This window comes from Rhizobium sp. CCGE 510 (genome assembly GCF_000292525.1).
Classification (GTDB): domain Bacteria; phylum Pseudomonadota; class Alphaproteobacteria; order Rhizobiales; family Rhizobiaceae; genus Rhizobium.
In genome coordinates, this window is sequence record NZ_AEYF01000015.1 from 53,894 (window position 1) to 110,123 (window position 56,230).

Below are 56,230 nucleotides of genomic sequence, written 5' to 3' on the forward strand. Positions count from 1 at the left end.
AAAAGCAGCCGTTTTCTCTTTGATGCCGATCAGCTGCGCGACGAAAACAGCGAGGCAAGCGTCGACGACGGTTTGTTGTTCAGCCGTGGCACGACCACGAGTTGCCTGATGTCGCCACGCTTGTAGGCGGCGAGGAAGCGCTTGTAGTCCTTGAAGGAGACGCAGCCGTTGGAATCACCGTTTTTGCCGAGCATGTAGGTGTGGGCCAACAGGCCGACACGGTCATAGATGGCGTCAGAGCCCTCGAGCGGCGTCAGCCGCAGTGCCTCGACACCATGGAAAAGGCTCTCGCGCATGGTGAGGGCGTAGGTGTGCGGCGGCGTCGGCCCGTGCATCTTCTTGTTTACGAAACGTGGGTTGTCGCGCATCTTGCCGAGGCCGGAATGGGCTTCCAGCCTCTCGCCGTTCGGCAGATAGACGGTGCTGTTCTCGATGTCGTAGATCGCCACACCGGCGCGCAGCTTCGGCGAGAACACCGGCTTGTCGTAGCGCGGCACTGCATCGTCCTTGTCGTCCTCGATCGGCGAGTTTGGCTGGGCGTAGGCAAGCGCAGGTTCGCCTGCGCGCTGCGAACCCTTGGCGACCGGCGCCGGCTTGCCGATAAGGCCGTCGGGACGCGCCATCGGCAGCGGCACGGAGTCTTCGTCGGGCGTCAGCACCAGATCGAAAGGCGGCGCGCCGTCGGCGGCGGCAACGACCACCGGTGCGGGTTCCGGGGCGGAAATTGCGGCGGTGCGGACCGGAGATGCTGATGGTTCGACCGGAGCCGGTGCGATCTGCCGGGATCCGGCATCGGCAAGTGCCAGAAGGGCCGGGAGTTCGGCAGCGGCGACGGCCTCCTTCGAGGGAATGATGATACGGTCGCCGTCGTCTTCTTCGGTCGCTGCCGAGGCGAGCTCGACCGGTGCCGGCGTGATCACATCATCCTTGCGGAATTTTGCGCTGTCGGAAATTGCCGCCACGACTGGCTGCTCGGCAGCCATGACAAGCCGACTGTGTTTTGTAAGTGCCGCCAGTGCCGTTGCGGCGGCTGCAGTCTTTTCGGCGTGGGATTGAATGAGGCCCGCCGTCAGCGGTATCTGCGGCTTTGCATCGAAGGCGGCCAGCCGGTCAGCCTTGCCGACATGGATCAGCCGTTCGTGGGGCGTCGCCGGTTTGGCCTTCGGCGCGGATGCCATCTGCGTGAATCTGTCGGGCGGAGAAACGGGCACGGCCACCGAATGCATTGTCGCCAAGGTCGCGATCAACCATGTGGAGGTCAGAAATCCGGCGCCGACGACGCCGTAAAGAAAGCCGCGAGATCCGCGCAAACGAAAGGCAGATCCGCCAAGAGGGGTGACGTCATCGAACGTCCCGACCGCAAACGCCATACTACACTCGTCTTTCAAACTCGCTACGCAGGCCGGCGGCACTGACTGACTACACTTCGCCGGGGCCGGTATAGGCGCAAGTGGGCCGAATTTAGACCACTCGCGACTTCCGACTGTCGCGCAAGGATGACGAATTATGGTTTCTAATTTATTTACGCCGCGTCGCTCTTTCTCGCGACGTCTCAAAAAGAGATGCGCTGGGCCTTCTCAGGCGCGTTCCATCACATAACTTCCCGGGGCTTCCTCGATCGCATTCAGCGCATCGCCGCCCGGTTTGCGTGCCGCAACGCGCTTGCCGTCATGGGTCTCGATCCACGTCTGCCAGTGCGGCCACCAAGATCCCGCTGTCTCGGTCGCCTGCTCGAGCCACGTCTCGTACTCGCCCTTGGCAGGGCCGCCCGTCCAGAATTGATATTTCTTCTTGTCCGGCGGGTTGACGACGCCGGCGATATGTCCCGAGCCGGTGACGACGAATTCCACCTTGCCGCCAAAAAACTGGCTGCCGAGGAAGACGGACTTCGCAGGCGCGATGTGATCCTCGCGGGTAGCGAGATTGTAGATCGGGATCTTCACGTCCTTCAGCGACACCGGCTTGCCGTCGAGGACCATCTCGTTCCGCGTCAGCGCGTTCTTGAGATAGCAATTGCGCAGGTAGAAGGCATGGTTTGCTGCCGCCATGCGGGTCGAATCGGCGTTCCAGAACAACAGGTCGAAGGGCAGGGGATCCTGGCCCTTGAGGTAGTTGTTGACGAAATAAGGCCAGATCAGCTCGGAAGCGCGCAGCATGTTGAAGGCCATCGACATCTTCGAACCGTCGAGATAGCCGGCCGTCTGCATATGCTCTTCGAGCGCTGTCAACTGCTCCTCGTCGACGAAGACCTTGAGGTCGCCGGCATGGGTAAAATCGACCTGGGTGGTAAAGAGCGTCGCAGTCTTGATGCGCTTGTTCTTCTCCTTGGCATGCAGCGCCAGCGTTGCCGCTAGCAGTGTGCCGCCGACGCAGTAGCCGACGGCGTTGACGTCCTTTTCGCCCGTCGCCTTCTCGATCGTCTCAAGCGCGAAATCGATGCCTTCGCGGGCATAGGACGCCCAGTCCTTGTCGGCGTGGCGCGCATCCGGGTTGACCCAGGAAATGACGAAGACGGTCTGGCCCTGGTCGACGCACCATTTGATGAAGGATTTCTGCGGGTTGAGATCGAGAATATAAAACTTGTTGATCCATGGCGGGCAGATCAGCAGCGGCCGCTTCAGCACTGTTTCGGTCGACGCCTCGTACTGGATGATCTGGCAGATGTCGTTCTGGGCGATCACCTTGCCCGGCGTCAGCGCCATGTCGCGACCGACGGCGAATTTCGTCATGTCGGTCTGGCGAAGGCGAAGATCACCGTTTCCGGCAGCGATGTCCTCGGCAAGCATCTTCATCCCCCGCACCAGGTTTTCGCCGCTGGTTGCGATCGTCTCGCGGTAGAGCTGGGGATTGGTTGCGATGAAGTTGCTGGGCGAAAGCGCGGCCGTGATTTGCTTCACGTAGAAGCCGGCCTTGTGCTTGGTGTGCTCGTCGAGGCCGTCGGTCTCCGACACCAGCTTCTCCGCCCAGTCGGTCGTCATGAAATAGACCTGGCGCAGAAAATCGAAGAACGGGTTCTTCTGCCAGTCTTCGTCGGAGAAGCGCTTGTCCTTGCGGGTGTCCGGCTCGGCAGGCAGAGGTTCTCCGCGCGTGGCCTGCATGCGCTGCATCGAGCGCATCCAGATGCCGAAAAACGAGGACATCAGCTGCGTCTGCGCCTCGAAGGAGCGGCGCGGATCGGCAATCCAGTATTCTGTGACCTTGGAAAGCGTCTTGACCATGTCGGTCATCGGATCGACGGCGGTTTGGCTGATCTCGCCGCGTTCGCGCGGCGCAAGCCAGGCCGAGGCAGCCTGTCCGAGATTTTCGAGCGCCCGGGCGAAATTCATCGCCATGGTCTCTGGATCCTTCAACAGATAGGGATCGAGATCGGTCGCATCGAAACCGGCTTTGCCGCCATTCTTCTGGCCGCCATTCTCCTGCTTGCTGTCGGTCACCATTTCCTCCGGCGGCAGCACTCTTTTTATCCAATCGTTGTACATCGTGATTGAACGAGAAAACAAGTTCCACCCGCGCCGGCTCATGCTATTGCTTTGTCGCTGCGACAAATTTAACAGTCGACGCAGTCAGAACTGGATTTTGAGGCATGACGAAGAACGGCATTCGGCGCATCGCAACCTTCAACCGCATCGCATTGATCTGCGCAGCGGCGGCGATGGCCCTTGCCGGATGCAATCTGACCGCCGAGCAGAAGGCCGCAGCCGCGGCCAAGCGAGCGGCGCCAACCGCCGTCGTCATGCCGGCCACCAAGGGTGATGCGGTCGAAGGCGGCCTAGCGAAGTCGCCGGACGGCTATCCGAGTTTCGGCGCGCCGTTGACGGCCGCCAACGTCCAGATGAGCGACGAACAGGCGGCCGAACTGCAGCATCAACTGACCGCACTGGCCGCCCGGCGCAAGGCCGGCACGATCTCGGAAGCCGAATATCAGGCCAAGGCCGCGGAAATGCGCCGTCTCGCTGCCGAACACGGCGCGGATACGCTCTCCGAAATCTCCAAATAGACCTTGCCTTTCAGGCAATTTGGACGCAAAGCCTTCCAGATGGATCGGAAGACACGATTTTCCCGATAATGCGCGTTACGCGGCCTTTCCGTCAAAGATTTGCCGCGTGTTTTGGGTCTGATGAATACGGCGCTGCGATTCTGAAGTTCGTGTCGCAGCCGCCGGGAGACGGAACGAACTTCGACTGCGGCCCGAACGCCGCCTTTCCATGGGGAATGAAATGGAAGAGTTTCACAAAGTCCGGCGCCTGCCGCCTTATGTTTTCGAACAGGTCAACCGTTTGAAAGCAAGCGCGCGAGCGGGCGGCGCCGATATCATCGATCTCGGCATGGGAAACCCCGACCTTCCCACTCCTCAGTCGATCGTCGATAAGCTGTGCGAAGTCGTGCAGGATCCGCGCACCCATCGTTATTCGTCCTCCAAGGGCATTCCGGGGTTGCGCCGCGCCCAGGCCGCCTATTATGCCCGCCGTTTCGGCGTCAAGCTCAACCCGGATACCCAGGTGGTCGCCACCTTGGGCTCCAAGGAAGGCTTTGCCAACATGGCGCAGGCGATCACCGCGCCCGGCGACGTCATCCTCTGCCCGAATCCGACCTATCCGATCCACGCCTTCGGCTTCCTGATGGCGGGCGGCGTCATCCGTTCCATGTCGGTGGAGCCGGACGAAAGCTTTTTTCCGCCGCTTGAGCGTGCGGTCCGGCATTCGATCCCGAAGCCTTTGGCGCTGATCCTCAACTACCCCTCGAACCCGACGGCCCTTGTCGCGACGCTCGATTTCTACAAGGACGTCATTGCCTTCGCCAAAAAGCACGACATCATCGTGCTTTCCGACCTTGCCTATTCGGAAATCTACTTCGACGGCGCCCCGCCGCCGTCGGTTCTCGAGGTGCCCGGCGCAATCGACGTGACCGTCGAGTTCACGTCGATGTCGAAGACCTTCTCCATGCCAGGCTGGCGCATGGGCTTTGCCGTCGGCAACGAGCGGCTGATCGCCGCTCTGACCCGTGTGAAGTCCTATCTCGATTACGGCGCCTTCACGCCGATCCAGGTGGCGGCGACACATGCGCTGAACGGCGACGGTTCCGACATTGCCGAAGTCCGCAACGTCTATAAGCGTCGCCGCGACGTCATGGTCGAAAGCTTCGGCAAGGCCGGTTTCGACGTGCCGCCGCCGGCTGCCACCATGTTCGCCTGGGCGAAAATCCCGGAAAAATTCCGTCATCTCGGTTCGCTTGAGTTTTCCAAGCTGCTGGTCGAGAAGGCTGACGTCGCCGTTGCCCCGGGCATCGGCTTCGGTGAAATGGGCGACGACTACGTCCGTCTGGCGCTTGTCGAAAACGAACACCGCATCCGCCAGGCTGCGCGCAACATCAAGAAGTTCATGTCGACGGCAGACGAGACGATGCACAACGTCATCTCACTGAACGCGCACCGTTAATCCAACCTAAGGCAGCCGCGTTCGGCGGCTGCCGCTACACAGACATTTCAGGATCGATCCATGGCAGATGCCCTCAAAATCGGCATTGCGGGCTTGGGCACCGTTGGCGCCTCGCTTGTCCGCATCATTCAGCAGAAGAGCAACGAGCTTGCCGTCACCTGCGGGCGTCCGATCACCATCACCGCGGTTTCCGCGCGTGACAGGGCGAGGGACCGCGGCATCGATCTTGCCAATGTCGCCTGGTTCGACCGGCCGGAAGACCTTGCCGAAAAGGGCGATATCGACGTCTTCGTCGAGCTGATGGGCGGCGCCGAAGGGGCTGCCAACATCTCCGTTCGCGCCGCACTGCAACGTGGTCTCCATGTGGTGACGGCCAATAAGGCGCTGCTTGCCTATCACGGCGTCGAGCTTGCGACGATCGCCGAGGAGAAGGGCGCGCTGCTGAATTTCGAGGCGGCAGTTGCCGGCGGCATTCCCGTCATCAAGGCGCTGCGTGAATCGCTGACCGGCAATTCCGTCTCGCGCATCTATGGCATCATGAACGGCACCTGCAATTACATCCTGACCAAGATGGAAAAGGAGGGGCTTTCCTTCGCCGAGTGCCTGAAGGAAGCGCAGCGGCTGGGTTATGCCGAGGCCGATCCGGCCTTCGATATCGAGGGCAACGACACCGCCCACAAGCTGTCGATCCTGACGACGCTCGCCTTCGGCAATCGCATCGCCGCCGATGACATCTATCTCGAAGGCATCACCAACATCTCGATCGAGGATATTCACGCTGCCGCCGAGCTCGGTTATCGCATCAAGCTCTTGGGTGTTGCCCAGCGCACCGATACCGGCATCGAGCAGCGCGTGCATCCGACCATGGTGCCGGTCGATTCGGTCATTGCCCAGGTCGATGGCGTCACCAATGCGGTGGCGATCGAATCCGACGTGCTCGGCGAACTGCTGATGGTCGGCCCCGGCGCCGGCGGCAATGCCACGGCCTCGTCGGTGCTCGGTGACATTGCCGATATCGCCAAAAGCCAACCGGGCGCCCAGCGCGTGCCGGTGCTCGGCCATCCCGCAAAGGCGCTGGAACCCTACCGCAAGGCGCAGATGCAGAGCCACGAGGGCGGTTATTTCATCCGCCTGACCGTGCTCGACCGCACCGGCGTCTTTGCCAGCGTCGCAACCCGCATGGCCGAAAACAACATCTCGCTGGAATCGATCGTCCAACGCTCGAAGCAGCATCTGGCGCCGTCGCACCACCAGACGATCATTCTCGTCACCCATGCGACGATGGAAGAGTCGGTGCGCAAGGCGGTCGCCTCGATCAAGTCGGAAGGTTATCTCTTCGGCGAACCGCAGGTGATTCGAATCGAGCGGCCGAAAGAGGACGGCTGAGCCCTCCCGATCGTCTGGATCCGTTGAACCGCTCTGTCTCTACAGGGCGATTTTTTGCGATTTTTTCAACCTCCCCTTACGGAAGTCTATATTAACAGATACCGAAATATTGATATAACTAAACCGGAGATTGGTGAGTCGTCTGCGTGGAGAATTTCATGAGCAAGGACAGCCACGCCGGGAAGGGGTATGGCTGCCCGGGCGAGGCGCCGCCGGACCGTCCTGATATGCTTGAGGAAATGCTCAAGCCGACCTACCGTGAAACTCGTCAAGAGGCCCCAGATGAGCCTGATGGCGACGAACAGACAGAAGGCCGCAACTGGGCCATTCTGCTAACGCTGTTTTCGGTCATGCTGGTGCAACTGTGCGGCATTGCCATGATCGTCTGGGCAGTGTTCTGGTAAATAACCCGTGTTTGCAAATCCATCGCTATGTTATCTCCGCTGCTTCTGTAGAAAGAGCAGATGAAGTCAGCGGAGTATGGCATGGCAGATCTCGTCGATCCGGTACAGCGCGCGTTTCTCGGCGTGGAGAAATCCGCGCTCGATAATCGCTGGGTCGCGCGGCTCGACCAGGCCGGGCAGAACCGGGCGCTCGCCATGTCGCAGATCCACGGTCTGCCGGATCTGATCGCCCGCGTGCTGGCCGGGCGCGGCGTGACGGTGGACGAGGCAGTCGAATTCCTCGATCCGACGATCCGCAGCCTGATGCCCGATCCCCATAAGCTGACCGATTGCGAAAAGGCGGCCACCCGCCTCCTGAGCGCCATCGACCGCGGCGAGAGCGTCGCGATCTTCGGCGACTACGACGTCGACGGCGCGGCCTCCTCGGCACTGATGTTTCGCTTCCTCAGCCATTTCGGCGTCAAGGCGAACATCTATATTCCCGATCGCGTCTTCGAAGGTTACGGCCCCAATCCGGCGGCGATCAACCAGTTGATCGACAATGGCGCCCGGCTGATCGTCACCGTCGATTGCGGCTCGACCAGTCACGAGGCGCTTACGGCCGCTGCCGCGCGCAATATTGATGTCGTCGTCATCGATCACCACCAGGTGACACATGAGCTGCCGCCCTGCCACGCGCTCGTCAACCCCAATCGCGAGGACGATCTCTCAGGGCAGGGGCATCTTTGCGCAGCCGGTGTGGTCTTCATGGTGCTGGTCGCGACGTTGAGGCTGCTGCGCGCCGCCGGCAATAAGCGCATCCTGGCGCTCGACCTCTTGCAATGGCTGGATATCGTCGCACTGGCGACGGTTTGCGATGTCGTGCCGCTGAAAGGTCTCAACCGCGCCTATGTGGTGAAGGGGCTGGTCGCTGCCCGCCACCAGAGCAATGCCGGGCTAGCGGCCCTCTTCCGCAAGGCCGGGCTCGCGGGCCCGGTGACCCCCTATCATTTCGGCTTCCTGATCGGCCCGCGCATCAATGCCGGCGGGCGGATCGGCGACGCGGCACTCGGAAGCCGGCTGCTGACGCTCGACGACGCCGGGGAGGCCGATGTGATCGCCCAACGCCTCGACGAGCTCAACCGCGAACGCCAGGCGATGGAGACCGTCATGCTGCAGGAGGCGGAAGCCGAGGCGCTCGCCGAATATGGCGACGGCGAGGGTGCCTCCGTCATCGTCACCGCCCATGACAAATGGCATCCGGGCATCGTCGGCCTGATTGCTGCACGGCTGAAGGAAAAATTCAAACGCCCCGCCTTTGCAATCGCCTTCGACCCCTCCGGCCGTGGCACTGGCTCGGGCCGCTCCATCAACGGCTTCGACATGGGCCGGATGGTGCGGGCCGCGGTCGATGAAGGGCTGCTCGTCAAGGGCGGCGGTCACGCGATGGCCGCCGGGCTGACGGTCGAGCGCGCCAATCTCGGCAGGCTGAGGACCTTCTTCACAGAGAAGGCCACAAAAACGGTGGCCGGTCTCGTCGCCAACGAGACGCTGAAGATCGACGGCGCGATCGGCGCCAGCGGCGCCACGCTCGAACTCATCGACCGCCTGGAGGCCGCCGGTCCCTATGGCTCCGGCCATGCACAGCCGCTCTTTGCCGTGCCGGCGCATCGTGTGCGCGATGCACGCCTGGTCGGCGAGAAACATGTGAAGGTGACGATGGAGGCAATGGACGGATCGCGGCTCGACGGCATCGCCTTCCGCGCCGCCGATACGCCACTTGGTAATCTTCTCCTCAACTCACGCGGCGCCAGCCTGCACGTGGTGGGTTCGCTGGGCGCCGAGCATTACCAAGGCGCCCGCCGCATCCAGCTGCGTGTCTGCGATGCTGCGCCGGCAAAATAGAATAGCCGCGCAAAAAGGTTGAAGATGAGGAATTCGGAGGGAAAGTGGTACGCCCTAGGGGAGTCGAACCCCTCTTTACAGAATGAGAATCTGTCGTCCTAACCGATAGACGAAGGGCGCTTCCTTCGTGGTGGCGCCCTTATAGTCAGCACCTTCAAAAGCCGCAAGCGCCAAGACGCGAAAAAATCATCGTTATCGCCGAATTTTTTGTGGCTGTGGAAAAACATATCTCAGGGTACGAAACTGGATCGACGACATGTTGGAAGACATTGATCTCGTGCCGCCGGCAACCAAGCTGGCCGATGTGGCGGGCCAGGTCGATGCTTACTTCGCCGCTGAGATAGTCTTCCTAAAAATGAATTGAACTCTCGGCGGTGCTCTGTCCCAAAGCAGGTCGCGCGCTGTAGGCGTTGTGACTGGATCTGGTACGCCCTAGGGGAGTCGAACCCCTCTTTACAGAATGAGAATCTGTCGTCCTAACCGATAGACGAAGGGCGCAGGCCGGCCCAGTTAAAATAGGACCACGCGCAGACTTCTGCAAGCGGATGCAATGGCTTCTATATGGAGAGAAAGTGGTACGCCCTAGGGGAGTCGAACCCCTCTTCCCAGAATGAAAATCTGGTGTCCTAACCGATAGACGAAGGGCGCTTCCTTCGTGGTGGCGCCCTTATAGTCAGGCGTTTTGAATCCCGCAAGCGCCAATTCGGATTTCTTTCAAAAAAATGACAGGAAATCTGAATGCGTTCGAAGAGCTGATTATTAAAGCTGAATCAATAGGCTGCCGGTTGTTTCTTTAACAAGAGGAGGCGGCGATTCCGTAACGTCATGCGAAAATTGCGCGGCCGTCAGATCGCTCTTGCGGTCGTCATCGGCGCGCGTTTGCCGCCGCAGCCCCAGTTCCAGTCGCGGCTTTTGCCGGTGTCGAGATGGACTGAATCGGTGTGGCAATAGGTGCCGACGCCGCCGCGGTTCGGCAGCGAGCGGATATAGGCGGCGATATCCCATTTCGTCACGCCGTCGATCTGGATGTCGGCCGCCTCGCAGCTCTTGTGCATCGATTCATCGGCGCCGCCGACGAGGCGGTTATGCTCTTCGTCGCGATAGCCTGATGTGACGATAACCGGCCGGCCGAAATGGCTTTCGACCGTCTTGATCACACTCAGCAGCTCAGGCTTGAAACAGCCGACCTCGACCTTGTCATTCTGGAGATGCAGCCCGTTCGGCCCGATACGCGTCATGCCGGGCAGGGCAGCCTTATGCAGCAAGCCGGAAAGGCTGCCGAGCAGGTTCTGCTTCGGCGCGCTGTAGAGCGCGTTCATCGTCGGGGCCGGACCGCCGTCTGTTGCCAACGATGCTGTTTGAACGGGCGCAGGCTGAGTGCTGCCATTCTGCGAGGATTGCTGCGGCAACACCGGCTCCGCCGGCTGTGCTGATGTAGGCGGCTGGCTGTAGACGCTGCTTCTTGCGGGTACTGCGCCTTGAACCGGCGCATAGGCCTGCGGCTGAATGACGGTTGACGTGCCATTGTTCTGCGGCCCCGGCTGATGATCCGAAAAGATGCTCATCGCCTGGGCGTTGATTCGGGTCGACTGCAGCACCAGCCCGCCGATATTGGCAGGCGCTGCCGTCGCCGGATCGGCCGGCGGGACGGCGGCATTCGGATCCTGAGCGACGACCTGGGGCGCGGCCTGAGCGCCGGAGACGTTGACGAGCCGGGGGTCCGAATACATTGAGCGTGGGGCATTTTTTGCAGGCGCTGCCTGAGCAAGCTGCGGTACTGCGGCTTGCGCTGGAACCGCTGCCGCAGAGTCGAGCGCCTTCTTGTCCGACGCGCAGCCGGATAGCGCCAGCACCGAGGTGGCGATCAGCAAAGCGCCCGTCAGGGGCATCCGCAGTTCGATATTACGCAAGCGACAGTCTCCAGTTGATGCGGAAAACGGGCGAAAACCGCCGTCTTCCGCTTCGAGTCATCGGGAGATTGCCTGCGGGGCCGGATCGCGGCAAGCGTCAAGGCGCCGGCCGGACCCGAAATCGCAAAAGCCGCAAGCCTCGCAAAAGCCTTGCGGCGAAAAGCCTTACCAGGCGCCGGTATTGCCCATCGAGGCCCAAGGTTCGGCGGCGGCAAGCGGGCTGCCCTTCTGCAGAATTTCGATCGAGATGCCGTCGGGCGAGCGCACGAAGGCCATGTTCCCATCGCGCGGCGGCCGATTGATGGTGATGCCGTTGTCCATCAGCTTCTGGCAGGTTGCGTAAATATCGTCGACCTCATAGGCGAGGTGGCCGAAATTGCGTCCTCCGCTATAATCTTCCGTGTCCCAGTTGTAGGTAAGCTCGAGGCAGGGGGTCTTTTCGCTGCGTGCACGGTCGAGATCATCGCGAGCGGCCAGGAAAACCAGGGTGAAGCGGCCCTTCTCGTTTTCGTGGCGGCGAATCTCCTCCAGCCCGAACAGCGTGGTGTAAAAAGCGAGCGAGGCGTCCAGGTCTTTGACTCGTACCATTGTATGGAGATAACGCATTCTATCTACTCCTTTATTGGGGCTGGTCTTTTTCGGCGAGCTGAGGTCAGCTTCGGGCAAGTCATGTTTGGAAAATGTGCAGTTGGGAATAACCGAAAACTAGGACTTGCGCTTATCCGTTACCAAGATGTTAATCTTGATTTCAAGAATCAGTTAACCGTAACAGTGTGACGCGTATTCGAGGGGCTGGCGACAATGGCTGATAGGATTTCATCGAACGAATACTCCGACCTCGACGAGCTATCGGGAGAGCCGGTCGATCTTGTTGAAATCACCGGCGTCGTCAAGTGGTTTGACGTCGCTAAGGGTTTCGGCTTCATCGTGCCCGACAACGGCATGCAGGATGTCCTCCTGCACGTGACCTGCCTGCGCCGCGACGGTTACCAGACGATCCTCGAGGGAACGCGCATCGTCGCCCTCATCCAGCGCCGCGAGCGCGGCTACCAGGCCTTCAAGATCCTTTCGATGGACCAGTCGACCGCGGTCCACCCTTCGCAACTGCCGCCGGTGCGCACCCATGTGCAGGTCACCGCGACGAGCGGGCTGGAACGTGCGCTGGTCAAGTGGTTCAACCGTACCAAGGGCTTCGGCTTCCTGACGCGCGGCGAGGGCACGGAAGACATCTTCGTGCACATGGAGACGCTCCGCCGCTTCGGCCTGACGGAGCTTCGTCCCGGCCAGGTGGTGCTCGTCCGCTTCGGCGACGGCGAAAAGGGCCTGATGGCCGCAGAAATCCATCCCGACGTTCCGAGCCCGGCCAGCCGGTCGCATTGATATGCGCGGTCTCATTCTTCTTCATGCGATCAGAAGCGCCATCCTGGCGCTTTTTTTCATGGTCGCCCTGCCGGCCTTGGCCGAGGAGGAGATGCGGTTCGACAAGGAGCCGCTGCTCATCCAGACCGCCGCGGGCAAGCTGCTCCATTTCACCGTCGAGATCGCCTCGACCCCTGATCAGCGCGCCTACGGCCTGATGTTTCGCAAGACGATGGCCGATGATGCCGGCATGATCTTCGATTTCGACGAACCGCGGCGCGTCACCATGTGGATGGAAAACACCACCCTGCCGCTCGACATGCTTTTTGCCGACGACACCGGCACGATCCGCCACATCAAGGAAAAGGCCGTGCCCTATTCGCGCGATATCATCGATTCGATGGGCAAGGTGAAATACGTCGTAGAACTCAATGCCGGCATCGTCGCCAAACTCGGGATCAAGCCGGGTGACAGGATCGTCAGCGCCACGACGACCCAGAAGGCGAAGTGACTGCGCGCGAGCATGCGAGCCGCGATGCCGCCGTCAAAGATCCAAAAATATCGGGAAATTGAATGGTCGGAGTGGAGAGATTCGAACTCCCGACCCTCTGGTCCCAAACCAGATGCGCTACCAGACTGCGCTACACTCCGTGCCGTGGCGGGGAGATACACGGTTCACTTCACCGTCGCAACCCATAAATCCAGCTCCGGCGGAAGTTTTCAATGTGATATGTGGATGCGTACAGGAAAATCTGGGATTGGCCGTTTATTCACCCTGCCGGGCGCAAACGGACGGTAGGGGCTGCCTCAGCCGCGTTCGAGCAGGCCGATATATTGGGCGTAGCTGATGGCAACGTAGAAGAAAGCCGTAATGCCAGCCCCGATCACAATGGCGTTGAACTCAGCCGAACGTCTCATCATGTGTGCAAATCCACTGAAATTGACTGAGCCGTAAATAGTCCCGAGGGCTGGCGGCGGCAATCAGATTGTGATCACAACATGAGACGACCGGTAATATTGCGCAACCTGCTGTCTGCCGATATCCTTGTATCCGAAGCATCGCCTCATCAACGCGATGGGGTCGACGCCGCGTCATAAACCGCCTTTTTTCTTGAAAAGCCAGGGATTCGCGGATAAGCAAAATTCATCTCTTCGCGTTATCTCTAGCGATGAAGCAAAAGCTCCGGCAACGGGGTTGAGACCATGAAAGGCGGGCGCTGCCCGCATAGTCGGAGACGCGCAGTCATGTCTGCCAAGATCTATCGTCCAGCCAAGACCGCCATGCAGTCCGGCAAGGCCAAGACCCATCTCTGGGTGCTTGAATTCGATCAGGAGTCGCCGCGCAAGATCGATCCGATGATGGGTTACACCTCCTCCGGCGATACGCGCCAGCAGGTTAAGCTCACCTTCGAATCGCAGGAACTGGCCGAAGCCTATGCCCGGGGCAACGGCATCGAATACCGGGTCATGGCGCCCAAGGATCCGGTCCGCCAGGTTGTCGCCTATCCGGATAATTTCCGCTATACCCGCACGCAGCCCTGGACGCATTGAGGTTTCTCGTCCAGAACTGCCGCATCCGGTCGCGCTCCGTAAACGCGACCGCCGGACGGCCCCTTAGCTCAGCTGGATAGAGCACCTGCCTTCTAAGCAGGTTGTCGCAGGTTCGATTCCTGCAGGGGTCGCCACAAATTCAGTGACTTGAAGCCGCCTGGTGAGCAGCCCGAAGGGTCTGGTCACCAGGCGCCCATTTAGACCGCCGTCCGGCCAATCGCGCGTACGGCCGCCGGACGGGCGTCCCTTAGCTAAGTTAGAATGATTGAGTCCGATGGCGCAGCTGCGAGGCCCCTTGCGCAACCGAACCATTACGGGCCTCCATCGTCTCACTGACCTGTGGGCTTGCTACCGCTCTCCAAGTTCGTCGACAATCAGCAGCTTGCGGTCGGCCAACTGCTTCTGGAAACGGAGGACACGCCGCTAAAGCATGCCGCGCAAAAATGTGCAGCGATCTTGCGGCAACGACATGCGTAAAACAAAGAATTGAAAGTGTAAGGAGCGAATCTGAAAGATTGCGACGCGTTTCAGACCTGTGCGGAATTATTGTCCGAACTGATCTCGCAATACGACGAATGAGGTGCCACCTTGGTCACCAGCACCTTTCGGTCGGCGAATGGACGGAGACTCAAAATCCGAGCGCCTGACCGGCGCTCGGATTGTCAGTACGGTTGTCGTGGCGATCGGACGACCGCCACAACGGGTATAATTACAGGAGAAAATCGCCTGCCCCCAGGTGGACGAGGCCCTTCAGCTGAACCTGGAAGTCCTGAACGCCGTCGCCGTTCAGGTCGCCCTGGATAACGGTAGCATCGCTCGCAGACCCAGCCTTGTCTTCATAGTGCCAAGTGAGCGCGCCAGCCTTGTGGTCGAAAGAGGCGTTCTCCTGTGCCAGCAAATGGAAGGCTCCATCGCCCTGCGCAGAGCCATTCGCATCTATCGCCGAGAAGTCCATCTTATCGACGCCTTTCTGGAAGTCGGTGATGACGTCGCGGTTCGAGCCGGACCCCATTTCCGCCAGTGCCTTGAAGGCAAACGTATCCGAGCTGGCGCCACCGGTCATGATGTCTTTTCCGGCCCCGCCTTGGATAACGTTGCTGCCGCTATTGCCGGTCAGCACGTCGTTGTAGCTTGAGCCAGTCAAGTTCTCGATGCTGATGAACTTGTCACCGGTGGCATACCCGCCCGATGCGGCCCCAGTTGCCAGGTTGACGTTGACCGCCCCGGTGGAGACCCCATAGGTGGCCGTGTCGCTGTCACTACCGCCGTCGAGCTTGTCCGCGCCGGCGCCGCCGTCCAGCTTGTCCGCGCCAGCCCCGCCAGTGAGAACGTTGCTGCCGTTATTGCCGCCGGTCAGTACGTCGTTGTAGCTGGAGCCAGTCAAGTTTTCGATGCCGACGATCTTGTCACCGGCTGCTTGCCCGCCCGATGCAGCTCCAGTCGCCAAGCTGACGTTGACCGCGCCGGAGCCCGCATAGCTGGCCGTATCGTTGCCGCTACCGCCGTCGAGCACGTCCGCGCCGGCCCCGCCCTTCAACACGTCACTGCCGCCGAGACCCTTGAAGGTTTCGTTGCCACCGTTGGACTGACCGGTGTGGGGCAGGATGTCATTGCCGTTGGTGCCAATGAATTCCTTCGTCGTCGGCGGGGTTGGCGTTGTCGGTTGCGTCGGCGTAGTTGGCGTTCCCGGTTGTGTCGGCGTGGTCGGCGTTCCCGGCTGCGTCGGCGTTCCCGGTGCCGAGCTGGAGCCTGATTCGTAGGCACCAATATCGACAGATCCGACGACGCGAGTGTGGCCGTCCAGATCGACCGAGCCGACGCCGTACTTGGTGGTTCCGCCGTCGATCGCCGACGAGCCGGAGCCAAGGTGGAAGTTGTCGCTTGCTGCCCCCGCGAATTTCGGGTCGACGCCGAGCTTGTTACCGTTCGCCGTGCTCGGCATCGCGTTGCCGCCGTCGGTCTTGACCGATGCCTGGCCGGCCGTGCCGTTGTAGGTGATGTTGTTGGCCCAGACGACGTTGTTGTTGGCGCCGCCGGTAGACGTGTTATCGATCGCAGTGTTGTTCTTGTTGACCGATGGATCCGCAACGGCAATGTTGTTGACCCAAGTGTTGTTGTTCGACGCCGAGTTGCTCAGCTCGCCGCGCCAGGTGCCGGTGTTCGCCGGGTCCTGATTGTTGTGGTATGCGGTGTTGTTCTGCACCGTGACGGAGTCGCTCCAGGTAACCTGGATGCCTTTGCCGCCGTTATCGTAGACGAGGTTGTTGTCAACCAGGGTCTTGAATGTGTAGTTCGGGTGACCGCTCGTCTGCGTGCTCTGGAAATCATCGATGATGATGCCGTTGCCATCCGTGTGCGCACCCGACTTCGTGACGTTGTCGTGCGAGACGTTGTTGCGAACGATCGTCCGGTAGCCGTCCGTCGAGGTATCGCCTGTAATGTTCCGGTTCTGGTAGATCGAGATCCCCGAGTACCAGCCCGATGACGCGTTATTGTAGGTCTCGTTCCCTTCGATGCGGATGAAGTCCGATTGGTTGAACTGAATGCCCGACTCCCCGCTGTCGTGGACAGTATTGTTGAGGATTTGGATGTGGTGGACGTTGTTCGCTTCGATGCCGTCGCCGGTGCCGCCTTTGATGTCGAAGCCGTTGATGACCACGTAATTGCCGTTGACACTGATCCCGGTGTACGAGCCCGCTGGTGGCCGGATCAGGGCTGCGCCGGGCACTTCCGAGCGCAGCGTGATGTTGCCAGCCGCCGAGCCGTCCTTGTCGATGTGAATACTCTCGTTGTAGGTCCCCGGCTTCACCACGACCTCGTCGCCTGGCTTAAGGTTCGACGCCATCGCGTCGCTGATCGTACGGAAAGGAGAGGAGGTACTGCCGTTACCGTTGCTGCTGCCAGTCGTCGCTACGTAGTATGTTGTCATGGTCTTGTTCCTCAACCCCTGCCCGTTAATATTTTAGGTTAATCCAGCGTTACGGCGGCAGGTTATAGGGCGACATTTTGGAGCGCGCAACAGCAACGCGACAGTAAGTGCTTGACAAGCATAGCCTTATTGCTGCCACATTATCTTAATCACTCCGATGTTACGTTTTGAAATATTTGCGGAATTTTGAGTCGCCCAAATTGGGGCAATATAAATGTCTCGTATTCCGAGAATTATTCTTTCTGCAACTACAGCGACATGCATCCATTGAAAACTTTAGGAAAACCTGATGGCGTGACTGGATTCCTCTCGCCAAAGGCGGAATAGTCATTTTTTTTGTGAATTTGGCAATTTTGGGCGGTCTCGCCCTGATAATTGGTACTGATCGAGATGGTAAGGGGGGCCTGACCGTCGAATCGGCTGCACCTCGAACGTCACAATCAGCCCCCGATCAAACGGATCGGCGATAAGGCAATGCCGTCATTTTCTCAGTCCGATACAGCGATCCCCAGCTACTCGGAACGCTGTTGCAGGCATGCCGCAAAGAACCGCCGACCACTCACTCGATGCCGGGCTGAACCACGGCCCAGTCATCTGCAGAGCGGGCGATCTCTTTGCATCGACCGTCAACATTGCAGCACGAATCGCAGCTCTCTCATCACCCGGTCAATTGCTCGCCAACCCATTGCAAAAGCGGCTGGCACGAGAGGTATCCGGGTGCGAGACCTCGGACCGGTGGCGCTTAGACCGGTGGCGGGGAAGTCCCTCTCCATGTAATCGAGCTTGCTCCGTCGACCGGCCCGGCTTGGATCAATCCGCCGTGCAAGATCCATGCAGCATATTCATTTCGGCCGCGGCTCGATCCGGAAACTCATCGGACTTGCGGGCAGGCGTAGTTGATAAGCCCCCCCGCAATACGGTGGGGCTTATACCTTCGAATTTCTATCGCGGATTGGCTCTTCTTAGCGATCCAAGAAATGCTCGAAGTATACATGGGGAATGGGATAGGCGTAGACGCCTCGGTCGACGAAGCCGCGTCTGGAGAGGCAGTTTCTGAGCGCCGCGTTGTAAAGCAGGCTTTGCGGATCCGGCGAGCCGCGCCTCAACGAGCCTGCCTCCGGCACGCACCACCGGAGCGCCTTGTCGTATCGAGCCAGGAGGACCGGGTCGGTATCGACCCGGATGCCTCTGTAGGATTGATAGTTTGAAGGGGATTCCGCGGCCGAAATACAGCCCAAGCTAAGCGCAACGCCGACGACTGCCATCAATCTCATTGGATTTCATTCTCCCCTGATCGATTATCGAAGTAATCGAGGGGAACGTTATTGGTTCCAATGCCTGCGGGCAAGGGGACTCACAGCCTCCGATCCGATCGGCGTGTGCCCCGGATTGCCGACGCTTCTGCGCCAGATGAGCATCTGTCGCGAAGCGCCGGCAGTTCTCGCTCATCGATTAATCGAGCAGATCGGCCGGTACTTTGCCGCCGTTTTCCGAAAGCCGCTTCATCAGCGCCTTGTGCAGCCACATATTCATTTTGGCGGAATCGCCACTGTCGCCGGTATAGCCGAGCTCGGTGGCGAGTTCCTTGCGCTCGGCCATGCTCGCATCCATCCCAACGGCTTTCATCAAGTCGACGATCGAGCGACGCCAATCGAGTTTCTGGCCGCTCTTTTTCACGGCCGCGTCCAGGATAGGGACGATATCGACTGTGGCTGTGGCGGCGGCTGTGGTTGAAGCCGGCTTGCTCGGAGCGGGAGAGGCTGCAGGTGCGGTACTGGGCGGTGGCGACGGCGAGACAGGAGCCTGCGCGGGCTGCGTCTTTGGCGCGCCTGATGCAACGGGTTCGGCTGCTTTCGCTTCTCCGAAGATTGCATGTTTGATCTTGTCGAAAATGCCCATTCTTGAACCTCCAGTTTCATTAGATGAGACCATGCTGAAACATGGACCTCCTGCCTGATATATCCAGAAGGAGGGGAAGTTATTTTTGGTCATCTCAATCGGTGGTGGAAAGTCAAATTCCAGGCAAGGTGCAGCGATCTTTTCGAAAACGCTGCAAATGGATCAATCGCATGCTGATCGCATCGAGTACCGAGCTTTGCTTGCCGGCACGCAAGGTTCCTGACGCAAGCGCCAAGCATATACGCAACCGGCGCTTCCGTCGCTGCACGACATGTTCGCTTTTGGCACAGTCAGTTTGTCGATTCACATTTCAATAACCGTGAAAGATCATTCCCTGCCACTGAGCCGACTTGCCGTGCAGGGGAGTGAAACATTCGTCAACCCTTCACGTTGCCTTGCCATGGACGTCTTGCAGGTTGCAGGCGTCCAGACGATCGAAGGCACGCGCGTTCCTCGATTTTCGATTGCCGGGCAGGTCGCTCGGCGAATGGAAACGGAGGAAGATATGACCGATAATCACAATAGACTATCCTTGGCAGTGCTTGCATCCACCTGCGCCCTGCTTGCCATGCCGACAAGCGATGCACACGCTATCGACGTCGGCGTATCGGTAAATGCCGGCAATGCCGTCAGCGCCGACGTCGGAGCATCGCTGGGCGGCGGTAATGGCGTCAACGCCGATGCCAATGCGTCCGTCGGCGGTTCGAGCGGCGTCAATGCCGATGCGACAGCCAATGCCGGCGGCGGCCGGAGCGTAGATGCCAATGTCAATGCCGGTGTCGGCGGCGGCAAAGGTCTCGACGCGAACGCCAATGCCAGGCTCGGCGGCGGGCGCGGCGTCAATGCCGATCTCAATGCACGCATCGGCGGTTCCGACGGGCTTGATACCGACGCCACGGCCTCGGTCAGACGCGGCAGCGGTGTCGATGCCGATCTTGCCATCGGCAGGGCAGGCGGCAGCAACAAACCCGCGGCTGAGGAGACCCTCAGTGCATCGCAGGCCCGCACTTTGGAGGCCTTCCGGGCGAGGCCGGTCAACGAACAGCGCAAGATGCTCGTTCGCTGCGCTGATATCTCATCGCCGGGCGGCGTTGCGTCAGGCGGCTCCGATTCCGGTCTTGCCGGTCTCTGCAGCCTATTGAAGGCGATAGCCTCGCGCTGAATACGAAAGACCCGCCGAGCCGGAGGGCGAGGCGGGTCTTTGAAAGGTATCAGTGCTTGAGCTTAGTGCAGGATCTGGCTGAGGAACAGCTTGGTGCGTTCGTGCTGCGGATTGTCGAAGAACTCGGCCGGCGAATTCTGCTCGACGATCTGGCCCTGGTCCATAAAGATGACCCGGTTGGCAACCTGGCGGGCAAAGCCCATTTCATGGGTGACGCAGAGCATGGTCATGCCTTCCTCGGCAAGACCCACCATGGTGTCGAGCACTTCCTTGATCATCTCAGGATCGAGCGCCGAGGTTGGTTCGTCGAACAGCATGATCTTCGGGTTCATGCACAGCGACCGGGCGATCGCCACACGCTGCTGCTGGCCGCCGGAAAGCTGGCCTGGATATTTGTTGGCCTGCTCGGGGATCTTGACGCGCTTCAGAAAGTGCATGGCGACCTCTTCCGCCTGCTTCTTCGGCATTTTGCGCACCCAGATCGGCGCCAAAGTGCAGTTTTCAAGGATCGTCAGGTGCGGGAAGAGGTTGAAGTGCTGGAACACCATGCCGACTTCGCGCCTGACCTCGTCAATCTTTTTCAGGTCGTTGGTGAGTTCGGTGCCGTCGACGATAATGCGGCCCTTCTGATGCTCTTCCAGGCGGTTGATGCAGCGGATCATCGTCGACTTGCCGGAACCCGACGGGCCGGCGATGACGATGCGCTCGCCGCGCATGACCTTGAGGTTGATGTCGCGCAGCACGTGGAAATCGCCGTACCACTTGTTCATATTGACGATATCGACCGCCACTTCCGTTGCGGAAACGGTGAGTTTTTTAGCTGGAGCTTCAGCCATGACTATATTCCCTCATTCTTATCGTTTGTGGCCGGTATCGAGATGGCGTTCCATGAAGCCTGAATAGCGCGACATGCCGAAGCAGAACAGCCAGAAGATGAAGCCCGCGAAGATCAGACCCGTGATCGGCGTGACCGCGCTCGCCCAGTTGGCATCGGAGAAGTTCAGTTTCACGATGCCGAGCAGATCGAACATGCCGATAATGGTGACCAGCGATGTGTCCTTGAACGTTCCGATGAAGGTGTTCACGATGCTCGGGATCACCAGCTTGATGGCTTGCGGCATGATGATCAGCCGGGTCTTCTGCCAATAGCCAAGGCCAAGCGAATCTGCGCCTTCGAACTGTCCCTTCGGGATCGCCTGAAGGCCGCCTCGGATGACTTCCGCCATATAGGCCGACGTGAAAATGGAAACACCGATCAGCGCCCGCAGGAGTTTGTCCACGTTCCAGCCCGTGGGAAGGAAAAGCGGCAGCATCACGCTTGCCATGAACAGAACGGTGATCAGCGGAACGCCTCGAATGACCTCGATGAAAGTAACGCAGAGCATGCGGATGACGGGCATCTTCGAGCGCCGTCCCAGCGCTAGCAGAATGCCGCAGGGTAAAGAAACGGCAATGCCGACAAAGGACAGGACGAGTGTCACCATCAACCCGCCCCAGAGCGGTGTGTCCACCACTTCGAGGCCGTACCCCCCGTGAAGAAGCCAGAAGGCGATGATCGGCAGGACGGCGAACAGAAGAATGGCGTTCAGGCCCTTGCGCGGTGCCGACGGGATAAGCATCGGAACCAGAAGCACAATGAAGAGGATCCCGACGATCGCCGGCCTCCAACGCTCACTGAGCGGATAGCGGCCGAAGATGAACTGATCGTACTTGGCGCTGATGAAGGCCCAGCATGCGCCACTCCAGCCGTCAGGCTGGATGCCGCCTTGGACCGTCGTCGCGCAGAATGTCCGGTCCGGCCCGAACCATACGGCCTGGATGAATAGCCAGTTGACGAGATGCGGCACGGCCCATGCGATCAGCGCAAGGGCCAGGATCGTCAGGATCACGTCTTTCGGGGTAGCAAGGAGATTACGGCGTATCCAGGCGCCGGCCCCTCTTTCTCCGCGTGGAGGCGGCTCGGCGGCGAGGATTGACGTTCTGACGAAGGGTTTATCGGTGATCGACATCTTATCTCTCCACCAGTGCCATCTTGGCATTGAACCAATTCATGAACAGCGACGTGAGAATGCTCAAGCTGAGATAGACGATGCCCCAGATGCAAACGATCTCGATTGCCTGACCGCTCTGGTTGAGGATCGTGCCGCCGACGGCAACGAGATCCGAAAAGCCGATCGCGATGGCGAGTGAGGAGTTCTTGGTCAGGTTCAAATACTGGCTGGTCAGCGGTGGGATGATGATGCGCAGCGCCTGTGGCACCACGACAAGTCTCGTGACGCTCGACGGATGCAGCCCCAGCGCGCCGGCTGCCTCGGATTGCCCCTTTGGAACGCCGCGAATGCCGCCGCGAACGATCTCGGCGATGAACGAGGCGGTATAAAAGGACAGAGCGAGAAACAGCGACATGAATTCGGGGCCGACGACGGAGCCGCCAGTCAGGTTAAACTTTCCAGCGACCGGAACGTCGAAGCTTAGCGGAAAGCCGGAGACAAGGAAGACCAGCAATGGCAAGCCGACGATCAGCGCGAGCGACGCCCATATCGTGTGGAAAGGCTGGCCGGTTGCAGCTTGGCGTTTATGGGCCCAGCGCGCCATGACGATAGCGACAACAATCCCGATCACCAGGGCGATACCGACCGCTATCATGCCTGTCTCGAAGATCGGCTTCGGGAAGGCTAGTCCTCTGTTATTGAGGAACATGTTGAATGGCAGACCCACCGACTCGCGCGGCTGTGGCAAGACGGAGAGAACGCCGAGATACCAGAAAAAGATGACGAGCAGCGGTGGAATGTTACGGAAGATTTCGACATAGACCGTGCAGAGCTTGGCAATCAGCCAGTTGTGCGACAGCCGGCCGATCCCGATCAGGAAGCCGATGATGGTCGCCGTGAATATGCCGGTCACCGCCACCAGCAAGGTATTCAGAATGCCGACGACAAGTGCGCGTGCATAAGTCGAGTCGCTCGAAAAGCTGATCAGTGACTGGCCGATTTCGAAACCTGCGCGACCGCGGAGAAAGCCGAAACCCGATGCCGTATTGCTACGGGCAAGGTTTACCGCCGTATTGTGGGCCACCCACCACACAAACACCACGAGAACAACGATCGTTAGAACCTGGAAAAATATGCTCCGGTATTTCGGGTCGTACATTGCCGACCGCAAAGTCCAGCCGGTGCCATGCAAAGGTGTCGTATCCACAGCCTCATGCGTCATGCCGCGCCAATCCCCTTGTGCCCGTTATCGGGCTTTCTTTTTGCTTTTTGGAAGATGGGAGGGCGGCTTGGCCGCCATCCCGGGTTTTATGCCAGAGTTCGATTAACGAACCGGCGGTGCGTATTGGATGCCGCCCTTGTTCCAGAGAGCATTCAAACCGCGTGCGATCTTGAGCGGGCTACCCTGGCCGATGTTGCGCTCGAAGATTTCGCCATAGTTACCGACGCCCTTGATGACGTTGTAGGCCCACTCATTGGTCAGGCCGAGATCGGTACCGATCTTGGTGTCGGCCTCGCTGCCGAGAAAGCGCTTGATGTCAGGATTCGGCGAGTTCTTCATCTCGTCGACATTTGCTTGGGTGATGCCGAACTCTTCGGCATTGATCAGCGCATAAGCCGTCCAGGAAACGATATCGAACCACTGATCGTCACCCTGACGGACGGCCGGGCCAAGCGGTTCCTTCGAGATGATCTCAGGAAGGATGATATGTTCGTCGGGATTCTTAAGTGTCAGACGCAGTGAATAAAGACCGGATTGGTCGGTCGTGTAAACGTCGCAACGACCGGCGTCGTAGGCCGCGTTGACCTCAGGAAGATTTTCGAAGACGACCGGATTGTACTGCAGATTGTTCGTCTTGAAGTAATCGGCGAGGTTCAGTTCCGTGGTCGTGCCCGACTGCACGCAGATTGCGGCGCCGGAGAGTTCGAGGGCCGACTTCACGTTCAGGCCCTTGCGTACCATGAAGCCCTGACCGTCATAATAGGTGACAGGACGGAAGTTGAAGCCGAGCGCTGTGTCGCGATTGATCGTCCAGGTCGTATTGCGCGAGAGAACGTCGATTTCGCCGGACTGCAGAGCCGTGAACCGCTCCTTCGCATTTGTCGGCGTGTACTTGACCTTGGTGGGGTCGCCGAAGACGGCCGAAGCGACGGCCTTGCAGAAGTCGACGTCGAAGCCAGCCCAATTGCCGGAAGCGTCAGGTGCGGCAAAGCCGGTAAGGCCGGTGTTGACGCCGCACTGAACGAAACCCTTAGCCTTTACATCGGTGAGTGTCGTGGCCGAGGCAGCCGAGGCGCCAAGAGCGAAAACTGCTGCGCCGAGAGCGGCGGACAGAAGCTTGTTCTTCATTTTTCCCAACCTTTTCCGTTGTCTTGTATTTTCTTGTGGGGAGTTCCGGCGGAAAAACCTGCCGCCCCCATTGTCCCGACACCCTCCCGGCGCGAGTACCCTATCACAGTCGCAAATGTCACCATGGTCAAGTGTCGCCATCAATAATTGCGGCGAAAATCAGATTTTTGGCAGATTGCGCCGCATTCGAGGGCGGTTGATTAGGAAATAGGCGTCCGATTGCGGAAAAATAACGCGAAATTCGGAAATTCCATCGTTTGAAACGTCGTTCGCAACCGATCGTCAAGGGTTGACCGGACACGGCAGGGCGTCCAAAAGTCTGTTTTCCAGCCCCTCGCCAAAGGCTATTTCCGAGATGAAAGACAAAGACAGCTTGCTGCAGAACGCCGGCATCAACACCCGCCTGACCCATATCGGCAACGATCCCTTCGACTATCACGGCTTCGTCAATCCGCCGGTCGTGCACGCCTCGACAGTGTTGTTCCCGAATGCGCGGACGATGGAGACGCGCTCGCAGAAATATACCTACGGAACGCGCGGCACCCCGACGACGGACGCGCTCTGCGAAGCTATCGACGCGCTCGAAGGCTCGGCTGGCACGATCCTCGTCCCCTCGGGCCTTGCGGCCGTCACCATTCCGTTCCTGGGGTTCGTCGCAGCCGGCGACCATGCGCTCGTCGTCGATTCGGTCTACGGCCCGACGCGCCATTTCTGCGACACGATGTTGAAGCGTCTTGGCGTCGAGGTGGAATATTACGATCCGGCGATCGGCGCCGGCATCGAAGGCCTGTTCCGGTCGAATACCAAGCTTGTTCACACCGAGGCTCCCGGCTCCAACACCTTTGAGATGCAGGATATTCCGGCAATTTCGGCGGTTGCGCATCGCCACGGCGCCGTCGTCATGATGGACAATACCTGGGCGACGCCGCTCTATTTCCGGCCACTCGACTACGGCGTCGACATCTCGATCCATGCATCGACGAAATATCCGTCCGGCCATTCCGATATCCTACTCGGAACGGTATCGGCCAATGCCGAACACTGGGAGCGGCTGAAGGAAGCAAACGGTGTGCTCGGTATCTGCGGCGCACCCGATGACGCCTACCAGATCCTGCGCGGATTGCGTACCATGGGCCTGCGCCTCGAGCGGCATTATGAAAGCGCGCTTGATATCGCAGAATGGCTGGAGGGCAGGGAGGACGTTGCCCGCGTGCTGCATCCGGCCTTGCCGAGTTTTCCCTCTCACGATCTCTGGAAGCGCGATTTCAAGGGCGCCAGCGGCATCTTTTCCTTCGTGCTTGCCGGGGATGGTCCCGAGAAATCTAGAGCGAAGGCGCATGCCTTCCTCGATGCACTGAGGATTTTCGGTCTCGGCTATTCCTGGGGCGGCTTTGAAAGCCTCGCCTTGCACGCTTATCTCAACGATCGAAAGGTCGCCAAGGCCCCGACCGATGGTGCGGTCATCCGCCTGCAGATTGGCCTCGAGGATGTGGTTGACCTCAAGGCCGATATCGAACGGGGTTTTGCCGCCGCAAGTGCCGTCTGAACCGCTTTATGGTAGGCGCAGAGCTCGATAGCCGTAGATCCAGTCGAGATCCGCCGCCAGGCTTTGCGGCGGCTTGAGGCCGAGCACGAGATCGCGGCCGATCCGGATCGGCCCTTTCGCATGATAGGCAAACCGATTGAAGGCGCCGCGCTGGCGAAGCTTCGCAATGCGTGGCGCTCGATGTCTTTCGAAGAGTAATAGGGCCTCCGCCACCGGGCGGTTGGAAAGAAACGCGGCAAGTTCGTAGGCGTCTTCGATCGCCATGGCCGCTCCCTGTGCGGCAAACGGCATCATCGCATGCGCGGCGTCGCCGATCAGCACCGTCTTGCGGCCGTCCTGCCACGTACCAGCGCTGGCCTCAAACAGCGGCCAGAAGGTCAGCGCCCGGTGTTGTTCGAGCAGCGAGACGATCGCGGCGTTCCAGCCGGAAAAGCGGGTCCTGAGCTCTGCACGCTGCTCGGCCTTCGGTTCGCTTTGCCAGGCCTGCGGGGCGCTATTGCCGGCGGTGATCGCCACCATGTTGAAGCTGCCGGTCTCCCTCAAGGGATAACAGACAAGATGCGCCGAGCCGCCGAGAAATGCCGAAACGCTTGTCGGGTCGAGGAAGCCGGGCGCCGCATCCGCGGCAATGGTAAAGCGGTAGGCGATATTGCCGGAAAAGCGCGGCGAGGGGCTGCCCGGAACCAATTGCCGGAGCTTCGACCAGACGCCGTCGGCGCCGATAACGACATCGGCGTCGCGCTCGAAAGGCGGCAGCGTCGCGTCCATCCGGACACCAAGGTGGAGCCGGCAGAGCGGATCGGCCTCGACCGCAGCCAAAAGCGCTTTCTGCAATGTGCTGCGATGCAGGACACCATAGGGTGCGCCCCAGCGTTGCCGCGCGAATTTGCCTGCTGGCACCGCTGCGAGCTGGCGCAGCGAACTGCCGGATATCAGCCGGATCGCCTCAGGCTCGAGCCAGGCCTTTGACAGCCCGTCAAGGATACCGAGCTCGGCAAGGATGTGGGAGGCGTTCGGCGAAACCTGCAATCCGGCGCCGATCTCGGCAAGTTCGCCTGCCTGCTCGAAGATGTCAGAGCTGATACCCCGGCGCGAAAGCGAAAGCGCGGCGGTCAGTCCTGAAATCCCGGCGCCGATGATGGCGGCATGTTCGATCGGCATTTTCCGTCCGATCCGTCTCGGCGGGTTAGGCCGCCTTCACGTGGAAAACGCAGCCCGCCGGATTGGTCTGGCTGGGCTTGAGCGCCGAATTGAAGCGATAGAGAGTCGAGCAGTAGGAACAGACCTTCTCGTTGTCGTCGCCCATGTCGATGAAGATATGCGGATGGTCGAACGGGGCCGAAGCGCCGGTGCACATGAACTCCTTGACGCCGACTTCGATAACCCGGTGACCGCCGTCGTTCTGGAAATGGGGAATGTTGTGGCCGGCCATGTCGCTCTCCGAATGCTTTGAAATGTGCGCGGACCTTATAAGCCTTCGCCGCAAATGTGTAGAGCCAAAGCGCCGCGCCAGACACAGTTTTCAGCCACGGTTTTTAGGCGCAGTTTTTGACTTCACGATGAAAGACCGCTCGACTATGGTCGCGCCAAAAGGAAGACCTGATGAACCTGAATACGCCCGCATTTTCAAGCTTCACCCATGACGGATTGCAGCTCGCCTTCTTTGATGAGGGCGACCCGGCCGGCGTGCCCGTTCTGTTGATCCACGGTTTTGCTTCGACCGCAAACGTCAACTGGGTGCATCCGGGCTGGCTGAAAACGCTTGGCGATGCCGGCTATCGGGTGATCGCCATCGACAATCGCGGCCACGGCGCAAGCGACAAACCGCACGATGCCGAAGCCTATCGCCCATGGGTGATGGCCGGCGATGCGATCGCGCTGCTGGACCATCTCGGCATTCCGCAAGCCAATGTCATGGGCTATTCGATGGGCGCGCGCATTTCCGTCTTTGCCGCCCTTGCCAATCCGCATCGCGTCCGCTCGATGGTGCTCGGCGGCCTCGGCATCGGCATGACCGACGGCGTCGGCGACTGGGACCCGATCGCCGACGCGCTGCTGGCTCCCTCACTGGAAGACGTGACACATGCCCGCGGCCGCATGTTCCGCGCCTTCGCCGACCAGACAAAGAGTGACCGCGTCGCCCTTGCCGACTGCATCCGCGGCTCGCGCGATCTCGTCGCCCGCTTGGATATCGCCAGGCTCGACACACCGACGCTGATCGGCGTCGGCACCAGGGATGACATTGCCGGCTCGCCGCAGGAATTGGCGGCGCTGATGCCCAACGCCGAAGCGCTCGACATTCCGGGCCGCGATCATATGCTCGCTGTCGGCGACAGGGTTTTCAAGCAGGCGGTACTGGCTTTCTATGCAAAGGTCGCCAAGGGGTAACGCTGCGAGTGACATCATCGTGATGCTGAAAAACCATGCTAAAAAACCATGGCGACGGCACCCATTTATGTTATTGGCGTTTTCCCCTATATATTGGCATTCCGAAAACGGTATCCGGCTGGCAACGAGGAGAGCGGCGATGGTCGCAAAGACTGACATTCGTGCTTTTGAGACAGGCCATCCGTTGAAGGTAATGGATCCCATCTGGGATAGCCTGCGCGAGGAAGCTAGGCTCGCCGCCGAAAGGGACCCGGTTCTTGCCGCCTTCCTCTACGCGACAGTGATCAACCACCGTTCGCTCGAGGAATGTGTCATCCACCGCATCTGCGAACGTCTCGATCATCCCGACATGCAGGCGACCCTGCTTCGCCAGACCTTCGAGGAAATGCTCCTCGACTGGCCGGAATGGAGCACCATCCTGCGTGTCGATATCCAGGCCATCTACGACCGCGATCCCGCTTGCCTGCGCTTCATGGAAGCAGTGCTCTATTTCAAGGGCTTCCATGCGCTGCAGACCCACCGTCTCGCTCATTGGCTGCTGAACCGCGGCCGTCGTGATTTCGCGCTCTATCTGCAGAGCCGCTCTTCCAGCGTCTTCCAGACCGACATCAATCCAGCCGCTCGTATCGGCAAAGGCATTTTCCTCGATCACGCCACCGGCCTCGTCGTCGGCGAGACGGCGGTTATCGGCGACAATGTCTCGATCCTGCATGGCGTCACGCTCGGCGGCACCGGCAAAGAGGGCGCCGACCGCCATCCGAAGATCGGCAGCGGCGTCATGATCGGCGCCGGCGCAAAGATCCTCGGCAATATCGAGATCGGTTTCTGCTCACGCGTCGCCGCTGGCTCCGTCGTGTTGAAGGCAGTTCCGCCCAAGAAGACGGTCGCCGGCGTGCCGGCCAAGGTCGTCGGCGAAGCCGGTTGTTCCGAGCCGTCGCGCAATATGGACCAGGTGATCGGCGCCGATATCTGAGCGGCGGCCGGAGAAAAGGATCGGGAAAAATCGGCGGAAACCGGGCGGGGACAGAAATTGCCATGTGGCAACCTTGCCTTTACACCGCTGCTTTTCCTGTGCAAGAAGCGGCCAATCAAGACCGTTTACGGAGATGACAGAGTGAAGCCTGAAGAAATCAAGAAGCTCGACGCCTATTTCAAACGCACGCTCAACCCGCAGGTCGTCGTCAAGGCACGTCCGCGCAAGGATGATTCTGCGGAGGTCTATCTCGGCGACGAATTTCTGGGTCTCGTCTATGTCGATGACGAGGACGGCGACCGCTCCTACAACTTTTCGATGGCGATCCTCGACGTCGATCTCTGATCGTGTTCGAACGCTTTCAAAGGACCGAACGGCGCGATCCGTTCGGTCCTTTTTGTTTTTTGGCTGCAGAGCCAAAATTAATTTTAAAGCTTCCGGTTGCGATGATCTGATATATATTAGCAAAATCAGTTAAAGACGTACGTGCCCCGGCGCGCATCCTTTGTTTTATTATTGGCGCACAACCTGCGAGGGTGCTGCGCTGCACAAGACTACTTGACTATTTGTGCACTGCAGCTACCCTGCCGCGATCCCACAGCCCAACGGAGGACGGTCATGTTCAACTTTGACGATGCAAACAGGAAGAGCAAGGAAGCCGTCGATACGGCGCTGAGAACCTACTCCGACACGACCAGGGGCTTCCAGGCGATTGCCGCCGAAGCCACGGACTATTCGAAGAAATCCTTTCAGGACGCGGTGACGCATTTCGAAACCCTGGCTGGCGTCAAAAGCTTCGAGGCCGCTTTCGAACTGCAGAGCAACTACGTCAAGGCATATTTCGAAGGCTTCGTCTCCGAGACGACGAAGCTTAGCGAGATGTATGCCGATCTGGCCAAATCCGCTTACAAGCCCTATGAAGCGCCGATCGCCGCTGCCGTCGCCAAGACCACCAAGCCGTCGCCGATTTCGACGCCCGCTGCTGCATGAACTGATTCTGCAGGCGCAACCTGCGCTACATATTGAAAAATGAGGACCGGCTACGCATCTGTGGCCGGTCTTTTTGTTTCCACTTTCGCCGCAACGCCTCCATGGATCGGCCGGGGACTTTTTTGGTTTTTCCCGTGCATCCCGGCCATTTCTTGATTGCAGTGACTGACAGGGGGCTTAAAATCGGCCTATTATGAACTAAGTTAGTGTTTCAGATATTCGGCGGGAAAAGCACCCTCCCATGCTTCGCCGGATTGCTTGAGGCCGGATTGCTTGAGGAATGAATGACAATGATCGCAAAGCCGATCCGGATGCAGAATGACGGCGAAAGGAACGGGGAGAACGGAAATCGAACCTCGGTCATCACACGCACCAAGCCGAAGACCAAGAAGCCCAATCTCTACCGCGTGCTGCTTTTGAATGATGACTACACTCCCATGGAATTCGTCATCCATATTCTGGAGCGTTTTTTTCAAAAGGATCGTGAAAGTGCCACCCGCATTATGCTCCATGTCCACAACCACGGCGTCGGCGAATGCGGAATATTCACATACGAGGTAGCGGAAACGAAGGTCAGCCAGGTGATGGACTTCGCCCGGCAGCACCAGCACCCGCTGCAATGCGTCATGGAAAAGAAGTGAGGATCTGAACGTGCCAACATTTTCGCCTAGCTTAGAGAAGGCGCTCCATCAGGCACTGACCTTTGCCAATGAGCGGCACCACGAATATGCGACGCTCGAGCATCTGCTGCTCGCCCTGATCGACGATGCCGATGCGGCCGCGGTCATGGGAGCCTGCAATGTCGATCTCGACGCGCTGCGCAAGACGCTCGTCGAGTACGTCGATAATGAACTTTCCAATCTTATCACCGGTTATGACGAGGATTCGAAGCCCACGTCCGGCTTCCAGCGTGTCATCCAGCGCGCCGTCATCCACGTGCAATCGTCCGGCCGCGAAGAGGTGACCGGCGCCAATGTGCTTGTCGCGATCTTCGCCGAGCGCGAAAGCCATGCCGCCTATTTCCTGCAGGAGCAGGAGATGACCCGCTACGATGCCGTCAACTATATCTCGCACGGCATCGGCAAGCGCCCCGGTGCTTCGGAAGCTCGCCCCCCGCGCGGTGCCGAGGACGAAGCCGAAAGCAGCAAGCCGACGGCCCGCGGCGGCGAGGAAGAGGGCGGCCCCAAGAAGCAGCAGGATGCGCTCAAGGCTTATTGCGTCAATCTCAACGAGAAGGCCAAGGGCGGCAAGATCGACCCGCTGATCGGCCGTCACGCAGAGGTGAGCCGCACCATTCAGATCCTGTGCCGCCGTTCGAAGAACAATCCGCTCTACGTCGGTGATCCCGGCGTCGGCAAGACGGCGATCGCCGAAGGCCTTGCCAAGCGCATCGTCGAAGGCAAGGTTCCCGAAGCGCTGGCTGACGCGACGATTTTCTCGCTCGACATGGGCACGCTGCTCGCCGGCACGCGCTATCGCGGCGATTTCGAAGAGCGCCTGAAGCAGGTTGTCAAGGAACTGGAAGAATATCCGGGCGCCGTTCTCTTCATCGACGAGATCCACACGGTGATCGGCGCCGGCGCCACCTCGGGCGGAGCGATGGATGCATCGAACCTTCTGAAGCCGGCCCTGTCGTCGGGCGCGATCCGTTGCATCGGCTCGACCACCTACAAGGAATATCGCCAGTTCTTCGAGAAGGACCGGGCGCTGGTTCGCAGATTCCAGAAAATCGACGTCAGCGAGCCGTCGATCGAGGATGCAATCGAGATCATGAAGGGCCTGAAGCCCTATTTCGAAGAGTATCACCACCTGCGTTATTCGAACGATGCCATCAAGTCGGCCGTCGAACTCTCGGCCCGCTATATCTCCGACCGCAAACTGCCGGATAAGGCAATCGACGTCATCGACGAGACCGGTGCGGCCCAGATGCTGCTGCCGCCGTCGAAGCGCCGCAAGCTGATCACCGAAAAGGAAATCGAGGCGACGGTCGCGACGATGGCGCGCATTCCGCCGAAGACCGTCTCCAAGGATGACGAAGCGGTGCTTGCTAATCTCGAAAAGGAACTGCGCTCGGTCGTCTACGGCCAGGATATCGCGATCGAAGCCCTTTCGACCTCAATCAAGCTCGCCCGCGCCGGCCTTCGCGAGCCGAACAAGCCGATCGGCGCTTATGTCTTCTCCGGACCGACCGGCGTCGGCAAGACCGAGGTGGCAAAGCAGCTGGCATCGTCGCTCGGCGTCGAGCTTCTGCGCTTCGACATGTCGGAATATATGGAGAGGCACACGGTCTCGCGTCTGCTCGGAGCGCCTCCCGGCTATGTCGGTTTCGACCAAGGCGGTCTTCTCACCGATGGCGTCGACCAGCACCCGCATTGCGTGGTCCTGCTCGACGAAATCGAGAAGGCGCATCCCGACATCTACAATATCCTGCTGCAGGTCATGGACCACGGCACGCTGACCGACCATAACGGCAAGAAGATCGACTTCCGCAACGTCATCCTGATTATGACGACGAATGCGGGCGCCTCCGAAATGGCAAAGGCCGCGATCGGCTTCGGCTCGTCCAAGCGCACCGGCGAGGACGAGGAGGCGCTGACCCGCCTGTTCACGCCGGAGTTCCGCAACCGTCTCGACGCGATCATTCCTTTTGCGGCGCTGCCGACGGCTGTGATCCACAAGGTCGTGCAGAAGTTCATCATGCAACTGGAGGCCCAGCTTTCCGAAAGGAACGTCACCTTCGACCTGCATGAAGACGCGATCGCCTGGCTTTCGGAGAAGGGTTACGACGAGAAGATGGGCGCCCGCCCGCTTGCCCGTGTGATCCAGGACTCCATCAAGAAGCCGCTGGCCAACGAGATCCTCTTTGGCAAGCTGAAGAAGGGTGGCGTCGTCAACGTCACCGTCGGCCCGATGGAAGACGGCAAGCCGGGCATCGTGTTGGAAGCTATTTCGGATACGGCTCCGATCAAGCCGAAGCCGGAAGCTGAGGTCGTGCATCCCGAAGCCGACGACCAGGGTGATGGCGAGCTGAAGACGAAAGCGGCCCCCAAGACCCGCGCCAAGGCGGTGCCGCAGGCCGAGCCTGAGGTTCGCGACGCCCCCAAGAAGGGCAGTGCGGTTCCGAAGGTTCCACGCAAGAAGTGAGCTTTCGTCATTGAATCGAAAAAGGCCGCGTCACTGCGGCCTTTTTCATTTGTTGCTCTTTCCTTTGCCTTTGCCTCTGCCTCGCTTCGGCAGCGATCGATATCAGGCGAGCGCCGCCCTGATCTTTTCGGCATGGGCGGCAAGCACGGCACCATCCTCCATCTTGCCGGAATGCGGCTTGAGTGCTGCGCCCTCGTGGCGCGGGATGATGTGGAAATGCAGATGAAACACCGTTTGCCCGGCGGCCGGTTCATTGAACTGGGCGATGAACACGCCGTCGGCGTCGAAGACGTCCTTGACGGCATTGGCGATCCTCTGAACAACAATGATCGCATGGGTGAGGGTGGCTGGATCGGCATCGAGAATATTCCGCGACGCCGCCTTCGGCACGACGAGCACATGGCCCGGGGCCTGCGGCATAACATCCATGAATGCGACCGTATGCTGGTCCTCATAGATACGGTGCGAGGGGATTTCACCGCGCAGGATCTTGGCGAAGATGTTGTTGTCGTCATAGGCGGCCGGGCTGGTCATCGCGAAATCTCCTCTTTGTGCAGTCGTTAACCGGGTAGCGCGGCCGGCGAGGCGGCGTCAATCCTCCGGCGGGCGCTCGCCCTTGCGGAATGGGCTGTGCTCGCTCAGCAGCTCGCTCATCTGTTCGACATCGGCGCGCTCGCGCGCGAGATAGTCGCCGATCGCCCGGCGAAGGCCGGCATGGGCGACATAGTGGGCGGAATGTGTCGTCACCGGCAGGTAACCGCGGGCGAGCTTGTGTTCGCCCTGCGCTCCGGCCTCTACCCGTTTCAATCCTTTCGAAAGCGCGAAGTCGATCGCCTGGTGATAGCAGACTTCGAAATGCAGGAAGGGATGCTCCTCGATGCAGCCCCAGTGACGACCGTAGAGCGTATCGCCGCCGATGAAGTTGATCGCGCCGGCGATATAGCGCCCGTTGCGTTTGGCCATGACCAGCAGGATGTCGTCGGCCATACGCTCGCCTATCAGCGAATAGAATTTGCGGGTGAGATAGGGCCGGCCCCATTTGCGGCCACCGGTATCCATATAGAATTTGAAGAACTGATCCCAGATGCGTTCCGTCAGATCGCGGCCGGTCAGCCAGTCGATGCTGATGCCGTTTTCGAGGGCGGCGCGGCGCTCCTTGCGCAACGCCTTGCGTTTGCGCGAGGCCAGCGTCTCGAGAAATTCCTCGTGATTGGCATAGCCGTCATTGATGAAGTGGAATTGCTGGTCGGTGCGGTGCAGATAGCCGTCCATCTCGAAGACGCCGATCTCCTCGTCCGGCACGAAGGTGATATGGGCCGAGGAAATGCCGAGCCGGCGCACGACCTCCTTCAGGCTTTCGGCGATCGCGCTCTGGATCGGCAGCCGTTGCAGCCCCTCGGCAACAAGCAGACGCGGGCCTGTCGCCGGGGTGAACGGAATGGAGCACTGAAGTTTGGGGTAATACTGACCGCCGGCCCGCTCGAAGGCGTCGGCCCAGCCATGATCGAAGACATATTCGCCCTGGCTGTGGTTCTTGAGGTAGCCGGGCAGGGCGCCGATCAGTTCGCCGCGATCGGTCTCGAGCAGCAGGTGGTGGCCGAGCCAGCCAGTCTCGGCGTCGGCCGAGCCGGATTCTTCCAGCGACGATAAAAAGGCATGCGAAACGAAGGGATTGTAGGCAAGCGTCCTGCAAGTCTTCGACGCCCCGGAAAGCCTTGACCAGCTCCCCGGGGAAATCGCGGTGAAGGAGCGTTCTACGCGAATAGATAGTTCTTCAGTCATGGGGCGGATGCGAAGCCTGTGGGAGGGGAGGTTGGCTCTGCCTCAGTCTGCGCATGATCTTGGCCAAAAAGCGAGCGTCAAACCGCCACACGCGGGTCGAAGCCTTCGAAGGTCATCTGATCTGCGTTTGCAAACGTCCGCCGGCGCGCCTCTTCGTCACGTACCGTCCAGGTGATGACAGGAATGCCCTTTTCGCGTTCGCCTGATATGAAGGCATTCGGCAGATCGTCATAATGGTAAGAGATGAAATCGAGCCCGATCTCCATCGCCTTCGCATGCGCCTCGAATTCCCCCGGCGTGTTGCCATTGGCCGTCAACCCGAGCGGGTAGGCTGCGTCAAGTGTCCTCAGATCGCGCAGCAGCCAGTGGTCGAAGCTCATCAGCGCCACCTTGCCTTCATAATCCTGAAGCACCTCAAGGACAGCTTCGGCGAAACCCTCGTCGTCGGCCTCGCGGCCCTTGAGCTCCAGCACCAGCGGCACCTTGCCCTGGACGAGATCGAGGAGCTGGCGCAACGTTGGCACCTTATCGGTCGTGCCGCCGACGGCGATCAGCCCGAGTTCCCTGGAGGTGCGCTCGCGGATGTCGCCGGTGAGGTTGCAGAGCCGCTGCAGGTCCTCGTCGTGAAAGACGACCGGCACGCCGTCGGAGGCGTAGTGCAGGTCGCATTCGATCGCAAAGCCCGCTTCGACGGCGCGCGAGAAGGCCGAAAGCGTGTTTTCCCAGACGAGTTTGTTGAGGTCGTGATAGCCGCGGTGGGCGACCGGCAGGTCCCTGATCCAGGCGGCGTTGGTCATTCTGCGATTTCCATGATAACATCGATCTCGACAGCGGCATTCAGCGGCAGGGCGGCCATGCCGACGGCGGCACGCGCATGTTTGCCGGCCTCGCCGAGCACGCCGGCAATCAGGTTAGAAGCACCGTTGATAACGAGGTGCTGCTCGACGAAGTCGGGCGCCGAGGCGACGAAGCCGTTCAGCTTGATCACCCGCCGGATGCGGCCGAGATCACCGCCAAGCGCCGCCTTCGCCTGGGCAAGGATGTTGATGGCGCAGAGTTCGGCGCCGCGCTGGCCGCTCGCAACGTCGACGGTCTTGCCGAGATGGCCCGAAACGGCGATCTTGCCGCCTTCGAGCGGTAGCTGGCCGGAGATGTAGAGAAGATTGCCGCTGATGACATAGGGTACGTAATTTGCAGCAGGTGCTGCAGCTTCGGGCAGGGTTATCCCCATCTCAGTCAGGCGCTTTGCAATTTCATCGGACATTTTCGTCTCCGCTTTTGTTGTCAATTCTTCAAAAATTATGCATCAAGACTAGAATCTTTAATATGACAGGTTCGAGCCTCGATTTGGCCGAAAGCGTTCTTATAACATCGCGACCGAGTCCAACAGGAGTTAATGAATGTTCCGATCGAGTCTTGTCGCTCTGCTTCTCGCCAGCGTTTCCGCCAATGCATGGGCGGCTGCGCCCGCGGTAAGCGCTGCGATCGCGACCGGCCTCGTCGCACATCGCGCCGTCTATGATCTGGAATTGAAGGACGCCTCGGACCGCTCCGGCATTGCCGGCATGTACGGTCGCATGGTGTATGAGTTCGACGGCAGCTATTGCCAGGGCTTCACCACCAATTTCCGCTTCGTGACGCAGATCGACACCGGCGACAGTGTCCGCGTCAGCGACCAGCAGACCAAAACCTTCGAAAATCTCAAGGACGGCCAGTTTACCTTCGACACCAAGTCCTTCACCGACGAGCAGCTCGACAAGGAGGTCAACGGTGCGGCTCAGGACCAGCCGGATGGCGTCAAGGTCGATCTCAAGCAGCCGTTGAGCCGCGAACTCCAGCTTGCTGAAAGTCGCTTTCCCACCGAACATATGCTCGACGTGATCCAGAACGCCAAAGACGGAAAGCGCTTTTTCGAGGCCCGCGTCTTCGACGGCTCGGATGACGGCGACAAGTCGCTTGTGACGACGACGATCGTCGGCAAACAGGAGACCCCGGTTGCCGAGGAGGCCGATGCCGGCAATGCCGGCGCCTTCTCCAAAACGGCTTTCTGGCCGGTGACCATCGCCTATTTCAACGAGAATGCGAAATCGGATGCTTTGCCGGTCTACCGCATGTCCTTCAAGCTCTATGAGAACGGCATCACCCGCGACCTGACGATGGATTACGGCGATTTCGTCCTGACCGGCAAGCTTGCCAAGCTGGAGCTGCTCGACCGCAAGGCCGAGGTCTGCAAGTAGGTAAGGTGCGAGGCGCCTCGCTCGATGATCGGACGGTCTATTCTGCGGCGCACCCTCCAGCGCTTCGTCCCATATGATGGGCTGCCGAGGCGAATGCCGGGATTTTACGGCATAAGCCTTGCTTTTACGCCAAATCGAATGTATGGGCACCGCATTCCACACGTAAGGCATGGGATTGTCCGGGAGAAATCCGGATCGTTCCGCCCGGTGGCATCTTCGAAGAGGATGCTGTTCGCCTTGCGGAGGTTCAACCGGAAAAGGATAAAAAGGCATGGCATTGCCCGATTTCTCTATGCGCCAGCTTCTCGAAGCAGGCGTCCACTTCGGCCACCAGACGCACCGCTGGAACCCGAAGATGAAGCCGTACATCTTCGGCGATCGTAACAACATCCACATCATCGATCTCGCCCAGACCGTTCCGATGCTGTCGCGCGCCCTGCAGGTCGTCAGCGACACCGTTGCCCGCGGCGGCCGTGTTCTCTTCGTCGGCACCAAGCGCCAGGCGTCTGAGATTATCGCCGACAGCGCCAAGCGTTCGGCCCAGTACTACGTCAACTCGCGCTGGCTCGGCGGCATGATGACGAATTGGAAGACGATCTCCAACTCGATCCAGCGCCTGCGCAAGCTCGATGAGATCCTGAACGGCGAAGCCCAGGGCTTCACCAAGAAGGAACGCCTGAACCTCGAGCGCGAGCGTGAAAAGCTCGACAAGGCTCTCGGCGGTATCCGCGATATGGGCGGCACCCCTGACCTGATGTTCATCATCGACACCAACAAGGAAAAGATCGCGATTGACGAAGCCAAGCGCCTCGGCATCCCTGTCGTCGCCATCATCGATTCGAATTGCGACCCGGACCTGATCGACTATCCGATCCCGGGTAACGACGACGCATCGCGCGCTATCGCTCTCTATTGCGAGCTGATCTCCCGCGCTGCCATCGACGGCATTGCCCGTCAGCAGGGCTCCTCCGGCCGTGATCTCGGCGCGTCCTCCGAAGTTCCGGTCGAGCCGGCTCTCGAGGAAGCAGCCGAAGGCTGATGAAAGCGGGCGGATCGAAAGGTCCGCCAATGCTTGCAGGGACTGGGCTTGCAGAGACTGGGAAAGGCCGCTCGCGACTCATCGAAGTTCGGCGGCCTTGCCTGTTTCAGGGCGAGGGCATCAGGCTCTTTGCCAGATAAGTTTCGTTATGGCGCGTCTTCATCACGCTGTCATACATACAGGTACATTTCGTGCCTCAATCCGGTGCCGAGCCGCGCTTTGCGCTCCACCGTATGAACCGACAAGAGGAAGCTAATGAGCGAGATTACGGCTGCAATGGTGAAGGAACTGCGCGAAAAGACCGGCGCAGGCATGATGGATTGCAAGAAGGCTCTTGCCGAAACCGGCGGCGACATGGAAGCGGCGATCGACTGGTTGCGCGCCAAGGGCATCGCCAAGGCCGACAAGAAGTCGGGCCGCACAGCCGCCGAAGGCCTCATCGGCGTTTCGAGCCAGGGCACCAAGGCGGTCGTCGTCGAAGTCAATTCCGAAACCGACTTCGTCGCCCGTAACGATGCCTTCCAGGATCTCGTCCGCGGCATTGCCAAGGTCGCCGTCTCCACGAACGGCACCGTCGACGCCGTTGCGGCTGCGACCTACCCGGCATCCGGCAAGCCCGTTTCCGACACGATCAAGGATGCGATCGCAACGATCGGCGAGAACATGAACCTGCGCCGCTCGGTCGCGCTCTCCGTCGAGGACGGCGTCGTTGCCACCTACATCCACAATGCGGTTTCCGACGGCCTCGGCAAGCTCGGCGTTCTCGTTGCCCTGAAGTCGACCGGCGACAAGGACGCTCTGAACGCAATCGGCCGTCAGGTCGCCATGCACATTGCCGCGACAGCGCCGCTGGCGATCCGCCCTGAGGAAGTCGATGCCGCCGTCGCCGAGCGCGAGCGCAACGTCTTCATCGAGCAGTCGCGCGCCTCCGGCAAGCCAGACAACATCATCGAAAAGATGGTCGACGGCCGCATGCGCAAGTTCTTCGAGGAAGTCGCCCTTCTCTCACAGGCTTTCGTCATCAATCCCGATCTGACCGTCGCAGCCGCCGTCAAGGAAGCTGAAAAGGCCGTCGGCGCGCCGATCGAAGTCGCCGGCATGGCCCGCCTTCTGCTCGGCGAAGGCGTCGAGAAGGAAGAAACCGATTTCGCAGCCGAAGTCGCGGCTGCCGTCAAGGGTTGATCTTCCAGCCATAATTGGGAAAACACCAGGGCATCGCGTGACAACGCGGTGCCCTTCGTGTATCGGGCAGTCACGGCAATTTACGAGGAGCCAAGATGTCTATAGAGCCTGTCTATAAACGCGTTCTACTCAAGGCTTCCGGCGAAGCACTCATGGGTAGCCAGGGCTTCGGGATCGATGTTGCGGTAGCGGACCGCGTTGCATCCGACATCGCCGAGGCAAGGCATATGGGCGTGGAAGTCGGCGTCGTCGTCGGTGGCGGCAATATCTTCCGGGGTGTCGCGGTAGCGTCCAAGGGCGGCGACCGGGTCACCGGCGACCACATGGGCATGCTCGGCACCATCATCAACGCGCTGGCGCTTGCGACCTCGCTGCGCAAGCTGAACATCGATACGGTGGTGCTTTCGGCCATCTCCATGCCCGAGATCTGCGAGAGCTTTTCGCAGCGCGCAACCCTCTATCATCTGTCGATGGGACGCGTGGTGATCTTTGCCGGCGGCACCGGCAACCCCTTCTTCACCACCGATTCGGCCGCAGCATTGCGCGCTGCTGAAATGGGCGCGGAGGCGATCTTCAAGGGCACGCAGGTCGATGGGATCTATACCGCCGACCCGAAGAAATATCCCGATGCGACTCGCCTCGACCGCCTGACACACCAGGAAGTACTGGACAGGGGGCTTGCGGTGATGGACGTTGCCGCCGTGGCGCTCGCCAGGGAGAATTCCATTCCGATCATCGTCTTCTCGATCCATGAGAAAGGCGGTTTTGCTGAAATCTTGACGGGGGGTGGCCTCAAGACCATCGTCTCCGACAACTGATATAAGCTGCGCCGCTTGATCAGGCGCAGCCCTCGCTAAAACATGGTGATTTAGGCCCGGTTGGTCTGAAATCTGAATCATGTTGCGGCAAGCGAATCTGACAGATAGCGACGCGCTTTATACGGGAGCATCGACATGAGTGAAGGTATCGACATCAAGGAACTGAAGCGCCGCATGGACGGCGCAGTTTCCGCATTCAAGAGCGACATCGCATCGCTGCGCACCGGCCGGGCATCGGCCAACATCCTCGATCCGGTGACGATCGAGGCCTATGGTTCGCGTATGCCGCTGAACCAGGTCGCCAACATTACTGTGCCGGAGTCGCGCATGCTGTCGGTTTCCGTCTGGGACAAGTCGATGGTCAGCGCCGTCGAGCGCGGCATCCGCGAATCCAATCTCGGCCTCAACCCGATCGTCGACGGCCAGAGCCTGCGTATTCCGCTGCCGGAGCTCAACGAGGAGCGCCGCAAATCGCTCGTCAAGGTGGCTCATGACTATGCCGAAAAGAGCAAGGTCGCGATTCGCCACGTTCGCCGCGATGGCATGGACGGTCTTAAGAAGGCCGAAAAGGATAGCGTAATCGGCCAGGACGAGGGCAGGGCGCAGTCGGAACGTGTACAGAAGATGACGGACGAGACGATTTCCGAAATCGACCGCTTGCTTGGCGATAAGGAAAAGGAAATCATGCAGGTCTAGTGGATCTGTGCCTTTGCCTGGAAAGACCGGACGGGAAATGTCGGAATCTGTATTCGTGACTGTGCCAGAGCATGTTGCCATCATCATGGACGGCAATGGCCGTTGGGCCAAGCAGCGCGGCCTGCCGCGGACAATGGGCCATCGCAAGGGCGTCGAGGCGGTACGCGAGACGGTACGCGCCGCCGGCGCGGCCGGCATAAAATATCTGACCCTGTTTGCCTTCTCCTCGGAAAACTGGCGCCGGCCGGAGGCCGAAGTCTCCGATCTGCTCGGTCTGTTGAAGGCCTTCATCCGGCGTGACCTCGCCGAGCTTCATCGCCAGAACGTCCGGATCAAGGTGATCGGCGACCGCCACAGCCTGCGTAGCGACATTCTCGGCCTGCTGCTCGAGGCGGAGGAAACGACCAAGGACAATATGGCGCTGACACTGGTCATCGCCTTCAATTACGGCTCGCGCGACGAGATCTCACGAGCTGTGGTGAGCCTGGCGAGGGATGTCGAGGCCGGCCGCCTGAGGGCGCAGGATATCACCCCGGCGCTGATCAACGCCCGTCTCGACACGGCCGGTATTCCCGATCCGGATCTCATCATCCGCACCAGCGGCGAGGAGCGGCTGTCGAATTTCCTGCTCTGGCAGGCCGCCTATTCGGAATTCATCTTCGTTCCGGAATACTGGCCGGATTTCAGCCCTGAGATATTCCGCTCGGCGCTCGAGAAGTTCGCCTCTCGCGACCGGCGCTTCGGCGGTCTGTCGTCGCAGGCAGCCGCGGTCGGCACCTGATGCAGCAGGAATTGAAGCTCCGCATCGTTTCAGGACTGATTCTTGCGGCCATCGTTCTTGCCGCCACCTGGTATGGTGGGTTTGCCTTCCGCATTCTGGCGGCCGTGATCGGCCTGCTGATCTATTATGAATGGTCGACAATTACCGGCATCGCGCGTGATTGGGTCGCCAATACAGTCGGCTGGATCGGCCAGGCGGCGATCGCCTTCCTAGTGCTTCTCGGCAATTTCGAATTCGCCGCCGGTATGCTCGCCGGCGTCACCGCTGTCGGCATTGCGCTGATCATCCTGCACGGCACCAGCCGTTGGCTGCCGGTAGGCCTGTTTTATGCCGGTGCCACCGGCCTGGCGCTCGCCGCGATCAGAAGTGATGACCGGCCAGGCCTTTACGCCATGCTCTTCGTCTTTGCCGTCGTCTGGGCAACCGACATTCTTGCTTATTTTGTCGGCAGGGCGCTCGGGGGACCGAAGCTTGCCCCTTCGATCTCGCCGGGAAAAACATGGTCGGGGGCAATCGGCGGCGGCGTTTCGGCGGTCGTATCCGGCGTCGTTCTCGCCCATTTTCTTCTTCCGGGCACGGAAATCATCGCCGCCGTCGCAGCACTCGTTCTCTCGGTTTGCAGCCAGTCGGGAGATCTGTTCGAATCTTTCATCAAGCGAAAATTCGGCGTCAAGGATTCAAGCCGTCTCATTCCGGGTCATGGCGGCGTCATGGACCGGGTAGACGGACTGATTTTCGCCTGTTTTTCGGCGTTCTTGCTTGCTGGATTATTTTCCCTGATAAAGGGGACTGCGATGACGTCGCTTGGGGCGGCATTGTTTGGCCTTTGATGACGCCGCAGCCTGACGGAAGGAACTGATAGAAGTGATGGCCGATATATACGCATTCCTGATGGGGAATATCGTCACCTTCATCCTCGTGCTCTCGCTGCTCGTCTTCGTGCACGAGATGGGCCATTACCTCGTCGGGCGCTGGAGCGGTATCCGCATCCTGGCCTTCTCAGTCGGTTTCGGTCCGGAAATATTCGGCTTCACCGACCGTCATGGAACGCGCTGGAAGATCTCGGTAATCCCGCTTGGCGGTTACGTCCGTTTCTTCGGCGACGAGGACGCCTCGAGCAAGCCCGACACCGACAAGATCGCCGCCATGTCCGAGGAGGATAGGGCGCGCTCCTTTGCCGGAGCAAAGTTGTGGAAACGTGCCGCGACGGTTGCCGCCGGCCCGATCGCCAATTTCCTGCTGGCGATCGCTATCTTCACCATTCTTTTCTCGGTCTACGGCCGCTCGGTCGCCGATCCCGTCGTTGCAGAGGTCAAACCGGATGGCGTGGCGGCTGCCGCCGGCATCCTTCCCGGCGATCTCTTGGTCGCCATCGACGGCGGCAAGGTCGAGACTTTCGACGACGTGCGCCGCTATGTCGCCATCCGCCCGAGCCAGACGATCGTCGTCACCATCGAGCGCGGCGGTCAGAAGCTCGACTTGCCGATGGTGCCGCAACGCGTAGACCAGACCGACCAGTTCGGCAACAAGATCGAGCTCGGCCAGATCGGCATCGTCACCAACAAGGAGGTCGGCAATTTCCGCCTGCAGACCTATACGCCGATCCAGGCGCTGCGGGAGAGTGTGATCGAGACCCGGGACATCGTCACCGGCACCTTCAAATATATCGGCAATATTTTCCGCGGAACGATGCGGGCCGATCAACTGGGTGGGCCGATCCGCGTGGCGCAAGCTTCGGGCCAGATGGCCAAGCTTGGCATAGGGGCAGTGTTGCAGCTCGCCGCCATGCTTTCGGTTTCGATAGGATTGCTTAACCTGATGCCGGTTCCGGTACTTGATGGCGGCCACCTGATGTTCTATGCGGTGGAAGCGGTGAGAGGAAAACCGCTGGGTGCCAAGGCTCAGGAAATCGCATTTCGCATTGGCTTTGCCATGATACTAACATTGATGGTTTTCACGACCTGGAACGACATTAGCCTGAGCTAAGGGTAAACGCGCAAGGCAGGGGAATTACTATTTATTTACGATGTTTCAAGGCTGTAGTGGCGAATGGGTCACGCTTCGAAATGAAGTAAACAGAAATTAACGACCTCCCTTGCTTGTATGTCAAAAGCGGGTAAAACGACACACGTGACCGGAATCGGGTTTTCCCGGGGCCGGGGACGAGGGAAAAAAAGGTAATAGGTGAAATGAAGGCTGGTTCAAAGTTTTTGAACGCAGTATCGGCGGTTGCGCTGTCTGCTAGTGTTGTTGCTTCGGGCGCAGGTGCTTTGACGTTCGTTTCTGCTACGGCCGCTGAGGCCGCGGTCATCCAGCGCATCGATGTGCGCGGCGCAAGCCGTGTTGGCGCGGAAGCCGTCCGGTCGAACCTCACCATCGCTCCCGGAAAGAGTTTTTCGAACACTGATATCGATGCCTCGGTCAAGCAGCTCTACGGCACGGGCTACTTCTCCGACGTCAAGATTTCGGTCTCCGGAAGCACGCTTGTCGTCAACGTCCAGGAAGCCCAGCTCGTCAATCAGGTCGTCTTCAACGGCAATCGCAAGATCAAGGACGACAAGCTCGCGACCATCGTCCAGACCCACGCCGCCGGCCCCTACAGCGACACCCAGATCCAGGCTGACATCCAGTCGATCAAGGAAGCCTATGCCGCCACCGGCCGCAGCGAGGTCGAAGTGACGACGCAGGTCGTGCCGCTCGGCGAAGGCCGCGTCAACCTCGCTTTTGTGATCAACGAAGGCGACCGCACCAAGATCGATTCGATCAACTTCGTCGGCAACAATGCCTACAGCGCCGGCCGCCTGGCTGCCGTCATCGCTACCAAGCGGTCAAACTTCCTGTCGTTCCTGACCCGCAAGGACGTCTATAACGACGACAAGCTCCATGCCGACGAGGAAGCGCTGCGCCAGTTCTATTACAATCGCGGCTACGCCGACATGCGCATCGTCTCTTCCGATGCGACCTTTGACGATGCGACCAACAAATACACGCTGACCTTCAACATCGAGGAAGGCCAGCGTTACGACTTCGGACCGGTGACCGTCCAGTCGACCGTCGAAGGCGTCGGCTCCGAGCAATTGCAGCCGCTGGTACGCACCCACGAAGGTAAGGTCTACAACGCCAAGGAAGTGCAGAAGTCGATTGAGGCGATCTCCGATCAGGTCGCGTCTGCCGGTTACCCCTTTGCGCGCGTCACGCCGCGCGGTAACCGCGACCTCAACAACAACACGATCGGTGTCGAGTATCTGGTTGACCAGGGCGAGCGCGCCTATGTCGAGCGCATCGAGATCCGTGGCAATAGCCGCACGCGCGATTACGTGATCCGTCGCGAATTCGATATGAGCGAAGGCGACGCCTTCAACCAGCAGATGATCACCAAGGCCAAGCGCCGCCTCGAAGCGCTCGGTTACTTCTCTTCCGTCAATATCTCCACCCAGCCGGGCAGCTCGCCCGATCGCGTCGTGGTGGTCGTCGACGTGCAGGATCAGTCCACCGGTTCGTTCGGTGTCGGCGCGGGTTATGCCGCCGGCGGCGATGGTCTGCTGCTGGAAGCATCCATCGAGGAAAAGAACTTCCTTGGCCGCGGTCAGTACATCCGCATCTCGGCCGGCGGCGGTCAGGAAGGGTCGCGCGCCTACGGCGTCAGCTTCACCGAACCCTATTTCCTCGGCTATCGTCTGGCAGCAGGCTTTGACGTCAACCACAGCGAAACGTCGAGCAACGACAACTACGATTACGAGGAAACCAGCGTCGTCCTGCGCGTCACTGCGCCGATCACCGAGGACCTGGCGACGACGTTCCGCTATAACTACAAACAGATGAAGTATGACGCGGATAACAACGATCTTTCCGACCTGTCCGCTCCGTATCAGCACTTGGTTGAGGACAGCCCGTGGACACGTTCCTCCATCTCGCAGACGCTGACCTACAACACGCTCGACGATACGGTCCTGCCGCGCGAAGGCATCTATGCGACGGCCACGCAGGAACTCGCCGGCCTCGGCGGCGACTCGCAATTCTACAAGCTCTACGGCAAGGCTCGTTATTACCGCTTGCTCGCTGACGATGCCGATATCATCGGCTCGGTATCTGCTTCGGCGGGTTATGTCGTCGGCCTCGGGGGCAACCTGAATGTCTTCGATCAGTTCACCTTGAGCAACGGCGATATTCGTGGTTTCGAAAACAAGGGTATCGGCCCGCGCGTTTCCGGCACCAACGACGATCCGCTCGGTGGTACGACGTATTTCACCGCATCGGCCGAAGCGACTTTCCCGATGCCGGGCTTCCCGCGTGACTTCAACCTGCGCGGCGCGGTTTTTGCCGACGCCGGAACGCTGTTCGGCAACGACGTTGACCTGAGGGGCGACGGCATTGACGGCGAAGACGCCTCGTTGCGCGCGTCTGTCGGTGTCGGTGTCGTCTGGCAGTCTCCCTTCGGTTCATTGCGTCTGGATTACGCGATCCCGGTTCTCAAGGAAGACTTCGACAAGACGCAGAACTTCAAGTTTGGCATCAACAACCAATTCTGATATCGGCAGTCCGGAACTGTAAGACTCAATTCCGTTCTGGAGCATTGCCGATGGAGCAAAACGTTTTTTTTCTGCCCCATGAAGGTCTGAAGCTCGCTGAGCTGGCAGAGTTTCTTGGGGCGGAACTTGCCAATTCCGACCACGCCGATGTTGTCGTCAGGTCCGTTGCCCCGATCCACAGGGCGCGGGCGGGTGATGTCTGTTATATCCTGTCGCGCCGCAACCGCGATGAATTCGGGACATGCGAAGCCTCGGCGGTGATCTGCGACAAGGCGCTCGTCGATCTCGTACCCCCACATATCCCGATCATCCTGTCGTCCAATCCGCATGCCGCCTTCGCGATGGCGGGCGGTCTGTTTTATCCCGCCGCGTTGCGCCCGGTTGTCTTTTCCTCAGCTGAAAACAAGATCGCACCGAGCGCGGTGATCGACCCGAGCGCCAGGCTTGAAAGCGGCGTCATCGTCGAGCCGATGGCCGTCATCGGTGCGCATGCAGAGATCGGCGAAGGGACGCGCATCGGCGCCCACAGCATCATTGGCCCGAATGTCAAAATCGGCCGCGATTGTTCGATTGCGGCCGGCGCCAGCGTGCTCTGCGCATTGCTGGGCAATGGCGTCATCATCCACAACGGCGTCCGCATTGGCCAAGATGGTTTCGGTTATGCACCGGGGCCGCGTGGCATGATCAAGATCGTCCAGATCGGCCGGGTGATCATCCAGGATAAGGTCGAAATCGGCGCCAATACCACGATCGACCGCGGCGCCATGGACGATACGGTCATCGGTGAAGGCACCAAGATCGACAACCAGGTACAGATCGGCCACAACGTTCAGATCGGACGCCATTGCGCCATCGTCGCGCAGGTCGGCATTGCCGGCAGCACGAAGATCGGCAACGGCGTCCAGATCGGCGGCCAGGTCGGCATCAAGGGGCACGTGACGATCGGCGATGGCGTGCAGATCGCTGCCAAAAGCGGTATCATGACCGATCTTGCCGCCGGCGGGCAATATGGCGGGATACCTGCTCGTCCGCTAAAAGACTATCTGAGAGAGGCCGCACAACAAGTGTCGAAGTCTAAGTTGCGCGGCAGGAACCCTGGAGGCAAGGAAAATGACTGAGGCGGCCACGACAACGCTTTCTTCGGCTGACATCACCGAGATCATGAAGCTGCTGCCGCATCGCTACCCCTTCCTCATGGTCGACAAGATCATCGAGATCGACAGCGACAACAGCGCAATCGGCATCAAGAATGTCACTGTGAACGAACCGCATTTCACGGGCCATTTTCCGGACGCCCCGATTATGCCCGGTGTTCTCCTGATCGAGGGCATGGCACAGACCGCAGGTGCGATCTGTGCCAAGAAAGAAGGCCAGCCGGGCAACCTCGTCTACTTCATGACCATCGAGAATGCGCGCTTTCGCAAGCCTGTCGTTCCCGGCGATCGCGTCGAATTCCATGTCAAAAAGCACAAGCAGCGCGGCAATATCTGGAAATTCCATTGCGACGCCAAGGTTGACGGCGCGCTTGTCGCCGAAGCCGATATCGGCGCGATGATCGTTCGTAAGGAACAGGCATGAGCACTATCGCCGAAAGCGCCCGCATTCATCCGATGGCTGTCGTCGAAGACGGGGCTGTTATCGGTGAGGGCGTCAAGATCGGTCCGTTCTGCCATGTCGGGCCGCACGTCGTCCTGCATGAAAATGTCGAACTCTTGTCACATGCGGTCGTCACCGGCCGCACCGTGATCGGCAAGGGCACGCGGATCTTTCCTATGGCCGTCATCGGCGGCGATCCGCAGAGCGTCCATCACGGCGGCGAGGAGACGACGCTTTCGGTCGGCGCCAACTGCACGATCCGCGAGGGCGTGACGATGAACACCGGCACGGCCGATTTCGGTGCCCAGACGATCGTCGGCGACAATAACCTCTTCCTTGCCAATTCCCATGTCGCGCATGACTGCAGGGTCGGCAATCACGTGATCATGTCGAACAACGTCATGCTCGCCGGCCATGTCGTCATCGAGGATCGCGTCATCCTGGGCGGCGGCTCGGCCGTTCACCAGTTCACGCGCGTCGGCCGCCACGCCTTCGTCGGCGGGCTTTCGGCGGTGAGCTACGACGTCATTCCCTACGGCATGTTGAACGGCAATCCCGGGCTGCTGAGCGGCCTCAATGTCGTCGGCATGACGCGCGCCGGCGTCGACCGCGCGGTCATCCACAGGGTGCGTCGCGCCTATAAGTCGATCTTCGAAGGAACGGGTTCCGTCCGCGAAAACGCCGCCGCCATTCGTGACGACTATGCCGATTGCGAACAGGCGGTCCACATCCTCGATTTCATCGCCGCCGACAGCGACCGCGCTCTCTCCTCGCCGACCCGGGGGCAGAAGGGCTAGTCTGTGGCTTTATCCGGCGAAACCGCTGCGGGCCGGCTGGCGATCATCGCCGGTGGCGGTCTTCTGCCTTCCTATGTCGCTGAAGCTGCGCGTGCGGCCGGTGAGAATCCGGTCATTGTTGCACTGAAGGATGAAAGCGACCGGCGCTGGGAAGGCTATGACCACGCCGTTATCGGCATCGGCAATTTCGCAGCTCTTGATGGGTTGTTCAACCGTTATGGCGTCGGCCGGGTCGTGATGTCGGGCAGCGTCGCCCGCCGGCCGGAATGGCGCGAGGTACGCCCGACGCTGCGCATCCTGATGAAAGTGCCGGCCGCCATCCGGACCCTGCTATCCGGCGGCGACGACACGGTTCTGCAGATGGTCATCCGGCTGATCGAAGGAAACGGCCGTCGCGTCGTCGGCGCCCATGAAATCGCCCCCGACCTCCTTGCCTCTGTCGGCCCGCTTGGCGCCGTCGTGCCCGGCGAAGAAGACCGGCGCGATATCGGCCGCGCAGCCGAAGCCGCAGACATGCTCGGCCGGCTCGATGTCGGGCAGGGCGCCATCAGCATCGGCGGGCGTGTCGTCGCGCTGGAGGGTCTTGAGGGCACGGATGAGATGCTGGACCGGGTCGCAAGTCTCAGAGCCGCCGGTCGGATCTCGCCGCGGCGCCGCGGCGCGCTCGTCAAGCTTTGCAAGCCGCAACAGGATATCCGCGCCGACCTGCCGGCGATCGGCGTTTCTACTGTCCTGAACGCTAGGAAAGCCGGTCTTGGCGGAATCGCCGTGGAGGCTGGCCGCTCGCTGGTGCTCGATCGTAGCGCCGTGATCAAAGCCGCCGATGATGCCGGCATTTTTGTCTGCGGCATCGATCGCGGGCTGCCGGCATGGGGGCTCGAATGAACGGGGCGCCGCTGAAGATCGCCGTCATTGCCGGTGAGGTGTCGGGTGATCTGCTCGGTGCCGATCTCATCGCTGCCCTGAAGCGGATTCATGTCGGACCGGTGGAGCTTGTTGGCGTCGGCGGCGAGGGGTTGCAGGCCGAGGGGCTGACATCCCTGTTCGATTTCTCCGAACTTTCGATCATGGGCATCACCCAGGTGCTGAGCCGGTTGCCGAAGCTCTATACCCTGATCCGCCAGACGACCGCTGCCATCATTGCTGCGAAGCCCGACATTCTCCTCATTATTGACAGCCCGGATTTCACCCATCGCGTCGCCAAGCGGGTCCGTACCGCGCTGCCCGATCTGCCTGTCGTCAATTACGTCTGTCCGAGCGTCTGGGCCTGGAAGGAATATCGCGCCGCGCGCATGCTCTCCTATGTCGATCATGTGCTCGCCGTCCTGCCTTTCGAGCCGGCGACGATGCGGCGCCTGAACGGCCCGGCCACCACCTATGTCGGTCATCGTCTGACCGCCGACCCTGCGCTGTTGGAAACGCGGCGCTTGCGCGCCGGCAGGCAGCCCGGCAAGGGGGCGATCCTTCTTCTGCCCGGCTCACGTTCTTCCGAAATCCAGAAGCTCCTGCCGCATTTCGAGGTCGCTGCAAGCGAATTGACCGCCCGCAATGGGCCGATGCGCTTTATTCTGCCGACGGTAACGCACAGGGAAGCGCTTGTCCGCCAATTGACGGCGGGATGGGTGGTAAAGCCGGAAATCGTGCTCGGCGCGCAAGCAAAATGGCAGGCCTTCGCTGAAGCCGATGCGGCCATAGCGGCATCCGGAACCGTCATTCTTGAACTGGCGCTTGCCGATGTTCCCGTCGTCTCTGCCTACAAGGTCGACTGGATCATGCGTCTGCTGACGTCGAGCATCAAGACCTGGACAGGCGCACTGCCAAACCTGATTGCCGATTACGCGGTCGTGCCGGAATATCTGAACGATATTGTTCGCGGCGCAAGTCTCGCACGCTGGATGGAAAGGCTGTCAGCCGACACCTACCAGCTCAAGGCGATGAAGGAAGGCTATGATCTCATCTGGCAGCGCATGCAGACCGAAAAACCACCCGGCGAACACGCCGCCGAAATCCTTCTCGATGTGCTGAACAAGAAAAAACCCGGTCGTCTCTGACCGGGTTTTCTTCTTTTCGGGTAATATATTGGCCGAAGTGATCAGCGCTTCGAAACCGGAATGTAGTCGCGCTTCGGTTCGCCGACATAGAGCTGGCGCGGACGGCCGATACGCTGTTCCGGATCCTCGATCATCTCGTTCCACTGCGCGATCCAGCCGACGGTGCGGGCAAGCGCGAAGAGCACGGTGAACATCGTCGTGGGGAAGCCCAGCGCCTTCAGCGTGATGCCGGAATAGAAGTCGATGTTCGGATAGAGCTTCTTCTCGATGAAATATTCGTCGGTGAGCGCGATGCGCTCCAGCTCCATCGCCACTTCGAGCAACGGATCGTCCTTGATGCCGAGCTCGCCGAGCACCTCATGCGTCGTCTTCTGCATGATCTTGGCGCGCGGATCATAGTTCTTGTAGACGCGGTGGCCGAAGCCCATCAGCCGGAACGGATCGTTCTTGTCCTTGGCGCGGGCGATATATTCCGGAATGTGGTCGACCGAGCCGATCTCATGCAGCATGTTGAGCGCTGCTTCGTTGGCGCCGCCATGCGCCGGGCCCCAGAGGCAGGCAATACCGGCCGCGATGCAGGCGAACGGGTTGGCGCCCGACGAACCGGCGAGACGCACGGTCGAGGTCGAGGCGTTCTGTTCGTGATCGGCATGCAGGATGAAGATGCGATCCATGGCGCGGGCAAGCACAGGATTGACCACATATTCTTCGCAAGGCACGGCAAAACACATGCGCAGGAAGTTCGAGGCGTAGTCGAGATCGTTCTTCGGATAAACGAAGGGCTGGCCGATATGGTACTTGTAGGCCATGGCGGCGAGCGTCGGCATCTTGGCGATCATGCGCAGGCTGGCGACCATACGCTGGTGCGGATCGGTGATGTCGGTTGAATCGTGATAGAAGGCCGACAGCGCGCCGACGCAGCCGCACATGACGGCCATCGGGTGCGCGTCGCGGCGGAAGCCGGTGAAGAAACGGCTCATCTGCTCGTGCACCATGGTGTGGTGCGTGACGCGATAATCGAAGTCCTTCTTCTGTACGGTGGTCGGCAGTTCGCCGTAAAGCAGAAGATAGCAGACCTCGAGGAAGTCGCCATGCTCGGCCAGCTGCTCGATCGGATAGCCGCGATGCAGCAGCACACCTTCGTCGCCGTCGATATAGGTAATTTTCGATTCACAGGATGCGGTCGAGGTGAAACCCGGATCGTAGGTGAAGGAAGCCGTGTTCTTGTAAAGGGCACCGATATCGATGACGCTCGGGCCAATCGTGCCGCTCTTGACGGCAAGGTCGACAGATTTGTCACCGATTTTTATTGTAGCGCTTTGATCCGTCATGCTGATCCTCCGAAATGGCGGTGGCGCCATAAAAGCGCCATAGGGGTTAAGCGTCCTCACCGATAGCTATATGATCGCGAAGCTAATGCCAAGTTACCGTGACGGCATTTTGTGCATTGCGGTATCACCTTTTAGGCACTGCAGCGATGAGCCGCGCGCATATCGGAAGCCGATGATTCGACTGGTTTTTTGGCGCTCACGATTTTCCCTCATATTTCAATCGATTATCCTTGCCGGATTTGATGAGAGGCTGCATTCTGGCCGCCTTCGCGGGTGACCTTGGGCGGCACATGCAGAACGTGACGATAGTCGAATTGCGGCCGGAAGCAGGCGCCGGCTCAGCCGGCTCCTCCGCTATTTTGCCGCCCGTCGTGGTGATACGGCCGACCAGGACGCAGTCAACGACGCCTTTGCGCCACCGGTTGCCGTCCGTAGCCCGGCGATCGATTGGCGCCGGCATGCGCATGCTGGGCGAGGAGGCGGATCATGGCCGCCTGCTGCTTTTTTCGCCGGTGTTCCTCGGCGCCGGGGCTGCGTTCTGGTTTGTTGCGGCATCCGATTTTCCGCTCGTTGCATCGCTGCTCTCTCTGTTGGTGCTGACGATCGCGGTTCTCATCACCGGCCGCAGCCGAGCGGGCTTGCGGGCAACGCTGCTCGCGCCTGCACTTTTCGCCTGCGGCATGCTCTGCGCACAATTCGAGAGCTGGCGGGCTTCGACGGTGATGCTTGATTCCGCCGTGACGACGACGGTGACCGGTCGTGTCGAGCGGCGAGAAGGCGACGGCCGTGGACGGTGGCGCTACATCCTTGCCGTCACCGGCACTGAGGCGCCGGAGTTGAAGCGGCCGCCAGGACGCATAACCGCGATCGTCCGCGGCGCCGACACGCCGTTCGAGATCGGCGATCTCATAACCGGCAGGGCACGGCTGACGCCGCCGGCCGGCCCCGCGCTTCCCGAGCTCAACGACTTCTCCTTCGGTGCCTATTTCGATGGCATCGGCGCCAACGGTTTCTTCTACGGCGCTCCGGAGAAGGATTTGGAGGCGGGTCCGCAGGCTGCCAGATCGACATCGGAAGCTCTGCTCGAATGGCTTTACCGGCTGCGCAGCAGCATCGGCGACCGCATACGATCGATCCTGCCCGGCGATACCGGCGCTTTTGCCGCTGCTCTGGTGACGGACGAGCGACGCGCCATCTCGAATGCGACGACGGAGGCGCTGCGCCAGTCCGGCCTTGCTCATATCGTCGCGATCTCCGGCCTCAACATGGCGCTGTCGGCCGGCATCTTCTTCGTCGGCTTCCGGATGCTGCTCAGCCTCTTTCCGGGCGTCGCTCAGGCCTATCCGACAAAGAAAATCGCTGCCGCCGGCGCGCTCATCGCCGTCACCGCCTACTACCTGATTTCCGGCTTCGGGGTCTCGGCCGAACGTGCCTTCATCATGATGGCGATCATGCTGGTTGCCGTCTTCTTCGACCGGCCGTCGATCAGCCTGCGCAATGTCGTTCTCTCGGCGCTCGTCATCATCGCCATTTCGCCATCAGAGGTATTGGGGCCAAGCTTCCAGATGTCCTTTGCCGCGACATTGGCACTGGTATCGGGCTATCAACTGTGGAAGGACCGGCGCGTCCGCGAAAACGCCTTCCTGAAGCTGCCGATTTTCAGGCCGGTGGTTGCCGTCGCCGGTTTCTTCGGCGGCGTCTTCCTGACCTCGCTGATCGGCGGTTTTTCCACGGCGCTGTTTTCTATCGAACATTTTCATCGCCTCACCGCTTACGGCCTGCCGGCAAATCTGGCGACGATGCCGATTATCTCCTTCATCGTCATGCCGGCCGGGCTGCTGGCGATGTTGCTCATGCCGTTCGGTCTGGACGCTCCGCTCTGGAAGGTGGTGGGCTTCGGCCTCGATCTGGTAATTGCGGTCGCCAAGACCGTCTCCGGCTGGGGTGGTGATATCGGCATCGGCCGCTTGCCCGCTTGGTATTTCGCAGTCGCCGTGGCCGGCTTTCTGCTACTGATGCTGCTGCGCACCCGGCTGCGCCATATCGGCACATCGATCATCGGTGTCTCGACATTTGTCGTGCTGGTTCTACCGGTTCCCCGGCCGCCGGATCTGGTGATTTCAGAGGATGGCAGTCTCGTCGCGGTGGTCGCGGCTGCGGCGATCGCTTCCAACCGCGAAAACCCGCCGGATTTCATCTTCGACCAGTGGCAGAGAGCACTCGTCCTGCCGACGCATTCCCCGCCGAAAATGCTCGATGGTCCCGCTGTCCCGCCGGAGGGAGAAGACCGCCGCGTCAGGCTGTCCCGCGATCAGCAGAATGAAGCGAGGGCAGCGATGCGGGCGGCCGTCGTCAGCGGTGAAGCAAACCGCTTTTCCTGCGTCAAAAAGGCCTGGTGCACATCAAGGCTGGGCAATGGTCATGTCGTTGCGGTCATCGACAACGCAGCCTATCTCGGCCCGGCCTGCGACGCGGCGGATATCGTCGTGACGTCCGTCCGCCTGCGTTTCAACAGCTGCCGCTCGGGAGCGACGCTCTTTACTGGTGAGACACTGCGCAGAACGGGCTCCGTCGAGCTACGATTCGTGGACGCCGGGCCGGAGGTCGTGACCGCATTCGAAACCCTGTCGCGCCCATGGATGCGCCATCGCGCCTACGACTGGCGCAGCAACAGTTTTACCGAATCCGGTCTGTTCAATGTCAGTGATAACGGCGAATGAGGCCGACGAGCTTGCCTTGCACCTTGACACGGTCCGGCCCGAAGATCCGGGTCTCGTAAGCCGGATTGGCGGCCTCCAGCGCGATCGATGCGCCCTTACGGCGGAAGCGCTTCAACGTCGCTTCCTCGTCATCGACGAGGGCGACGACGATGTCGCCGGGACTTGCGGTGCTGCCGTTGCGGATGATCACCGTATCGCCGTCGAAGATGCCGGCGTCGATCATCGAATCGCCCTTGACCTCCAGCGCATAATGTTCACCGGAGCCGAGCATGTCGGCGGGAACGACGATGTCGTGGGTGTTGTTCTGGATCGCCGAGATCGGAACGCCGGCTGCGATCCGGCCCATGACCGGCACGGAGACGGAGTTGCCATTATCGGCGACCGGTTTTGCAGGAGCGGGGGCGGCGACCGGCTGGGGCTTGCCGAGGCTGCCCTCGATGACGCTCGGCGAAAAGCCGCGCCGGGGCTGGATGCTCGGGCTGTAGGCTTCCGGAAGCTTGATGACCTCGAGCGCGCGGGCGCGGTTCGGTAGGCGGCGAATGAAGCCGCGTTCCTCAAGCGCTGTGATCAAACGATGAATGCCGGATTTCGAGGCCAGATCCAGGGCATCCTTCATTTCGTCGAAAGAGGGCGGAATGCCGGATTCCTTCATGCGCTCATGAATGAAAAGCAGGAGCTCTTGTTGTTTGCGCGTGAGCATCGACGTGTGACCCCGTGATTGAAACAAATCCAGAACAGACACTATATGTTCCATATGTGTTCCGCAAGGTGCTAAATTTCCGTAAAACTTGCCGCCAACTCGTTGAGTTTTTTATTTTCATTCGCCGGATTGGCGCACATGTCTTGCATTGAAGGTGGCGCTGTCGCACCCTCTTGCCGTTTCAGGGAGGGATATCATGAACGAGCACTCCGCCAAACCGCACCCGCTGGATCATGTGGTGCTGCCCGTCGTCAACATCGATCTGGCGCGCGAAAGGCTGGGCAAGCTTGGCTTCACCGTTGCCGCCGATGCCCGCCATCCCTTCGGAACGGAGAATGCCTGCGTCTTCTTTGCTGACAAGACCTATCTGGAGCCGCTCGGTATCGCCAGCCACGAGGAGAGCGAGGCATCGGCGCGGCAGGGCAATGTCTTCACCGCCCGCAATCGGGCCTTCCGCTTCCGCTGTGGCGAGGAGGGGCTTTCGGCGGTGGCGTTCGGCACCGGGGATGCCGGCCGCACTCATCGGAGCTTTGTCGGCAGCGGATCGAGCGCCGGCGACATGCTGCAGTTCAGCCGGCCGATGAAAATGCCGGACGGTTCCGAGACCATGGCCGGATTCAAGCTGGCCTTTGCCGCTGAGTTGCGCGCGCCGGATTTCTTCCTCTTCTGT

The 56,230-nt window shown here is 60.1% G+C and carries 51 protein-coding genes and 5 tRNA genes (1 of these 56 only partly in view); 33 read left to right on the forward strand and 23 right to left on the reverse strand.

Annotated features, from left to right (window positions below):
- Window positions 1-29: 29 nt before the first annotated feature.
- The gene (locus tag RCCGE510_RS07290; protein WP_007628612.1) at window positions 30-1,370 is read right to left on the reverse strand and encodes a DUF2778 domain-containing protein; all 1,341 of its coding nucleotides are present in this window, start codon (window positions 1,368-1,370) and stop codon (window positions 30-32) included.
- Window positions 1,371-1,577: 207 nt separating this feature from the next.
- On the reverse strand, window positions 1,578-3,437 hold the full coding sequence (gene phaC / locus RCCGE510_RS07295; protein WP_240539639.1) for a class I poly(R)-hydroxyalkanoic acid synthase: 1,860 nt from the start codon (window positions 3,435-3,437) through the stop codon (window positions 1,578-1,580).
- 146 nt (window positions 3,438-3,583) lie between these two features.
- Here phaC and RCCGE510_RS07300 point away from each other — a divergent pair, with 146 nt between their 5' ends.
- The 5 genes from RCCGE510_RS07300 to recJ all read left to right on the forward strand — a co-directional run bounded on the left by RCCGE510_RS07300 (window position 3,584) and on the right by recJ (window position 9,109).
- Window positions 3,584-3,997 (forward strand): hypothetical protein, encoded by a 414-nt coding sequence (locus RCCGE510_RS07300; protein ID WP_007628615.1) that lies wholly within the window; start codon window positions 3,584-3,586, stop codon window positions 3,995-3,997.
- 220 nt (window positions 3,998-4,217) lie between these two features.
- Window positions 4,218-5,435, forward strand: coding sequence for an LL-diaminopimelate aminotransferase (locus RCCGE510_RS07305; protein ID WP_007628616.1), 1,218 nt, complete (start codon window positions 4,218-4,220; stop codon window positions 5,433-5,435).
- 60 nt (window positions 5,436-5,495) lie between these two features.
- Window positions 5,496-6,821, forward strand: coding sequence for a homoserine dehydrogenase (locus RCCGE510_RS07310; protein ID WP_007628617.1), 1,326 nt, complete (start codon window positions 5,496-5,498; stop codon window positions 6,819-6,821).
- A 158-nt stretch (window positions 6,822-6,979) separates the two neighbouring features.
- Entirely contained in the window at window positions 6,980-7,225 is a 246-nt protein-coding gene (locus RCCGE510_RS07315) for a hypothetical protein (protein WP_007628618.1), read from the forward strand.
- A gap of 81 nt (window positions 7,226-7,306) precedes the next feature.
- Window positions 7,307-9,109 carry a single-stranded-DNA-specific exonuclease RecJ gene (gene recJ, locus RCCGE510_RS07320; protein WP_007628619.1) on the forward strand — a complete coding sequence of 601 codons (1,803 nt, stop codon included), beginning with the start codon at window positions 7,307-7,309 and terminating at the stop codon, window positions 9,107-9,109.
- Window positions 9,110-9,154: 45 nt separating this feature from the next.
- On the opposite strand, the gene RCCGE510_RS07325 is transcribed toward recJ, so the two are convergent.
- The 5 genes from RCCGE510_RS07325 to gloA all read right to left on the reverse strand — a co-directional run bounded on the left by RCCGE510_RS07325 (window position 9,155) and on the right by gloA (window position 11,625).
- Window positions 9,155-9,229 (reverse strand) — tRNA-Glu (locus RCCGE510_RS07325).
- 303 nt (window positions 9,230-9,532) lie between these two features.
- Window positions 9,533-9,607, reverse strand: a tRNA-Glu gene (locus tag RCCGE510_RS07330).
- Between the two features lie 75 nt (window positions 9,608-9,682).
- Window positions 9,683-9,757, reverse strand: a tRNA-Glu gene (locus RCCGE510_RS07335).
- 197 nt (window positions 9,758-9,954) lie between these two features.
- Entirely contained in the window at window positions 9,955-11,019 is a 1,065-nt protein-coding gene (locus tag RCCGE510_RS07340) for a D-Ala-D-Ala carboxypeptidase family metallohydrolase (protein ID WP_007628620.1), read from the reverse strand.
- Window positions 11,020-11,184: 165 nt separating this feature from the next.
- Window positions 11,185-11,625, reverse strand: a complete 441-nt coding sequence (gene gloA, locus RCCGE510_RS07345; RefSeq protein ID WP_007628621.1) for a lactoylglutathione lyase — start codon at window positions 11,623-11,625, stop codon at window positions 11,185-11,187.
- 195 nt (window positions 11,626-11,820) lie between these two features.
- Here gloA and RCCGE510_RS07350 point away from each other — a divergent pair, with 195 nt between their 5' ends.
- The gene (locus RCCGE510_RS07350; protein ID WP_007628623.1) at window positions 11,821-12,399 is read left to right on the forward strand and encodes a cold-shock protein; all 579 of its coding nucleotides are present in this window, start codon (window positions 11,821-11,823) and stop codon (window positions 12,397-12,399) included.
- 1 nt (window position 12,400) lies between these two features.
- Window positions 12,401-12,889: a DUF192 domain-containing protein gene (locus RCCGE510_RS07355; RefSeq protein ID WP_007628625.1), complete on the forward strand. Its 489-nt coding sequence runs from the start codon at window positions 12,401-12,403 to the stop codon at window positions 12,887-12,889.
- Window positions 12,890-12,952: 63 nt separating this feature from the next.
- On the opposite strand, the gene RCCGE510_RS07360 is transcribed toward RCCGE510_RS07355, so the two are convergent.
- A tRNA-Pro gene (locus RCCGE510_RS07360) sits at window positions 12,953-13,029 on the reverse strand.
- Between the two features lie 594 nt (window positions 13,030-13,623).
- Here RCCGE510_RS07360 and RCCGE510_RS07365 point away from each other — a divergent pair.
- Entirely contained in the window at window positions 13,624-13,929 is a 306-nt protein-coding gene (locus RCCGE510_RS07365; protein ID WP_007628630.1) for an ETC complex I subunit, read from the forward strand.
- A 57-nt stretch (window positions 13,930-13,986) separates the two neighbouring features.
- A tRNA-Arg gene (locus RCCGE510_RS07370) sits at window positions 13,987-14,063 on the forward strand.
- A gap of 575 nt (window positions 14,064-14,638) precedes the next feature.
- Here the strand turns inward: RCCGE510_RS07370 and RCCGE510_RS07375 are convergent.
- The 3 genes from RCCGE510_RS07375 to RCCGE510_RS07385 all read right to left on the reverse strand — a co-directional run bounded on the left by RCCGE510_RS07375 (window position 14,639) and on the right by RCCGE510_RS07385 (window position 18,757).
- Complete coding sequence (locus RCCGE510_RS07375) at window positions 14,639-16,858, reverse strand: choice-of-anchor Q domain-containing protein (RefSeq protein ID WP_037078059.1); 2,220 nt, start codon at window positions 16,856-16,858, stop codon at window positions 14,639-14,641.
- Between the two features lie 962 nt (window positions 16,859-17,820).
- Entirely contained in the window at window positions 17,821-18,132 is a 312-nt protein-coding gene (locus RCCGE510_RS07380; RefSeq protein ID WP_007628633.1) for a hypothetical protein, read from the reverse strand.
- A gap of 178 nt (window positions 18,133-18,310) precedes the next feature.
- The gene (locus tag RCCGE510_RS07385) at window positions 18,311-18,757 is read right to left on the reverse strand and encodes a DUF3597 domain-containing protein (protein WP_007628634.1); all 447 of its coding nucleotides are present in this window, start codon (window positions 18,755-18,757) and stop codon (window positions 18,311-18,313) included.
- Between the two features lie 505 nt (window positions 18,758-19,262).
- Between RCCGE510_RS07385 and RCCGE510_RS07390 the strand changes: the two genes are divergently transcribed.
- The gene (locus RCCGE510_RS07390; RefSeq protein WP_037078117.1) at window positions 19,263-19,919 is read left to right on the forward strand and encodes a hypothetical protein; all 657 of its coding nucleotides are present in this window, start codon (window positions 19,263-19,265) and stop codon (window positions 19,917-19,919) included.
- A gap of 62 nt (window positions 19,920-19,981) precedes the next feature.
- Here RCCGE510_RS07390 and RCCGE510_RS07395 read toward each other — a convergent pair whose 3' ends face one another.
- From RCCGE510_RS07395 to RCCGE510_RS07410, 4 genes are all read right to left on the reverse strand, one after another.
- Complete coding sequence (locus RCCGE510_RS07395; RefSeq protein WP_003579010.1) at window positions 19,982-20,755, reverse strand: amino acid ABC transporter ATP-binding protein; 774 nt, start codon at window positions 20,753-20,755, stop codon at window positions 19,982-19,984.
- Between the two features lie 18 nt (window positions 20,756-20,773).
- Window positions 20,774-21,928, reverse strand: coding sequence for an amino acid ABC transporter permease (locus RCCGE510_RS07400; RefSeq protein ID WP_007628637.1), 1,155 nt, complete (start codon window positions 21,926-21,928; stop codon window positions 20,774-20,776).
- A 1-nt stretch (window position 21,929) separates the two neighbouring features.
- On the reverse strand, window positions 21,930-23,132 hold the full coding sequence (locus tag RCCGE510_RS07405) for an amino acid ABC transporter permease (protein WP_007628638.1): 1,203 nt from the start codon (window positions 23,130-23,132) through the stop codon (window positions 21,930-21,932).
- A 102-nt stretch (window positions 23,133-23,234) separates the two neighbouring features.
- Entirely contained in the window at window positions 23,235-24,260 is a 1,026-nt protein-coding gene (locus RCCGE510_RS07410) for an amino acid ABC transporter substrate-binding protein (protein ID WP_007628639.1), read from the reverse strand.
- 355 nt (window positions 24,261-24,615) lie between these two features.
- Between RCCGE510_RS07410 and RCCGE510_RS07415 the strand changes: the two genes are divergently transcribed.
- On the forward strand, window positions 24,616-25,806 hold the full coding sequence (locus tag RCCGE510_RS07415; RefSeq protein ID WP_007628640.1) for a cystathionine beta-lyase: 1,191 nt from the start codon (window positions 24,616-24,618) through the stop codon (window positions 25,804-25,806).
- 6 nt (window positions 25,807-25,812) lie between these two features.
- Here RCCGE510_RS07415 and RCCGE510_RS07420 read toward each other — a convergent pair whose 3' ends face one another.
- Window positions 25,813-26,967 (reverse strand): FAD-dependent monooxygenase, encoded by a 1,155-nt coding sequence (locus RCCGE510_RS07420; protein ID WP_007628641.1) that lies wholly within the window; start codon window positions 26,965-26,967, stop codon window positions 25,813-25,815.
- A 25-nt stretch (window positions 26,968-26,992) separates the two neighbouring features.
- Complete coding sequence (locus RCCGE510_RS07425; RefSeq protein ID WP_003539274.1) at window positions 26,993-27,238, reverse strand: zinc-finger domain-containing protein; 246 nt, start codon at window positions 27,236-27,238, stop codon at window positions 26,993-26,995.
- Window positions 27,239-27,408: 170 nt separating this feature from the next.
- On the opposite strand from RCCGE510_RS07425, the gene RCCGE510_RS07430 reads away from it, so the two are divergent.
- From RCCGE510_RS07430 to clpA, 6 genes are all read left to right on the forward strand, one after another.
- Window positions 27,409-28,194: an alpha/beta fold hydrolase gene (locus tag RCCGE510_RS07430; protein WP_007628642.1), complete on the forward strand. Its 786-nt coding sequence runs from the start codon at window positions 27,409-27,411 to the stop codon at window positions 28,192-28,194.
- 139 nt (window positions 28,195-28,333) lie between these two features.
- Window positions 28,334-29,167: a serine O-acetyltransferase gene (cysE, locus tag RCCGE510_RS07435; protein ID WP_007628647.1), complete on the forward strand. Its 834-nt coding sequence runs from the start codon at window positions 28,334-28,336 to the stop codon at window positions 29,165-29,167.
- 141 nt (window positions 29,168-29,308) lie between these two features.
- A complete protein-coding gene (locus tag RCCGE510_RS07440; RefSeq protein ID WP_007628648.1) occupies window positions 29,309-29,512 on the forward strand; it encodes a DUF3126 family protein in 204 nt (67 codons plus the stop codon).
- A 273-nt stretch (window positions 29,513-29,785) separates the two neighbouring features.
- Window positions 29,786-30,157, forward strand: a complete 372-nt coding sequence (locus RCCGE510_RS07445) for a phasin family protein (protein ID WP_007628649.1) — start codon at window positions 29,786-29,788, stop codon at window positions 30,155-30,157.
- A gap of 290 nt (window positions 30,158-30,447) precedes the next feature.
- Window positions 30,448-30,798 (forward strand): ATP-dependent Clp protease adapter ClpS, encoded by a 351-nt coding sequence (clpS, locus tag RCCGE510_RS07450; protein ID WP_007628652.1) that lies wholly within the window; start codon window positions 30,448-30,450, stop codon window positions 30,796-30,798.
- 10 nt (window positions 30,799-30,808) lie between these two features.
- Entirely contained in the window at window positions 30,809-33,301 is a 2,493-nt protein-coding gene (clpA, locus tag RCCGE510_RS07455; RefSeq protein ID WP_007628654.1) for an ATP-dependent Clp protease ATP-binding subunit ClpA, read from the forward strand.
- A 102-nt stretch (window positions 33,302-33,403) separates the two neighbouring features.
- On the opposite strand, the gene RCCGE510_RS07460 is transcribed toward clpA, so the two are convergent.
- The 4 genes from RCCGE510_RS07460 to RCCGE510_RS07475 all read right to left on the reverse strand — a co-directional run bounded on the left by RCCGE510_RS07460 (window position 33,404) and on the right by RCCGE510_RS07475 (window position 36,347).
- Window positions 33,404-33,835 (reverse strand): HIT family protein, encoded by a 432-nt coding sequence (locus RCCGE510_RS07460; RefSeq protein WP_007628655.1) that lies wholly within the window; start codon window positions 33,833-33,835, stop codon window positions 33,404-33,406.
- Window positions 33,836-33,892: 57 nt separating this feature from the next.
- Window positions 33,893-35,083 (reverse strand): GNAT family N-acetyltransferase, encoded by a 1,191-nt coding sequence (locus RCCGE510_RS07465; protein ID WP_007628657.1) that lies wholly within the window; start codon window positions 35,081-35,083, stop codon window positions 33,893-33,895.
- A 77-nt stretch (window positions 35,084-35,160) separates the two neighbouring features.
- Window positions 35,161-35,880, reverse strand: a complete 720-nt coding sequence (locus RCCGE510_RS07470) for a glycerophosphodiester phosphodiesterase (RefSeq protein WP_007628658.1) — start codon at window positions 35,878-35,880, stop codon at window positions 35,161-35,163.
- Complete coding sequence (locus RCCGE510_RS07475; RefSeq protein WP_007628660.1) at window positions 35,877-36,347, reverse strand: RidA family protein; 471 nt, start codon at window positions 36,345-36,347, stop codon at window positions 35,877-35,879. The genes RCCGE510_RS07470 and RCCGE510_RS07475 overlap by 4 nt, the downstream gene beginning before the upstream one ends.
- Before the next feature lie 136 nt (window positions 36,348-36,483).
- On the opposite strand from RCCGE510_RS07475, the gene RCCGE510_RS07480 reads away from it, so the two are divergent.
- From RCCGE510_RS07480 to lpxB, 14 genes are all read left to right on the forward strand, one after another.
- Window positions 36,484-37,320 (forward strand): cell envelope integrity EipB family protein, encoded by an 837-nt coding sequence (locus RCCGE510_RS07480; RefSeq protein WP_007628661.1) that lies wholly within the window; start codon window positions 36,484-36,486, stop codon window positions 37,318-37,320.
- Between the two features lie 271 nt (window positions 37,321-37,591).
- Window positions 37,592-38,359 (forward strand): 30S ribosomal protein S2, encoded by a 768-nt coding sequence (gene rpsB, locus RCCGE510_RS07485; protein WP_003539287.1) that lies wholly within the window; start codon window positions 37,592-37,594, stop codon window positions 38,357-38,359.
- A gap of 255 nt (window positions 38,360-38,614) precedes the next feature.
- Window positions 38,615-39,541 (forward strand): translation elongation factor Ts, encoded by a 927-nt coding sequence (gene tsf / locus RCCGE510_RS07490; RefSeq protein WP_007628662.1) that lies wholly within the window; start codon window positions 38,615-38,617, stop codon window positions 39,539-39,541.
- Between the two features lie 95 nt (window positions 39,542-39,636).
- Complete coding sequence (gene pyrH, locus RCCGE510_RS07495; protein ID WP_007628663.1) at window positions 39,637-40,359, forward strand: UMP kinase; 723 nt, start codon at window positions 39,637-39,639, stop codon at window positions 40,357-40,359.
- A 135-nt stretch (window positions 40,360-40,494) separates the two neighbouring features.
- On the forward strand, window positions 40,495-41,055 hold the full coding sequence (frr, locus tag RCCGE510_RS07500) for a ribosome recycling factor (protein ID WP_007628667.1): 561 nt from the start codon (window positions 40,495-40,497) through the stop codon (window positions 41,053-41,055).
- 37 nt (window positions 41,056-41,092) lie between these two features.
- A complete protein-coding gene (locus RCCGE510_RS07505; RefSeq protein WP_007628670.1) occupies window positions 41,093-41,836 on the forward strand; it encodes an isoprenyl transferase in 744 nt (247 codons plus the stop codon).
- Window positions 41,836-42,666 (forward strand): phosphatidate cytidylyltransferase, encoded by an 831-nt coding sequence (locus tag RCCGE510_RS07510; protein ID WP_007628671.1) that lies wholly within the window; start codon window positions 41,836-41,838, stop codon window positions 42,664-42,666. The genes RCCGE510_RS07505 and RCCGE510_RS07510 overlap by 1 nt, the downstream gene beginning before the upstream one ends.
- Window positions 42,667-42,694: 28 nt before the next feature.
- Window positions 42,695-43,822 (forward strand): RIP metalloprotease RseP, encoded by a 1,128-nt coding sequence (gene rseP / locus RCCGE510_RS07515; RefSeq protein WP_192815290.1) that lies wholly within the window; start codon window positions 42,695-42,697, stop codon window positions 43,820-43,822.
- A 203-nt stretch (window positions 43,823-44,025) separates the two neighbouring features.
- Entirely contained in the window at window positions 44,026-46,365 is a 2,340-nt protein-coding gene (bamA, locus tag RCCGE510_RS07520; protein ID WP_037078062.1) for an outer membrane protein assembly factor BamA, read from the forward strand.
- A 50-nt stretch (window positions 46,366-46,415) separates the two neighbouring features.
- Window positions 46,416-47,483 carry a UDP-3-O-(3-hydroxymyristoyl)glucosamine N-acyltransferase gene (lpxD, locus tag RCCGE510_RS07525; protein WP_007628675.1) on the forward strand — a complete coding sequence of 356 codons (1,068 nt, stop codon included), beginning with the start codon at window positions 46,416-46,418 and terminating at the stop codon, window positions 47,481-47,483.
- The gene (fabZ, locus tag RCCGE510_RS07530; RefSeq protein ID WP_007628676.1) at window positions 47,476-47,943 is read left to right on the forward strand and encodes a 3-hydroxyacyl-ACP dehydratase FabZ; all 468 of its coding nucleotides are present in this window, start codon (window positions 47,476-47,478) and stop codon (window positions 47,941-47,943) included. Before lpxD ends, fabZ begins: the two co-directional genes overlap by 8 nt.
- Window positions 47,940-48,758 carry an acyl-ACP--UDP-N-acetylglucosamine O-acyltransferase gene (gene lpxA / locus RCCGE510_RS07535; protein ID WP_007628677.1) on the forward strand — a complete coding sequence of 273 codons (819 nt, stop codon included), beginning with the start codon at window positions 47,940-47,942 and terminating at the stop codon, window positions 48,756-48,758. The genes fabZ and lpxA overlap by 4 nt, the downstream gene beginning before the upstream one ends.
- Before the next feature lie 3 nt (window positions 48,759-48,761).
- Window positions 48,762-49,643 (forward strand): LpxI family protein, encoded by an 882-nt coding sequence (locus tag RCCGE510_RS07540; RefSeq protein ID WP_007628678.1) that lies wholly within the window; start codon window positions 48,762-48,764, stop codon window positions 49,641-49,643.
- Window positions 49,640-50,809 (forward strand): lipid-A-disaccharide synthase, encoded by a 1,170-nt coding sequence (gene lpxB, locus RCCGE510_RS07545; protein WP_007628679.1) that lies wholly within the window; start codon window positions 49,640-49,642, stop codon window positions 50,807-50,809. The genes RCCGE510_RS07540 and lpxB overlap by 4 nt, the downstream gene beginning before the upstream one ends.
- Before the next feature lie 41 nt (window positions 50,810-50,850).
- Here lpxB and gltA read toward each other — a convergent pair whose 3' ends face one another.
- Complete coding sequence (gene gltA / locus RCCGE510_RS07550) at window positions 50,851-52,140, reverse strand: citrate synthase (protein WP_007628680.1); 1,290 nt, start codon at window positions 52,138-52,140, stop codon at window positions 50,851-50,853.
- A 290-nt stretch (window positions 52,141-52,430) separates the two neighbouring features.
- Here gltA and RCCGE510_RS07555 point away from each other — a divergent pair, with 290 nt between their 5' ends.
- Window positions 52,431-54,860, forward strand: a complete 2,430-nt coding sequence (locus RCCGE510_RS07555; RefSeq protein WP_037078065.1) for a ComEC/Rec2 family competence protein — start codon at window positions 52,431-52,433, stop codon at window positions 54,858-54,860.
- On the opposite strand, the gene lexA is transcribed toward RCCGE510_RS07555, so the two are convergent.
- Window positions 54,841-55,560 carry a transcriptional repressor LexA gene (gene lexA / locus RCCGE510_RS07560; protein WP_007628683.1) on the reverse strand — a complete coding sequence of 240 codons (720 nt, stop codon included), beginning with the start codon at window positions 55,558-55,560 and terminating at the stop codon, window positions 54,841-54,843. The two genes, RCCGE510_RS07555 and lexA, sit on opposite strands and share 20 nt — an antisense overlap.
- 196 nt (window positions 55,561-55,756) lie before the next feature.
- On the opposite strand from lexA, the gene RCCGE510_RS07565 reads away from it, so the two are divergent.
- Window positions 55,757-56,230 carry the 5' portion of a VOC family protein gene (locus RCCGE510_RS07565; protein ID WP_007628684.1) on the forward strand. The gene runs 423 nt beyond the window's last position, so the window shows 474 of its 897 coding nt (coding positions 1-474); its start codon is at window positions 55,757-55,759; the stop codon falls past the right edge of the window.

What these genes read in the sequence shown, in the direction of transcription:
- RCCGE510_RS07470 (WP_007628658.1), bottom strand. Translation starts at nt 35,880, where the DNA reads ATGACCAACGCCGCCTGGATCAGGGACCTGCCGGTCGCCCACCGCGGC.
- RCCGE510_RS07510 (WP_007628671.1), top strand. Translation starts at nt 41,836, where the DNA reads ATGCAGCAGGAATTGAAGCTCCGCATCGTTTCAGGACTGATTCTTGCG.
- rpsB (WP_003539287.1), top strand. Translation starts at nt 37,592, where the DNA reads ATGGCATTGCCCGATTTCTCTATGCGCCAGCTTCTCGAAGCAGGCGTC.
- RCCGE510_RS07410 (WP_007628639.1), bottom strand. Translation starts at nt 24,260, where the DNA reads ATGAAGAACAAGCTTCTGTCCGCCGCTCTCGGCGCAGCAGTTTTCGCT.
- RCCGE510_RS07310 (WP_007628617.1), top strand. Translation starts at nt 5,496, where the DNA reads ATGGCAGATGCCCTCAAAATCGGCATTGCGGGCTTGGGCACCGTTGGC.
- recJ (WP_007628619.1), top strand. Translation starts at nt 7,307, where the DNA reads ATGGCAGATCTCGTCGATCCGGTACAGCGCGCGTTTCTCGGCGTGGAG.
- RCCGE510_RS07430 (WP_007628642.1), top strand. Translation starts at nt 27,409, where the DNA reads ATGAACCTGAATACGCCCGCATTTTCAAGCTTCACCCATGACGGATTG.
- RCCGE510_RS07465 (WP_007628657.1), bottom strand. Translation starts at nt 35,083, where the DNA reads ATGACTGAAGAACTATCTATTCGCGTAGAACGCTCCTTCACCGCGATT.
- RCCGE510_RS07290 (WP_007628612.1), bottom strand. Translation starts at nt 1,370, where the DNA reads ATGGCGTTTGCGGTCGGGACGTTCGATGACGTCACCCCTCTTGGCGGA.
- RCCGE510_RS07300 (WP_007628615.1), top strand. Translation starts at nt 3,584, where the DNA reads ATGACGAAGAACGGCATTCGGCGCATCGCAACCTTCAACCGCATCGCA.
- RCCGE510_RS07355 (WP_007628625.1), top strand. Translation starts at nt 12,401, where the DNA reads ATGCGCGGTCTCATTCTTCTTCATGCGATCAGAAGCGCCATCCTGGCG.
- RCCGE510_RS07505 (WP_007628670.1), top strand. Translation starts at nt 41,093, where the DNA reads ATGTCGGAATCTGTATTCGTGACTGTGCCAGAGCATGTTGCCATCATC.
- RCCGE510_RS07445 (WP_007628649.1), top strand. Translation starts at nt 29,786, where the DNA reads ATGTTCAACTTTGACGATGCAAACAGGAAGAGCAAGGAAGCCGTCGAT.
- lpxB (WP_007628679.1), top strand. Translation starts at nt 49,640, where the DNA reads ATGAACGGGGCGCCGCTGAAGATCGCCGTCATTGCCGGTGAGGTGTCG.
- tsf (WP_007628662.1), top strand. Translation starts at nt 38,615, where the DNA reads ATGAGCGAGATTACGGCTGCAATGGTGAAGGAACTGCGCGAAAAGACC.
- bamA (WP_037078062.1), top strand. Translation starts at nt 44,026, where the DNA reads ATGAAGGCTGGTTCAAAGTTTTTGAACGCAGTATCGGCGGTTGCGCTG.
- RCCGE510_RS07395 (WP_003579010.1), bottom strand. Translation starts at nt 20,755, where the DNA reads ATGGCTGAAGCTCCAGCTAAAAAACTCACCGTTTCCGCAACGGAAGTG.
- RCCGE510_RS07460 (WP_007628655.1), bottom strand. Translation starts at nt 33,835, where the DNA reads ATGACCAGCCCGGCCGCCTATGACGACAACAACATCTTCGCCAAGATC.
- gltA (WP_007628680.1), bottom strand. Translation starts at nt 52,140, where the DNA reads ATGACGGATCAAAGCGCTACAATAAAAATCGGTGACAAATCTGTCGAC.
- RCCGE510_RS07555 (WP_037078065.1), top strand. Translation starts at nt 52,431, where the DNA reads ATGCAGAACGTGACGATAGTCGAATTGCGGCCGGAAGCAGGCGCCGGC.
- RCCGE510_RS07425 (WP_003539274.1), bottom strand. Translation starts at nt 27,238, where the DNA reads ATGGCCGGCCACAACATTCCCCATTTCCAGAACGACGGCGGTCACCGG.
- RCCGE510_RS07390 (WP_037078117.1), top strand. Translation starts at nt 19,263, where the DNA reads ATGACCGATAATCACAATAGACTATCCTTGGCAGTGCTTGCATCCACC.
- gloA (WP_007628621.1), bottom strand. Translation starts at nt 11,625, where the DNA reads ATGCGTTATCTCCATACAATGGTACGAGTCAAAGACCTGGACGCCTCG.
- clpS (WP_007628652.1), top strand. Translation starts at nt 30,448, where the DNA reads ATGATCGCAAAGCCGATCCGGATGCAGAATGACGGCGAAAGGAACGGG.
- RCCGE510_RS07305 (WP_007628616.1), top strand. Translation starts at nt 4,218, where the DNA reads ATGGAAGAGTTTCACAAAGTCCGGCGCCTGCCGCCTTATGTTTTCGAA.
- RCCGE510_RS07380 (WP_007628633.1), bottom strand. Translation starts at nt 18,132, where the DNA reads ATGAGATTGATGGCAGTCGTCGGCGTTGCGCTTAGCTTGGGCTGTATT.
- lpxD (WP_007628675.1), top strand. Translation starts at nt 46,416, where the DNA reads ATGGAGCAAAACGTTTTTTTTCTGCCCCATGAAGGTCTGAAGCTCGCT.
- frr (WP_007628667.1), top strand. Translation starts at nt 40,495, where the DNA reads ATGAGTGAAGGTATCGACATCAAGGAACTGAAGCGCCGCATGGACGGC.
- RCCGE510_RS07420 (WP_007628641.1), bottom strand. Translation starts at nt 26,967, where the DNA reads ATGCCGATCGAACATGCCGCCATCATCGGCGCCGGGATTTCAGGACTG.
- RCCGE510_RS07415 (WP_007628640.1), top strand. Translation starts at nt 24,616, where the DNA reads ATGAAAGACAAAGACAGCTTGCTGCAGAACGCCGGCATCAACACCCGC.
- RCCGE510_RS07475 (WP_007628660.1), bottom strand. Translation starts at nt 36,347, where the DNA reads ATGTCCGATGAAATTGCAAAGCGCCTGACTGAGATGGGGATAACCCTG.
- phaC (WP_240539639.1), bottom strand. Translation starts at nt 3,437, where the DNA reads ATGGTGACCGACAGCAAGCAGGAGAATGGCGGCCAGAAGAATGGCGGC.
- RCCGE510_RS07375 (WP_037078059.1), bottom strand. Translation starts at nt 16,858, where the DNA reads ATGACAACATACTACGTAGCGACGACTGGCAGCAGCAACGGTAACGGC.
- RCCGE510_RS07480 (WP_007628661.1), top strand. Translation starts at nt 36,484, where the DNA reads ATGTTCCGATCGAGTCTTGTCGCTCTGCTTCTCGCCAGCGTTTCCGCC.
- RCCGE510_RS07405 (WP_007628638.1), bottom strand. Translation starts at nt 23,132, where the DNA reads ATGACGCATGAGGCTGTGGATACGACACCTTTGCATGGCACCGGCTGG.
- cysE (WP_007628647.1), top strand. Translation starts at nt 28,334, where the DNA reads ATGGTCGCAAAGACTGACATTCGTGCTTTTGAGACAGGCCATCCGTTG.
- RCCGE510_RS07365 (WP_007628630.1), top strand. Translation starts at nt 13,624, where the DNA reads ATGTCTGCCAAGATCTATCGTCCAGCCAAGACCGCCATGCAGTCCGGC.
- RCCGE510_RS07350 (WP_007628623.1), top strand. Translation starts at nt 11,821, where the DNA reads ATGGCTGATAGGATTTCATCGAACGAATACTCCGACCTCGACGAGCTA.
- RCCGE510_RS07315 (WP_007628618.1), top strand. Translation starts at nt 6,980, where the DNA reads ATGAGCAAGGACAGCCACGCCGGGAAGGGGTATGGCTGCCCGGGCGAG.
- fabZ (WP_007628676.1), top strand. Translation starts at nt 47,476, where the DNA reads ATGACTGAGGCGGCCACGACAACGCTTTCTTCGGCTGACATCACCGAG.
- pyrH (WP_007628663.1), top strand. Translation starts at nt 39,637, where the DNA reads ATGTCTATAGAGCCTGTCTATAAACGCGTTCTACTCAAGGCTTCCGGC.
- RCCGE510_RS07385 (WP_007628634.1), bottom strand. Translation starts at nt 18,757, where the DNA reads ATGGGCATTTTCGACAAGATCAAACATGCAATCTTCGGAGAAGCGAAA.
- lexA (WP_007628683.1), bottom strand. Translation starts at nt 55,560, where the DNA reads ATGCTCACGCGCAAACAACAAGAGCTCCTGCTTTTCATTCATGAGCGC.
- lpxA (WP_007628677.1), top strand. Translation starts at nt 47,940, where the DNA reads ATGAGCACTATCGCCGAAAGCGCCCGCATTCATCCGATGGCTGTCGTC.
- RCCGE510_RS07400 (WP_007628637.1), bottom strand. Translation starts at nt 21,928, where the DNA reads ATGTCGATCACCGATAAACCCTTCGTCAGAACGTCAATCCTCGCCGCC.